This is a genomic window from Enterococcus italicus DSM 15952, assembly GCF_000185365.1.
Taxonomy (GTDB): Bacteria; Bacillota; Bacilli; order Lactobacillales; family Enterococcaceae; genus Enterococcus_G; species Enterococcus_G italicus.
On the sequence record NZ_GL622241.1, the window covers coordinates 913,545 to 971,215 of the forward strand.

55 protein-coding genes, 4 pseudogenes and 1 other annotated feature (1 of these 60 only partly in view) are annotated in these 57,671 nt (G+C 39.0%); of the genes and pseudogenes, 46 read left to right on the forward strand and 13 right to left on the reverse strand.

Annotated features, from left to right (window positions below):
- Positions 1-9: 9 nt before the first annotated feature.
- A complete protein-coding gene (locus HMPREF9088_RS04295) occupies positions 10-969 on the reverse strand; it encodes an IS30 family transposase (protein ID WP_007207928.1) in 960 nt (319 codons plus the stop codon).
- A gap of 302 nt (positions 970-1,271) precedes the next feature.
- Here HMPREF9088_RS04295 and HMPREF9088_RS04300 point away from each other — a divergent pair, with 302 nt between their 5' ends.
- A complete protein-coding gene (locus tag HMPREF9088_RS04300) occupies positions 1,272-1,751 on the forward strand; it encodes an AAA family ATPase (RefSeq protein ID WP_007207929.1) in 480 nt (159 codons plus the stop codon).
- A gap of 673 nt (positions 1,752-2,424) precedes the next feature.
- Here the strand turns inward: HMPREF9088_RS04300 and HMPREF9088_RS12650 are convergent.
- Both HMPREF9088_RS12650 and dld read right to left on the reverse strand, forming a co-directional pair.
- Positions 2,425-2,487: pseudogene (locus HMPREF9088_RS12650) on the reverse strand (helix-turn-helix domain-containing protein); the annotation flags it as partial.
- 215 nt (positions 2,488-2,702) lie between these two features.
- The gene (gene dld, locus HMPREF9088_RS04305) at positions 2,703-4,382 is read right to left on the reverse strand and encodes a D-lactate dehydrogenase (protein WP_007207930.1); all 1,680 of its coding nucleotides are present in this window, start codon (positions 4,380-4,382) and stop codon (positions 2,703-2,705) included.
- 186 nt (positions 4,383-4,568) lie between these two features.
- On the opposite strand from dld, the pseudogene HMPREF9088_RS04310 reads away from it, so the two are divergent.
- A pseudogene (locus tag HMPREF9088_RS04310) lies at positions 4,569-4,928 on the forward strand (transposase); the annotation flags it as partial.
- Positions 4,929-5,133: 205 nt separating this feature from the next.
- Here the strand turns inward: HMPREF9088_RS04310 and ulaA are convergent.
- Both ulaA and HMPREF9088_RS04320 read right to left on the reverse strand, forming a co-directional pair.
- Complete coding sequence (gene ulaA, locus HMPREF9088_RS04315; protein WP_007207933.1) at positions 5,134-6,402, reverse strand: PTS ascorbate transporter subunit IIC; 1,269 nt, start codon at positions 6,400-6,402, stop codon at positions 5,134-5,136.
- A 23-nt stretch (positions 6,403-6,425) separates the two neighbouring features.
- Positions 6,426-6,704: a PTS sugar transporter subunit IIB gene (locus tag HMPREF9088_RS04320; RefSeq protein WP_007207934.1), complete on the reverse strand. Its 279-nt coding sequence runs from the start codon at positions 6,702-6,704 to the stop codon at positions 6,426-6,428.
- Positions 6,705-6,995: 291 nt separating this feature from the next.
- Between HMPREF9088_RS04320 and HMPREF9088_RS04325 the strand changes: the two genes are divergently transcribed.
- From HMPREF9088_RS04325 to HMPREF9088_RS04380, 12 genes and pseudogenes are all read left to right on the forward strand, one after another.
- Positions 6,996-7,397 (forward strand): (deoxy)nucleoside triphosphate pyrophosphohydrolase, encoded by a 402-nt coding sequence (locus tag HMPREF9088_RS04325; RefSeq protein ID WP_007207935.1) that lies wholly within the window; start codon positions 6,996-6,998, stop codon positions 7,395-7,397.
- A gap of 1 nt (position 7,398) precedes the next feature.
- On the forward strand, positions 7,399-10,272 hold the full coding sequence (locus HMPREF9088_RS04330) for a DEAD/DEAH box helicase (RefSeq protein ID WP_040366406.1): 2,874 nt from the start codon (positions 7,399-7,401) through the stop codon (positions 10,270-10,272).
- Positions 10,273-10,416: 144 nt separating this feature from the next.
- Entirely contained in the window at positions 10,417-11,337 is a 921-nt protein-coding gene (locus HMPREF9088_RS04335; RefSeq protein WP_007207937.1) for an aldo/keto reductase, read from the forward strand.
- 24 nt (positions 11,338-11,361) lie between these two features.
- Positions 11,362-12,093 (forward strand): MurR/RpiR family transcriptional regulator, encoded by a 732-nt coding sequence (locus HMPREF9088_RS04340; RefSeq protein ID WP_007207938.1) that lies wholly within the window; start codon positions 11,362-11,364, stop codon positions 12,091-12,093.
- Positions 12,094-12,235: 142 nt separating this feature from the next.
- The gene (locus HMPREF9088_RS04345) at positions 12,236-13,675 is read left to right on the forward strand and encodes a 6-phospho-beta-glucosidase (protein WP_007207939.1); all 1,440 of its coding nucleotides are present in this window, start codon (positions 12,236-12,238) and stop codon (positions 13,673-13,675) included.
- A complete protein-coding gene (locus HMPREF9088_RS04350) occupies positions 13,672-15,798 on the forward strand; it encodes a glycoside hydrolase family 3 N-terminal domain-containing protein (RefSeq protein WP_007207940.1) in 2,127 nt (708 codons plus the stop codon). Before HMPREF9088_RS04345 ends, HMPREF9088_RS04350 begins: the two co-directional genes overlap by 4 nt.
- A 172-nt stretch (positions 15,799-15,970) precedes the next feature.
- Positions 15,971-16,975, forward strand: a complete 1,005-nt coding sequence (locus HMPREF9088_RS04355; protein ID WP_040366408.1) for a LacI family DNA-binding transcriptional regulator — start codon at positions 15,971-15,973, stop codon at positions 16,973-16,975.
- A 47-nt stretch (positions 16,976-17,022) separates the two neighbouring features.
- Positions 17,023-17,964, forward strand: coding sequence for an ABC transporter permease (locus tag HMPREF9088_RS04360; RefSeq protein ID WP_007207943.1), 942 nt, complete (start codon positions 17,023-17,025; stop codon positions 17,962-17,964).
- 20 nt (positions 17,965-17,984) lie between these two features.
- Positions 17,985-18,884, forward strand: coding sequence for a carbohydrate ABC transporter permease (locus HMPREF9088_RS04365; RefSeq protein WP_007207944.1), 900 nt, complete (start codon positions 17,985-17,987; stop codon positions 18,882-18,884).
- Positions 18,885-18,898: 14 nt separating this feature from the next.
- A pseudogene (locus HMPREF9088_RS04370) lies at positions 18,899-20,544 on the forward strand (type 2 periplasmic-binding domain-containing protein).
- 30 nt (positions 20,545-20,574) lie between these two features.
- Positions 20,575-21,183, forward strand: coding sequence for a DUF624 domain-containing protein (locus tag HMPREF9088_RS04375; protein ID WP_007207947.1), 609 nt, complete (start codon positions 20,575-20,577; stop codon positions 21,181-21,183).
- Positions 21,184-21,188: 5 nt separating this feature from the next.
- Positions 21,189-22,112 carry an ROK family protein gene (locus tag HMPREF9088_RS04380; RefSeq protein WP_007207948.1) on the forward strand — a complete coding sequence of 308 codons (924 nt, stop codon included), beginning with the start codon at positions 21,189-21,191 and terminating at the stop codon, positions 22,110-22,112.
- A 72-nt stretch (positions 22,113-22,184) separates the two neighbouring features.
- Here HMPREF9088_RS04380 and HMPREF9088_RS04385 read toward each other — a convergent pair whose 3' ends face one another.
- Positions 22,185-22,769, reverse strand: coding sequence for a helix-turn-helix domain-containing protein (locus HMPREF9088_RS04385; protein ID WP_007207949.1), 585 nt, complete (start codon positions 22,767-22,769; stop codon positions 22,185-22,187).
- Positions 22,770-22,975: 206 nt separating this feature from the next.
- On the opposite strand from HMPREF9088_RS04385, the gene HMPREF9088_RS04390 reads away from it, so the two are divergent.
- Complete coding sequence (locus HMPREF9088_RS04390; protein ID WP_007207950.1) at positions 22,976-23,488, forward strand: YehS family protein; 513 nt, start codon at positions 22,976-22,978, stop codon at positions 23,486-23,488.
- A 117-nt stretch (positions 23,489-23,605) separates the two neighbouring features.
- Here HMPREF9088_RS04390 and HMPREF9088_RS04395 read toward each other — a convergent pair whose 3' ends face one another.
- Together HMPREF9088_RS04395 and HMPREF9088_RS04400 are read right to left on the reverse strand one after the other, a co-directional pair.
- A complete protein-coding gene (locus HMPREF9088_RS04395) occupies positions 23,606-24,514 on the reverse strand; it encodes a magnesium transporter CorA family protein (RefSeq protein WP_007207951.1) in 909 nt (302 codons plus the stop codon).
- Positions 24,515-24,615: 101 nt separating this feature from the next.
- Complete coding sequence (locus tag HMPREF9088_RS04400) at positions 24,616-25,506, reverse strand: SDR family oxidoreductase (RefSeq protein WP_040366411.1); 891 nt, start codon at positions 25,504-25,506, stop codon at positions 24,616-24,618.
- Positions 25,507-25,685: 179 nt separating this feature from the next.
- On the opposite strand from HMPREF9088_RS04400, the gene HMPREF9088_RS04405 reads away from it, so the two are divergent.
- From HMPREF9088_RS04405 to HMPREF9088_RS04425, 5 genes are all read left to right on the forward strand, one after another.
- Positions 25,686-26,681 carry a tRNA dihydrouridine synthase gene (locus HMPREF9088_RS04405; protein ID WP_007207953.1) on the forward strand — a complete coding sequence of 332 codons (996 nt, stop codon included), beginning with the start codon at positions 25,686-25,688 and terminating at the stop codon, positions 26,679-26,681.
- A gap of 16 nt (positions 26,682-26,697) precedes the next feature.
- Entirely contained in the window at positions 26,698-27,096 is a 399-nt protein-coding gene (locus HMPREF9088_RS04410) for a VOC family protein (RefSeq protein WP_007207954.1), read from the forward strand.
- A 316-nt stretch (positions 27,097-27,412) separates the two neighbouring features.
- A complete protein-coding gene (locus tag HMPREF9088_RS11420) occupies positions 27,413-29,029 on the forward strand; it encodes an ABC transporter substrate-binding protein/permease (RefSeq protein ID WP_169309444.1) in 1,617 nt (538 codons plus the stop codon).
- 13 nt (positions 29,030-29,042) lie between these two features.
- Positions 29,043-29,777 (forward strand): amino acid ABC transporter ATP-binding protein, encoded by a 735-nt coding sequence (locus tag HMPREF9088_RS04420; protein ID WP_007207956.1) that lies wholly within the window; start codon positions 29,043-29,045, stop codon positions 29,775-29,777.
- 112 nt (positions 29,778-29,889) lie between these two features.
- Positions 29,890-30,309, forward strand: coding sequence for a helix-turn-helix domain-containing protein (locus HMPREF9088_RS04425; RefSeq protein ID WP_007207957.1), 420 nt, complete (start codon positions 29,890-29,892; stop codon positions 30,307-30,309).
- A gap of 72 nt (positions 30,310-30,381) precedes the next feature.
- On the opposite strand, the gene HMPREF9088_RS04430 is transcribed toward HMPREF9088_RS04425, so the two are convergent.
- On the reverse strand, positions 30,382-31,725 hold the full coding sequence (locus HMPREF9088_RS04430) for an amino acid permease (RefSeq protein ID WP_007207958.1): 1,344 nt from the start codon (positions 31,723-31,725) through the stop codon (positions 30,382-30,384).
- A 183-nt stretch (positions 31,726-31,908) separates the two neighbouring features.
- On the opposite strand from HMPREF9088_RS04430, the gene nfsA reads away from it, so the two are divergent.
- The 13 genes and pseudogenes from nfsA (at position 31,909) to HMPREF9088_RS04485 (ending at position 42,008) form a co-directional block, all read left to right on the forward strand.
- Positions 31,909-32,646 carry an oxygen-insensitive NADPH nitroreductase gene (gene nfsA / locus HMPREF9088_RS04435; RefSeq protein WP_040366413.1) on the forward strand — a complete coding sequence of 246 codons (738 nt, stop codon included), beginning with the start codon at positions 31,909-31,911 and terminating at the stop codon, positions 32,644-32,646.
- 76 nt (positions 32,647-32,722) lie between these two features.
- Entirely contained in the window at positions 32,723-33,685 is a 963-nt protein-coding gene (locus tag HMPREF9088_RS04440) for an L-lactate dehydrogenase (protein ID WP_007207960.1), read from the forward strand.
- A 135-nt stretch (positions 33,686-33,820) separates the two neighbouring features.
- Positions 33,821-34,261: a hypothetical protein gene (locus tag HMPREF9088_RS04445; protein ID WP_007207961.1), complete on the forward strand. Its 441-nt coding sequence runs from the start codon at positions 33,821-33,823 to the stop codon at positions 34,259-34,261.
- Positions 34,258-35,007, forward strand: coding sequence for a DUF6681 family protein (locus HMPREF9088_RS04450; RefSeq protein ID WP_007207962.1), 750 nt, complete (start codon positions 34,258-34,260; stop codon positions 35,005-35,007). The genes HMPREF9088_RS04445 and HMPREF9088_RS04450 overlap by 4 nt, the downstream gene beginning before the upstream one ends.
- Before the next feature lie 215 nt (positions 35,008-35,222).
- The gene (gene rpsN / locus HMPREF9088_RS04455; RefSeq protein ID WP_040367250.1) at positions 35,223-35,492 is read left to right on the forward strand and encodes a 30S ribosomal protein S14; all 270 of its coding nucleotides are present in this window, start codon (positions 35,223-35,225) and stop codon (positions 35,490-35,492) included.
- Between the two features lie 18 nt (positions 35,493-35,510).
- Positions 35,511-35,677, forward strand: a pseudogene (gene rpmF, locus HMPREF9088_RS11600) (50S ribosomal protein L32).
- A 331-nt stretch (positions 35,678-36,008) separates the two neighbouring features.
- Entirely contained in the window at positions 36,009-36,158 is a 150-nt protein-coding gene (rpmG, locus tag HMPREF9088_RS04460; protein WP_007207966.1) for a 50S ribosomal protein L33, read from the forward strand.
- Positions 36,159-36,168: 10 nt separating this feature from the next.
- Positions 36,169-36,288: a putative metal homeostasis protein gene (locus HMPREF9088_RS11905; RefSeq protein ID WP_007207967.1), complete on the forward strand. Its 120-nt coding sequence runs from the start codon at positions 36,169-36,171 to the stop codon at positions 36,286-36,288.
- A gap of 14 nt (positions 36,289-36,302) precedes the next feature.
- On the forward strand, positions 36,303-37,832 hold the full coding sequence (locus HMPREF9088_RS04465; protein ID WP_007207968.1) for a metal ABC transporter solute-binding protein, Zn/Mn family: 1,530 nt from the start codon (positions 36,303-36,305) through the stop codon (positions 37,830-37,832).
- A gap of 93 nt (positions 37,833-37,925) precedes the next feature.
- On the forward strand, positions 37,926-38,750 hold the full coding sequence (locus HMPREF9088_RS04470) for a MurR/RpiR family transcriptional regulator (RefSeq protein WP_007207969.1): 825 nt from the start codon (positions 37,926-37,928) through the stop codon (positions 38,748-38,750).
- A 129-nt stretch (positions 38,751-38,879) separates the two neighbouring features.
- Positions 38,880-39,548: a ribose 5-phosphate isomerase A gene (rpiA, locus tag HMPREF9088_RS04475; protein WP_007207970.1), complete on the forward strand. Its 669-nt coding sequence runs from the start codon at positions 38,880-38,882 to the stop codon at positions 39,546-39,548.
- Positions 39,545-40,513 (forward strand): Gfo/Idh/MocA family protein, encoded by a 969-nt coding sequence (locus HMPREF9088_RS04480; protein ID WP_007207971.1) that lies wholly within the window; start codon positions 39,545-39,547, stop codon positions 40,511-40,513. Before rpiA ends, HMPREF9088_RS04480 begins: the two co-directional genes overlap by 4 nt.
- A gap of 79 nt (positions 40,514-40,592) precedes the next feature.
- Positions 40,593-40,815, forward strand: a binding site (T-box leader).
- A gap of 59 nt (positions 40,816-40,874) precedes the next feature.
- Positions 40,875-42,008 (forward strand): 5-methyltetrahydropteroyltriglutamate--homocysteine S-methyltransferase, encoded by a 1,134-nt coding sequence (locus HMPREF9088_RS04485; RefSeq protein ID WP_007207972.1) that lies wholly within the window; start codon positions 40,875-40,877, stop codon positions 42,006-42,008.
- 66 nt (positions 42,009-42,074) lie between these two features.
- Here the strand turns inward: HMPREF9088_RS04485 and HMPREF9088_RS11425 are convergent, their stop codons facing one another.
- From HMPREF9088_RS11425 to HMPREF9088_RS04505, 4 genes are all read right to left on the reverse strand, one after another.
- On the reverse strand, positions 42,075-42,704 hold the full coding sequence (locus tag HMPREF9088_RS11425; RefSeq protein WP_007207973.1) for a helix-turn-helix domain-containing protein: 630 nt from the start codon (positions 42,702-42,704) through the stop codon (positions 42,075-42,077).
- A 213-nt stretch (positions 42,705-42,917) separates the two neighbouring features.
- The gene (locus tag HMPREF9088_RS04495) at positions 42,918-43,499 is read right to left on the reverse strand and encodes a nitroreductase family protein (RefSeq protein WP_040366416.1); all 582 of its coding nucleotides are present in this window, start codon (positions 43,497-43,499) and stop codon (positions 42,918-42,920) included.
- Positions 43,500-43,588: 89 nt separating this feature from the next.
- Complete coding sequence (locus HMPREF9088_RS04500; protein WP_007207975.1) at positions 43,589-43,915, reverse strand: AzlD domain-containing protein; 327 nt, start codon at positions 43,913-43,915, stop codon at positions 43,589-43,591.
- Complete coding sequence (locus HMPREF9088_RS04505) at positions 43,902-44,609, reverse strand: AzlC family ABC transporter permease (RefSeq protein ID WP_007207976.1); 708 nt, start codon at positions 44,607-44,609, stop codon at positions 43,902-43,904. The genes HMPREF9088_RS04500 and HMPREF9088_RS04505 overlap by 14 nt, the downstream gene beginning before the upstream one ends.
- Positions 44,610-44,811: 202 nt before the next feature.
- Here HMPREF9088_RS04505 and HMPREF9088_RS04510 point away from each other — a divergent pair, with 202 nt between their 5' ends.
- From HMPREF9088_RS04510 to cydB, 13 genes are all read left to right on the forward strand, one after another.
- Positions 44,812-46,902, forward strand: coding sequence for a heavy metal translocating P-type ATPase (locus HMPREF9088_RS04510; protein ID WP_276326765.1), 2,091 nt, complete (start codon positions 44,812-44,814; stop codon positions 46,900-46,902).
- A gap of 164 nt (positions 46,903-47,066) precedes the next feature.
- Complete coding sequence (locus tag HMPREF9088_RS04515) at positions 47,067-47,333, forward strand: hypothetical protein (RefSeq protein ID WP_007207978.1); 267 nt, start codon at positions 47,067-47,069, stop codon at positions 47,331-47,333.
- A 102-nt stretch (positions 47,334-47,435) separates the two neighbouring features.
- Positions 47,436-47,903 carry an RpiB/LacA/LacB family sugar-phosphate isomerase gene (locus tag HMPREF9088_RS04520; RefSeq protein ID WP_007207979.1) on the forward strand — a complete coding sequence of 156 codons (468 nt, stop codon included), beginning with the start codon at positions 47,436-47,438 and terminating at the stop codon, positions 47,901-47,903.
- Between the two features lie 10 nt (positions 47,904-47,913).
- The gene (locus tag HMPREF9088_RS04525) at positions 47,914-48,849 is read left to right on the forward strand and encodes a cation diffusion facilitator family transporter (RefSeq protein WP_007207980.1); all 936 of its coding nucleotides are present in this window, start codon (positions 47,914-47,916) and stop codon (positions 48,847-48,849) included.
- Between the two features lie 592 nt (positions 48,850-49,441).
- The gene (locus HMPREF9088_RS04530) at positions 49,442-50,374 is read left to right on the forward strand and encodes a phosphate/phosphite/phosphonate ABC transporter substrate-binding protein (protein ID WP_007207981.1); all 933 of its coding nucleotides are present in this window, start codon (positions 49,442-49,444) and stop codon (positions 50,372-50,374) included.
- Positions 50,375-50,472: 98 nt separating this feature from the next.
- Complete coding sequence (gene phnC / locus HMPREF9088_RS04535; RefSeq protein ID WP_040366418.1) at positions 50,473-51,264, forward strand: phosphonate ABC transporter ATP-binding protein; 792 nt, start codon at positions 50,473-50,475, stop codon at positions 51,262-51,264.
- The gene (gene phnE, locus HMPREF9088_RS04540) at positions 51,264-52,046 is read left to right on the forward strand and encodes a phosphonate ABC transporter, permease protein PhnE (protein WP_007207983.1); all 783 of its coding nucleotides are present in this window, start codon (positions 51,264-51,266) and stop codon (positions 52,044-52,046) included. Before phnC ends, phnE (HMPREF9088_RS04540) begins: the two co-directional genes overlap by 1 nt.
- Complete coding sequence (gene phnE / locus HMPREF9088_RS04545; RefSeq protein WP_007207984.1) at positions 52,043-52,831, forward strand: phosphonate ABC transporter, permease protein PhnE; 789 nt, start codon at positions 52,043-52,045, stop codon at positions 52,829-52,831. Before phnE (HMPREF9088_RS04540) ends, phnE (HMPREF9088_RS04545) begins: the two co-directional genes overlap by 4 nt.
- A 150-nt stretch (positions 52,832-52,981) precedes the next feature.
- Positions 52,982-53,740 (forward strand): (Fe-S)-binding protein, encoded by a 759-nt coding sequence (locus tag HMPREF9088_RS04550; protein WP_007207985.1) that lies wholly within the window; start codon positions 52,982-52,984, stop codon positions 53,738-53,740.
- A 12-nt stretch (positions 53,741-53,752) separates the two neighbouring features.
- Positions 53,753-55,231, forward strand: coding sequence for a LutB/LldF family L-lactate oxidation iron-sulfur protein (locus HMPREF9088_RS04555; RefSeq protein ID WP_007207986.1), 1,479 nt, complete (start codon positions 53,753-53,755; stop codon positions 55,229-55,231).
- Position 55,232: 1 nt separating this feature from the next.
- Positions 55,233-55,943: a LutC/YkgG family protein gene (locus HMPREF9088_RS04560; protein ID WP_007207987.1), complete on the forward strand. Its 711-nt coding sequence runs from the start codon at positions 55,233-55,235 to the stop codon at positions 55,941-55,943.
- A gap of 255 nt (positions 55,944-56,198) precedes the next feature.
- On the forward strand, positions 56,199-57,620 hold the full coding sequence (locus HMPREF9088_RS04565) for a cytochrome ubiquinol oxidase subunit I (protein WP_007207988.1): 1,422 nt from the start codon (positions 56,199-56,201) through the stop codon (positions 57,618-57,620).
- Positions 57,620-57,671, forward strand: the start of a protein-coding gene (cydB, locus tag HMPREF9088_RS04570; protein ID WP_007207989.1) for a cytochrome d ubiquinol oxidase subunit II. The gene runs 959 nt beyond the window's last position; only the first 52 of its 1,011 coding nucleotides appear in the window; the start codon lies at positions 57,620-57,622; its stop codon lies off the right edge, out of view. The genes HMPREF9088_RS04565 and cydB overlap by 1 nt, the downstream gene beginning before the upstream one ends.

Below are 57,671 nucleotides of genomic sequence, written 5' to 3' on the forward strand. Positions count from 1 at the left end.
TTTCATTTGTCAAATTAAGTTAGACAAATCATCTGGTTTTATATTTCTCAAAAATATTTCCATCGGTGTTTGATACTTTAGAGATTTTCTTGGGATGTGATTTCGTTTGGAAGCAACAGCTTGAATAAATGATTCTGATACTTCATTGAAGTCCATGGCTTTAACTAATCCATCACAACGTAATAATCCATTTGAATGTTCATTTAGAGCGCATTGTGACGGGGTGCCTGGATCCGCAAAATAAATATCAATATCATTTTGATTTCCCATAGCTTTCCAATTTGAAAATTCTTTCCCACAGTCAAACGTAATTGATTTAAACAGATGTTTAGGAACCGTTTGAAACCAATGATTAATTCGATTTTCAATGTCCATTGCCTGTCTACCGGCTGGCTTCAATGTAATAATCACTTTTGACAAACGTTCCACCAATGTAATAACAGCACTTTTGTGTTTTCGACCGACAATAGTGTCTCCTTCAAGATGGCCAAATTCGTTTTCAAATTTTGGATGCTCCTTGATTCGCTCATGTATACTACGCCGAAAAGCTTGTTTCCCACGTTTTTCTTGGTGTCCATTTGGTTTTCGTTTGCCTTTCATAGGCAAATCACGCACATTAAATGCGCCAGTTTGAAACATTCGATACAGTGTACGGACTGAACAATCAAGTTTCATTTCCGAGCGGCCGACAATCATATCCGGTGTCCACCCTTGAACAACCCTCTTTTGAACATATTCTTTTTGTTCCTCTGGTAAAGCAATCGAGCGTCTACCGCAGCGTTTTTTGTTTTCTTTGTATTGTTGATAGTAGTTCAGTATCGTAGCACCAGTTTTCAAAAATTGATACACGTTATGAATCGTTTGTCGCGCACGTCCTAAGCATTGCGCAGTTTTGGCAACGGATTGATTATTTTTGAAATAAGACTCTATGATTACTAGTTCGTCTGTTGTAAGATGGGTGTAGGTCATTTGTACTCACTCCTTATTAATTCTTTGGTCGGAACTATTTTGAGTGTAGCACAAATGATCTTCTTAGTTGTCTAGCTTAATTTTACAATCGACGTAATAAAAAAAATCCAGAACAATTTAAATTAAAATATCAAATATAGGGTTATATTATTGTAATCCTATTAGGATTAGAAAAAAAGAGTTTTAGTACAACTTATCGAGATTATGTTAACTGGTTATTCCTTTAAAAAAATTTGATGAATTTTTGGTAATAAGTATTCAAAATTGGTATGATCATATAAAAATTAGTTGGAGGTAGAGATATGGTAAAAGTGTTATTAACTGGGATGTCTGGAGTTGGGAAATCAACTATTCTCAAACAAATAAGTAAATCCTATAGCCATAGTATAGATTTAGATTATGATGGTTGGATTCATATGGATGATATGAGTAATGATCGTAAAATGGATACAAATAGAATCATTAACTATATACAGAAGTATAACGATGAAGATATTTTCTTTTCCGGAACAACTATTAATCAAAAAGAAATCTATCCATATCTAGACTTTATTATTACGCTCACTGCACCGATAGAAATAATGCATGAGCGCATTTTATCTAGAGAGAATAATTCCTTTGGGAAAAGCAATCATGATTGGGAAAAAATAAAAAATGACAAAAGAGAATTCGAACAATTGATTATGAAAAGTAGCGATTTTGTAATCTCTACAGATAAAATAGCAAATGATATAGTGGATGAAATTTATAACCGTGTTGGATTAAATAACAATAATTTATAACTCAACATAACGTGATCTAGGTTAATCCCGATAAATTTTAAATAAAGTAGATATTTATATGGTAAAACAAATCTAAGGGCCGCAGAATCGATTCTGTGGCCCTTGCTCTTCACATAAGTTTGAGTATGTTAATCAATTGATCAATAGCAATGTAAAGGAGTACCAAACAATAAACGAGTGTGTAATAAATGAAAAATTATGTAGAGCGACCATAACGAAACACATTAAGAACGGAAGCAAAGCAAAAGACGGCAGAACCTTTACTACCTTCTAATTTTTTTCATATTTGTTTGTTATGCTTGTCATTTTTCTAGATAAATGGCATAAATTTTCAGCGCTAAGTGACAAAAGCAACTAATTTTTCATGATAGATTTTTAAATATCTCAATCTATCTCCAAAATTAGTTGCTTTTGTAGCTATAGTTGACTATGAATATAACAAATAATTAGAAAAAACTGTGCCAATTAAATATAAAAATGACACCTTGATTTTACTGGACCTCGGAAGCATAGTCAATACTCTTAAGTTGTGACCTGATTTGCTCTGTTAATTATGGTTCTATGATATTTGGTGTTTAAGTATAAGAATAGTGTTGATGAATTTTATCTATCAACACCAAATATCATAGGCCCCAAAATTGTCCGAACAGCGTCGGATTAATTTTACAATCTACCTTTCATGATGAAGTGTTTCGATGACAACGCGGTCTTCAAATGATAAAATAGTGGTGCCCATAAAGGTCCTTCTTTCTAGTGGAATGTTGTGATGACACCATTAAAGACCTTTATGGGTTTTTCTGTCCACTAATATGTTCAACTTAAATTTTACAATCTATCAATTTTACAATCTACCTAAAAATAAAACATTCACATTACATAGTCCCTAATAAAAAAAATAACCGATGAATCGACAAATGACGATAACGGTTATTTTTTAACAAACTTTTTATTTTAGTATTCGCCCCAATATTTAGACATTGTTTGTTTACCAACGCCAGGGTTGAAACTATTAGTTGGATCATTTTTCTTATAGTGCTTGATTAAGGCCGGTGCTGCCAAATATAGATGCCCAACATTGTGTTCGGCTGGATAAACAGCGTGACGCTCATCCAAAATTTTAAGCATTTCTTTTTTAAGTTCATGCGCATCGACGCCAGGTTTTAGAATATAATCCTGGTGCATAACGTGATCAAGTAAGTGACCATAATAAATTTTGTGTTCTATTTTGTCTTCAATCTCTTTAGGCAAATGCTCGAACCAATTATAATCATTACTTGCCAACGCGATATCTAGTGGCAAAATGTCAATACTATCCTGTTTTAATTCTTGATATCGAATCGCAACCCCAGCTGTTACATAGCGGTGAGTTTCCGCTTTACTGGTCTCATTGGCATCGGCTTCAAAGTAGTCGCCACTGGCTTTGTCAAAATAAGATTTGAGATACTCTCGCGCTTCTTCAATACCATTACCAGCCATTTTCAATTGTAGGTAATGGTCGTACTTTTCGTAATAATCATCTAACCGCTTTGGCATTTGATTAGGAAATAAATTACTTAATGTTTGAAGCAAACGATCTGGGAAATAAGGTTTGAAAAACGGAATGTGCTTCAAAAAGCGTTCGCCCCATGCTTTTAGCGCAAACATTTGGGGCAAATGACCCGTACCAATTTTTTCAATCACAATTAGTGAGTCTTTACCATATTTCTTGGCTAATTTATAAGCATTTTTATGCATATATTCACCAGAAACAGGCAATTCTTTGAATGTCGTCATAATATGGCGACGAATATCTTCCAACTCATCGGGATTATTCGTTCCAATGTAAAACGTTTGTGTTTTTTTATCCATTGGGAATGTATCTAAGCGGACAGCCAATGCCGCAACGTGACCGGACGATCCAGATACTTCATACAATTGTTTAGGATTTGCATTGTATCGAATAGGCTTATCAGATTCAACGTCACGCACAACCTGTTCATGATGGAACATTGAACCATGATGTTTAGTAGCTGGTACTTGATTCAAATCAAAATTGCGGTTCTGCAAATTAGTAATAATCTCTTCGGGCGTTTTGCCCAAATCAATGCCTAAATGGTTAACTAAGTGCATTTCGTCATGTTCATCAATCCAAACATACAATGATAGCTCTGTATAAGCTGGACCTCTTCTGATCAAAGCACCACCAGAATTGTTGTTAATACCACCAATGACCGATGCACCCAAATTAGATGAGCCAATGACTGAATGTGGTTCACGTTTAAGTGGTCGCAATTCATTTTCTAAGTGAAACAGTGTCGTACCGGGGAATGCTAGTACTTGTTCCCCATTATTGATTAACTGTAAATCTTTAATTTTCATGCCGTTCACAACAACTGCAGAACGGTCATAACCTGGGGCTGGTACGGATCCCTCAGTCAAACTAGTGTTGGCTGCTTGCATAATAATGATAATATTATTATCATGCAAAACATTAAGCACACGCCACATTGCCATTAAAGTGGTTGGAAATACGACTGCAACTGCATCGCCCTCACCTGAGCGGTACCCTTTCCTAAAACGTAAAGATTTTGCTTTGTTAGTAATAACATTTTTTTTACCAACAACATTGACTAGTTCTTCGACTAAGTCCATATTAACTTCTCCCCTCTATAACGTTTGTAAAAAACGTTTTAATCATTACGCTCTCAATGATACGCTTTTTTTGATATTTTGGTTAATAGATAGATTGTAAAATTAATCCGACGCTGTTCGGACAAAAAAGATCAGCTTCCCTTAAAATGGTGTTTACCACAAACACATCTTTTAGGAGCTGATCTTTTGTCTAGTATAACCTATTCTGAACGAATTAAAATCGAAACCTTTTGTGAACTAGGCCTGTCCAATATCCAAATGAGCAATCGCCTAAAACGATCACCTGCCACAATTTCTTATGAATTAGCTCGATGTGAACCTTACCAGGCCGAAGTGGCCCAAACAGATGCCGAATACAAGCGGTCACGATGTGGCCGAAAGACTAAATTGAATGACAAATTAAGGCAAATAATTTTAAACCATTTACGGCTAAGTTGGTCACCAGAAATGATAGCTCACGAATTTAAACTAGCGACTAAATCAATTTATAATTGGTTAAATCAAGGGGAAATTGAGTTTTCTTTAAATGATTTGCCTGAACATGGCTTCCTTTCGTTAACAATATGGCCTGAACAACTATATTTTAACGCTTAAGAAGAGATTTTTTTGTATAACTTTTTATCTTCCACCCGCATAGCAGGTGGTTTTTTGTTTCGCACGAGTTGCGAGCTCAACCGGGTCTAAAGACAATAAGAAAAAAGGAAAAGAAGCGGGGTACACTTCTTTTCCTAAAATCCATTGTTGGAAAAATTTAACCGCCAATATGGAATATATTTAGAATACCATTTAATAAGTTACCGATGACGTTGTAGTCGATGTTCGGGAAAGTTGACCCTTGGATACCAAGTGAACCGTACACTGGGTAAAGAAGCACTGGTAAGAATGCTAGTAATAAACCAACAGCAAATGATCCTGCGACAGCACCACGCCAACCACCAGTTGAATTACCAAATACGCCCGCTGTACCACCTGAGAAGAAGCAAATGTGGGCTGCTGGAATGATGACTACTGGGAATTTGAAAAGAACCATTATTAATACACCTAACAAGCCAGCTGCATAAGATGAGATGAAACCAACGATAACAGCAGTTGGAGCGTAAGGGAATACAGTTGGTACGTCCAATGCTGGACGAGAATTTGGAATAAATTTTTCAGAAACAGCTACAAAAGCGGAAGTGATTTCTGATAAGAACATCCGAACCCCTGTCATCAAGATAGACATACCGGCTGTGAACGTAAAGGCTTGAATTAGAGGGAACACTAACCAATGAGTGCTACCTGCTAGCTTTTTCACTTCAGCAGGACCAGCTTTAAGTGCAGATACGTAAAAAAGAACTAACATAACAATAGCTACGCCCATTAAGAAATCACGGAAGACAGACAACCAACCAGGGAAATTAATATGTTCTGTTGTTTTGTCTTTGTGTTTTTTGAAAATTTTGCCAATGTAACCAGACAATGCATACCCAACCATGTTAAAGTGTCCGATTGCTTGCGCATCGCCACCAGTTATTTTTCGCATGAATGGTTGACAAAGTTGTGGAAGTGCAGCTGATACGAATCCTAAAATTAAGCCACCAATGATAATTGCAGGAATATCTGCGATTTTGTGCGCTTTTAAGATCAATGAAAGTACACACGCAAAGAATAAACTATGTCCAGTTGTGAAGAAAATATTCTTAAATGGTGTAATACGAGCAAATACTAAGTTCATCACGAACCCTAAAATTAACGTACAACTTGTAACAAATGCAAACTGTGATTGGGCTAAGGCCGTCGCTGCTTCAGGTGAAGCAACAACCCCAACAATATGGAACCCTTTTTGGAACATCGTGTTGAAGTTTTGTAGTGCGCCAGTCATGATGGACCCACCAGAACTAAAAATCATAAAACCGATGATTGTTTTAAATGTCCCAGTCATTACTTCAGTGCCTTTTTTCTTTTGAGCTAGTAACCCAATAAAAGCCACTAATCCGAGTAAAACTGCCGGAGTGCTTAAAAAACTAATTGTAAAAGCCATGAATCAATTACTCCTTTCTTTGATCAACCCTGTAATGCGGCATCTAATTTTTCTTTGATCTCTTTTTTGTCCATTATATTACGAATGCCAATAATTTTTTGTGGAATCCCTTTTTGTTCTAGTTCTTCTGCGACATCAATTAACGTAATCACCATATCCCCGTCGAATCCATTTAATCCATCCAATGATGAATGTTCCACTTGAATAGGATATTGATTTTCTTTCACGACTTCATTTACTTTAATCTTGAGCATCAAACTTGATCCCACTCCTGCTCGGCAGGCTACCAATGCTTTGTGCATCTCCTTTTCCTCCTTTCTTCAATCTTCAGTAGAGGATTCAACTTCCTCCTCACACCTTTATTTTAGGGAATGCGTTTTCAATTCACAATGGACATTTGGTGCTTATTTTGAAAAGAGAAAAACAAAAAGTGAACTTAAGGGAGAGCGAATGAAAAAGAGATGCCTAAAGCAAAATGATAGTAACGAAAATCTTGAAGCAAATCCATATGTGTGATCTAATTATTATAAGTAAAAAAGTACGTAGAAAAATTTAAGCGATAAACACATGGGCGATGGAGGCGTTGCAAGAAGATGAAAAAGGAAATTAATGTCGTAGGTGCTGTTTTGGTTAAAGATAATAAAATTCTATGTTGTCAAAGGGGACCTGGTAGAAACTTGGCTCATTTATGGGAATTTCCCGGTGGCAAGATAGAGACTGGTGAAACGAAAATGGAAGCCCTTTCTAGGGAATTAAAAGAAGAATTAAAAATTTCTGTTTCCATCGAAAATACTGAGTTTGCGTTTTGCCAATTTGAATACGATTTTGGTGTTGTCAATCTCACAACTTTTGTTTGTCACCTTATTCATGGAGAGCCTAAATTGACGGAACACGTTGCAATTAAATGGTTGGCATCAAAAGAGATAAAAGAGCTAAATTGGGCACCCGCTGATTTACCAACTGTTAATAAAATAGTACATGAAGGAATTGGATAGTATGGATTTTTTAACTAATGCATTACAAAAAGCTTTTGTTGATAAGTCAGTGATCAGTGAAAAACTAAATCCGAAATTTATTATAAATGATCCTGAAAAAAATACTTACTTTTTAACACTTCTTCAAAATGATTTGACTAAATGCTCTTCTTTTTTCATTTCTGTTGCATTTATAACTCAAGCAGGTTTAGATGCTATAAAAACACAAATGGCTGATTTGGCAAGCAGGGGTATTTCTGGAAGAATATTAACTTCTACATATTTAGGATTTAATAATCCAGATGTTTTTCAATCGCTAATGCAAATTCCTAACGTAGAAGTTCGAATTTCCAAGAAACAAGGATTTCATTCCAAGGGATATTTATTTGATATGAAAGACTATCAAACCTTTATCATAGGAAGTTCAAATTTAACAATGAATGCATTAAAAATAAATTATGAGTGGAATATAAAACTAAATTCATATGATAATGGTGAATTATTATCAACTATTCAAAATCATTTGATCGAAGAATGGGAGCAAGCAGAGAAACTAACAGACACTTGGTTAGTGGGATTTAGAAGGTCTTTTCATCCTGAAATGAATATCCGTTATACGGCAAAATTAATCGTTGCTGACGAGAAAGATGAATCTGATTATATTCTCCCAAATAAAATGCAAAAACTAGCATTAGAAAATTTGCGTTTACTAAGAGAAGAAAAGAAAGCGACAAAAGGATTGGTTATTTCTGCTACAGGTACTGGTAAAACTTATCTAGCAGCTTTTGATGTAGCACAATTAAAGCCGAATAGAGTACTTTTTGTTGTTCATAGAGAACAAATATTGAAGAAATCTATGGAATCGTTTAAAAAAATTATTGGGGGAAATGACTCAGATTTTGGCATGTTATCAGGTACTGAAAAAAAGATTGATGCTAAATATCTATTTGCTACAATTCAAACTATTTCCAAAGAAAACTATTATAAGCTGTTCGAAAAAAATGCTTTTGATTATATATTGATTGATGAAGTTCATAAGGCAGGTGCAGCTTCGTATAATAAAATAATCGATTATTTTCATCCTCAATTTTTATTAGGCATGACTGCAACTCCAGAAAGAACAGATGGATTTAATATTTTTGAGTTATTTGACTACAATATTGCTTATGAAATTAGACTACAAGAAGCTTTAGAAGAAGATTTTTTATGCCCATTTCATTATTTTGCTGTAACAGACTATGAAAAAGATGGCAGTGTTATTCATGAAAACTCAACTATTTCACAGCTGACCAATGAGCAAAGAGTTCAGTTTTTGATAAATAGACTTAATTACTATGGTTGCTCTGGAAATACTCCAAAAGGTTTGGTTTTTTGTAGTCGAAAAGAGGAAGCAAAACAGCTAGCTATGCAGTTTAATATTCATGGAATTGCAAGCTCTTATTTATCAGGCGAGGATTCCATTATCGTTAGGGAAAATGAAATTAGACGTCTAGAAAATGGTGAAATAAGCTATATATTCACTGTTGATGTTTTTAATGAGGGAATTGATATTCCTAAAGTAAATCAAATTGTTATGTTAAGAAGTACAGAATCGAGTATCGTATTTATTCAACAACTAGGACGCGGTCTTAGAAAAGATAGTTCGAAAGAATTTGTCACGGTTATTGATTTTATTGGTAATTATAAAAATAATTATATGATTCCGATTGCGTTATCTGGAGATAATTCTAGAAATAAAAACAATGTCCGAAGAGATACAATCGACTCGACTTATATAAAAGGATTGTCTCTGGTGAATTTTGAAAGAGTAGCTAAAGAACGTATTTTTCGGTCGATTGACCAAGCAAAATTAGATTCGTTTGGAGAAATAAAAAATGAATATTTTCGTTTGAAAAATCGGTTGAATGATACCCCTTTTTTAGAAGATTTTCAGCGTATGGGGAGTGTCGAACCATCCGTTATAATTCGTAGAGAGAAGACCTATTACCATTTTTTAAAAAAGTTACGTGAAAATGATTCGCTTTTATCTTCGGCTGAAGAGAATGCTTTAAAATTTTTATCTAATGAATTCATTAGTGGAGTAAGACCGCATGAACTGGTCATTATGTTGGAGATTATTTCTAAAAGAAAATCAGCTATGGCTTTTGAAGAAATAACTGAATTACTAGATAGAAATAATTTAAAATACAATGAGCGTATGCTTGAAACAATTTATAAAGTTTTGGATTCATCTTTTTATGTATCTACGGTTAGAGCGAACTATGATAATATTCAGTTGTTTATAATTAACGGAACAAGATTAGAGATGACACATAGTTTTAGAGATATGATGAAACATGAATATTTCTTCAAATTAGTAGTAGACACTTTAATGGTTGGATTAAACAATGCATGGGAATTTGATAGTACAAAAGCTTTAACTCTCTATAAACGTTATCGTAGAAAAGATGCATTACGTGCTTTAAATATGGTATTTAACCAGAATGAGCAGAGCATCGGAGGATACACATACAGTAATAATCACTTTGTAATATTTATTACGCTAGACAAAGGAGAAGATTTTAAAGCTGCTCAGATGGTATATGAAGATGAATTTTTAGATCCAACAAGATTTAAATGGTTTACAAAGTCACCTCGTACTATTGATTCTCCAGAGGTTAAGTTACTAAAATCAAGTGAGGATTGGAATATTCATCTATTTGTTAAGCGTCGGTATAGTAAAAAAGATAATGAAATTGATTTTTATTATCTTGGTGAAATGACTCCAGATATTAAAACAATTAGACAATTACAGAAAATGACAACGCAAGGGATAAAGAGAAATGTAGTTGAAATGGAATTCAATTTGAAGGACACTGTTGAACCAAATATGTACGAATTTTTAACAGGGGAGTAAAATGTTCAATTTTTTCATATAAAACTAGTTTTTCATCTTATGTCGAAAAGAACAAAGATTGTATTCTTGTAGTGATTCAATGCTATACTTTTTCATATAACCAAACACATGAATTTCTCGTGTGTATCCCAAGGAGGTTTTCACATGTTAAAACGAGCAATTGGCCAAACGAGCTGGCAGGCGTCAGCAGTGGCTTTAGGAATTATGCGGATGGCTAATTTAGAAGTGACAAAGGCAGAAAAAGCAGTGCAAACAGCCATGGAGGCAGGTATTAACTTTATCGATTCGGCAGACATGTATGGTAATGGTCAATCAGAAGTAGTTTTTGGTGAAGTATTGAAGCGAGGATCAGTGAAAAGAGAGGAACTCTTCATTCAATCCAAGGGGGGCATTGTTCCTGGTCAACGGTTTGACTTTTCTAAGGAACATCTTTTGGCTTCCGTTGATGGAATTTTGCAACGAATGGGCATTGAGTATTTAGACAGTTATCTACTTCATCGTCCGGATCCATTGATGGAACCGGATGAAATAGCAGAAACATTTGATATATTACAGACTTCTGGTAAGGTAAGGCACTTTGGTGTGTCGAATTTTCATCCGGAACAATACAAGTTGGTACAGGAGGCCGTCCATCAAAAATTGGTCATCAATCAGTTGCAGTTTAGTATTATGCACACTGGAATGGTTGATGCGGGATTGCATGTTAACATGCTCGATTCACGGTCGATTGACCATGATGGTGGCATTTTAGAATTTTCTCGGCGTAAGGGTGTGACGATTCAAGCGTGGTCACCATTTCAATATGGTTTTTTTGAAGGTGTTTTTATCGATAATGAACAATTTCCTGAATTAAACATGTGCATGCAAACTCTTGCAGAGAAATACAATGTGACCAAAAATGCAATTGCGACTGCATGGATTTTACGGCATCCAGCACAAATGCAAGTGATTTTGGGAACGATGAACCCTGAGCGCATTGCAGATAGTGCGGCTGGAAGTGAGATTACCCTAACAAAACAAGAATGGTACGATGTGTATTTTGCAGCCGGAAATGATTTGCCTTAAAAAGTAGTATAAGGAGGGGTGGTTGTGTCATTTTTTGGAAACATAGATTTTAATCAACTATCTGATACTGATCGATCGATCTATCACTTTATGTCGAGTTCGAGTGACCGAATTCCATATATGAGAGTGAGAGATATAGCAAATGAATCGCATACTTCTGCTTCGTCAGTCATGCGCTTTATTCGAAAACTGGGTTATCAGAGTTTTACGGAATTTCGTACGCAATTTAAGGTCCCTACTAGTCAAAAATCATCATTGTTTGGCACATTTAATTTGCTAAAAGAAGAAAATTTTCCGCGGGATTTAGATACAAAATTAACGACAGTTTCTGAAAAACTTATGTCTGCTGAGAATGTCATTTTCTTTGGAATAGGCGCATCTGGAACCATTTGTAAATATGCTGCAAGACGGTTTGCAACATTGGGATTGAACACCTATGCACTTGTCGATCCAACCTATCCAATTTTTGCAAAATTGGAAAACACGAGTGAAAGTGTCATTATTGTTTTATCTGTAACAGGAAGAACGACCGAAATGGTGGAGATGGTTAGTGGCTTTTGTAACAAAGATGATTTTTTTGTTGTTTCAATTACGGGTGACCAATCATCAACTTTAGCTCAAATGTCTGATATTGTTTTAGATTATAAAACAGTTGTCCACCGAATTCATCAGTATGAAGATTTGACGAGTCAATTGCCAAGTGTTTTTTTGGTAGAAGCACTCTCTGAAAATTATCGTTTGTCTATAGAAAAATGAAACCAGTATGGTACATGTTGTACCATACTGGTTTTTTTTTCGAATTGATGGAACAACGACCATAATGAGCGTTACACATTGAAGTAAGCCTTCTCATTACCTATAGTGAAGAAAATGAGTATTAATTGAGAGGATGTAAAGTATGAAGATAAAATTTCCAGATTCATTTTTATGGGGTGGGGCAGTTGCTGCTCACCAAGTAGAGGGTGCGTGGGATGTCGATGGCAAGGGTGTGAGTATTGCTGATGTGATGACCGCTGGAGGAAATGGGATTGCTCGTAAGATTACCCAAGGTATTCTTCCTAATGAATACTACCCAAATCATGAAGCTATTGACTTTTACCATCACTATCAAGAGGATATCCAATTATTTAAAGAGCTTGGCTTGAAAGCTTTTCGAACATCGATTGCCTGGTCAAGAATCTTTCCGAATGGTGATGAAGAACAACCTAATGAAGCCGGACTTGCTTATTATGATCAATTATTTGATACCCTGCTAGCGAACGGCATTGAACCTGTCATCACCTTGTCACATTTTGAAATTCCCTATCATTTATATGAAGTATATGGTGGATTTACCAATAAAAAATTAATTGACTTTTTTGTTCATTATGCTGAGACTGTCATGAAACGATACAAGCACAAGGTGAAATATTGGATGACGTTTAACGAAATTAATAATCAGGCAGATGGGCAACATGACTTACATACTTGGACAAATTCAGCTGTGTTGCTAGAGGAAACCGACAATAAGGAGGAAAAAATTTTTCAAGCCGGACTAAATGAATTGATAGCAAGTGCAAAGGTTGTCGCGCTTGGAAAGAAAATTAATCCAGATTTTCAAATTGGTTGCATGATGGCGTATGTTCCTGTATATCCGTATAGCTGTCATCCAGATGATATGATGGCCTCCGTAAAAGTCATGGATCGCCGATTTTTTTATAGTGATATTCATGTACGTGGTGAGATACCAGCGTATGCAGTAAATGATTGGGAAAAGAAAGGTTATAAAATCCAGTACTCGCAAGAAGAACTGGATGCTTTAAAAGAAGGAACGGTTGATTATGTTGGATTCAGTTATTATATGTCAGGAGCTGTGACTACCTTACCAGAAACAAAAGGAGCAGCAATTCCTGACTATCCAAATGCCAAAATGGTCAATAATCCTTATGTGCAAGCAAGTGACTGGGGATGGCAAATTGACCCTGTTGGTTTACGATATACGCTTAATGTGGTTTATGAGCGCTATCAATTGCCATTATTTATCGTTGAAAATGGCTTTGGAGCATATGATAAATTAGAAGATCATCAAATTCATGATCCATATCGAATTGCTTATTTAGAAGAACATATCAAACAAATGGCTCTTGCGATTTCAGAAGATGGTGTTGATTTAATGGGGTATACTCCATGGGGAATCATCGATATAGTAAGTTTTGGAAGTGGAGAAATGGAAAAACGCTATGGCTTTATTTATGTTGATAAAGATAATCAGGGAAATGGAAGTTTAAAACGATTAAAAAAAGACTCATTCGCTTGGTATCAAGGTATCATTGCAAAAAATGAGGTATCTGTTGAATGAATGAAAAAAACTTGTTAGAGCTTATGAACAATCTTTCTATTGAAGAAAAAGTTGGCCAATTAATTCAAATTACACCAGATTTTTTTGATAGTGAGGGAGAAGTGACAGGACCAGCTCAAGCTTGGAATTTAGACAAGCGAACATTGTATCAAGTTGGATCAGTGCTAGGTACCCATACTCGAGAACAGGTCGAAATGATTCAAAAAAATTATTTGCAACGTAGTAAACATAAAATACCGCTACTTTTTATGGCAGACGTCATCCATGGATATGAGCATATTTTTCCCATTCCTTTAGCATTAGCAGCTTCGTTTGATGAGAAAGTTGTAGAAAAAATGGCTCACTATTCGGCAAAAGAGGCAGCCGACGCTGGAATTCACGTGACATTTTCCCCTATGGCTGATCATGTAACCGATGCAAGATGGGGCAGAGTGCTGGAAAGTAGTGGAGAGGACCCCAGATTGGCAGCACGCTTGACCGCAGCCTATGTTCGTGGCTATCAAGGGGAAAGTCTGAATGATCCCAATAAGATTGCCTCTTGTGTGAAACATTTTGTTGGATATGGTGCTGCTAAAGGCGGTCGTGATTACAATGAGGCCAACTTATCGGATGTTGAGTTGTATCAAAATTATCTACCTGCTTTTCAACAAGCAATCGAAGCGGGAGCAAAATTTGTCATGACGGCCTTTCAAAGCGTATCTGGTGTACCTATGACCGCAAATCGCCCACTTATTCAACATGTATTACGAGAGTTATTGAAATTTGAAGGGGTTGTCATTTCAGATTGGGGGGCTGTCCAAGAACTCTGTGCCCATCGTGTAGCTGAGAATAGTAGCGAGGCAGCTAAACTTGCATTCCAAGCTGGAATAGAAATTGAAATGATGTCCAACTGTTATCATGAACACTTAGAACATTTAGTAAGTGAAAATGGTTGGGAAGAGTTATTGGACCAAGTGGTTTGGCGTATTTTAACGGTAAAAAATGAATTGAATTTATTTGAAAATCCATATCGTTCAATGAATAGTCGTGTACAGTCGAATGAATATAGAAAAGTAAATAATGAAATAGCACTTCGGACACCTGTTTTATTAAAAAACGAACATCAAGTATTACCGCTCAAGAAAAATGAAAAAATTATTTTGTTAGGATCAAAGGCCGATTCGCAAGATGTTTTAGGAGCTTGGTCATGGATTGGAAAACAAGAGATGGCTATTTCTTTAAAACAAGGATTGGTCGATGGTGGAAATGATACATTGACATTCATTAAAGGAACACCATCTGAACGATTGCAAGATGCAGAAGTAGTGAAAGCTATTCAGGAAGCGGACAAAATAATCGTAGCAATAGGTGAAACGAGCGGAGAAACTGGGGAAGCTGCTAGCAAGGTTCATTTAAGAGTGCCTTTCGAAGATCAATTATGGTTAGATGAACTTCACAAAATGGGGAAAGTAACGATTGCGGTAATTTTTGCCGGCCGACCATTAGTTTTAACAGATATTGAACCAAAAGTTGATGGGTTAGTTATGGCTTGGTTTCCAGGCAGTGAGGCAGGACACATATTAGCACAATTACTAACAGGAGACTTTGATTTTTCAGGGAGACTACCGATGTCCTTTCCACAGAATGAAGGACAGCTTCCTTTGACATATCAACAAATGGAGACAGGTCGACCACTTACTCAAACAAATTATCAAGAAAAATATCTTTCGAAATATTTGGATTGTTCAAATGATCCTCTCTATGAATTTGGTTTTGGATTGCAATATGCCACAGTAAGTTGGAAGAATATTCAACTATCGACCAATCAGCTATCAGATGAATGCTCAACTAGATTAACAATGACGGTGAGTAATGATACAGATATTCAAACACACTCAATTGTGCAGCTTTATATGCGAGATGAAGTGACCACAGTGGTAAGGCCGATGATTGAATTACTAGATGTGAAAGTTGTAAAATTAGAACCCAACCAAAAGGTTATTGTTACCTTTACTATTGATAAAAAAGATTTGCAATATGTTCATGCTGATTTGACCAAACAAATTGAACTTGGCAAAGTGACCTTTTTCATTGGTGAAAGTAGTAAGCGTATCGTATGGAGTGCCCCGTGTTTTGTTGGATAGAATTCAAGGACATGCAAAGAAAATTCAGTCAGGTTGGTACAACTTGTACCAACCTGACTGTCTCTTTCAAATTGACGGAACGACAACCAAATTGATCGAGATTCATTGAATTTGAAAACGTTTTTATCTATACTTGCATAGTAAAAACGTTTTCAGTTAAGAGGTGTTCATGATGGGGCAGAAAATAACTATTCGGGATGTAGCTCGTGAAGCCCAAGTTTCCATTGCAACGGTTTCAAAGGCATTAAATGGTGTAGATGTTGTACGTCCAGAGACAAAAAAAAGAATTGTCGAAGCAGCGCAAAGTTTGCATTATGTACCAAATTTGAGAGGAAAGCAGTTAAAAGCGCAACAAACGAAAATGTTGGGGTTTTACACGCACACGATTGTGGGTCCATTTTTTAGCGTTTTAGTACAAGCGATTTCTCAAGAGGCGGAGCGTTTTGGTTATGGAGTAAGCATCATTATATCCGCAGATAAAAATGTACTGCGAAATCATATGTTTGGACACACGGTGGATGGTTTGATTGGATTTGAAGATATGATTGATGAGTCGGATTTAATTGCTATTAAAAGAGAAGGTTTAAAAGCAGTCTTTATTGACCGTTTGATTTGCGATGAAGGGATCAGTAGTATTACCTTTGATTCATTTCAAGCTGGAAAACAAGTAACTGACTATTTGGTATCGCTAAATCACAATAAAGTTGCTTTCTTTAAGGGACCGCAAGGTGTCTATGATAGCGAAGAACGTTTTCGTGGATATGTAACATCACTGAAAGAACATGGTATACCACTTAAATCTAAGTACATAGTAGATGGTGATTTTAATGAACAAACGAGCTATAAACGAATTATTGATCTTTTAGAAAAATTACCCAAAAAAGAGTATCCCACAGCCATAATTGGTGGCAATGACTTAAGTGCATTAGGGATTATTCAGGGCATCGTAGCTAAGGGGTATCAAGTGCCAGCTGATTTTAGTGTTGTCGGATTTGATAATATTGATGCATTACGTTACTTTAAGCCTGCACTTACGACAATCGATAATCCTATTGAAGAACAAGGGAAGCAAGCTGTTAAAGTTCTCTTAGGTTTAATTAATGAACAAAGACGTGGGGAAAGTTATCAGTTACCAACTCAGTTTATTGAGAGAGAAAGCACAAGAATTCTTGGATAGTTAATAGACTAAAAAATAAAACGTTTTTATTGAGAGGGGTAAGTTGAATGAAAGGAAAACAACAATCAGTAATAAATCGAGTACGACGATTTGGTCACGGTTTCCGAAAGCAATGGCAGCTACAAGGAATGGCACTTTCGGGTGTAATTTATATGATTATTTTTAATTTTATTCCGATATATGGATTAGTCATCGCTTTTAAGAATTATACAGTTATTGATACAATTCAGAACGCACAGTGGGTTGGTTTGGATAACTTCAAGGTAATAATGAATGATAAATATTTTTGGCAATCAGTAGTGAATACGTTAGGCATTAGTTTCTTGAAATTATTATTTGGTTTTGTTTTACCAATTATTATAGCGGTGATGATTTATGAGCTTCGCGATAGCATCTTTAAGCGTGTGGTGCAAACGATTTCTTATCTTCCACATTTTCTATCATGGATTATTCTAGGCGGGATGTTAATTACTTGGTTTTCTTCAAACGGAATGTTTAATCAATTATTAAGTTTTAGTGGTATCCATACGCAAAGCAACCATATGTTGGATGCAGGGAAGTATTGGTGGATTGCATCTATTTCAGATGTATGGAAAGAGGCTGGCTGGGGAACAATTCTTTATTTAGCTACAATGGCGAAAATTGATCCAACGTATTATGAAGCTGCCAAAATGGATGGTGCAAGTCGCTTACGACAAATTTGGAGTATCACGATTCCAATGATTCGAAATATCATCTCATTAAACTTAATTCTGACTGTGAGTGGTTTGCTTAACTCTAATTTAGATCAAACCCTCGTATTAATGAATTCTCAAAACCAACCCAAGTCTGAGGTAATTAATTCTTATGTTTATCGCATTGGGCTAATGCAAGGAGACTTCTCTTATGCAACTGCAGTAGGATTAGGTATTTCAGTAATTTCTCTTATTTTATTGATTGCAACCAATTTTGTGACAAAAAAATTGAACGACAATCAATCGGTATTATAGAAAAGGGGTGAGAAAATCAAATGAAAGCCAAAAAGAGTAGTTTTAAAAAACTAAAAAGCAAGGATGGTCAACTATTTAATATCCTAAATATCTGTTTACTCATCTTATTTACCATTATTATCATTGTACCTATTTGGAATATTGTCGCTTCTTCATTTGCCACAAGTGATTCATTGGCTAAAGGTAATTTTATTTTTTGGCCGAAAGAAACATCGCTGGATAATTATATTCGAGTGCTAAGTGATAGTAGTTTATGGTCAGCATTATTTATTTCAGTTTCGAAAACAGTGGTTGGTGTTTTGGCACACACGGCATTTTGTGCGGTTGTTGCTTATTCGTTAAGTAAAAGAGAACTAAAGGGAAGAAGTCTCTACTCCAGCCTTGGACTAATTACGATGCTTTTTTCAGGAGGAATGATTCCAACCTATTTGCTAATCAAATCATTAGGATTATTAAATACATTTTGGGTTTACATTATTCCATCTTTATTAAGTTATTATGATGTCATTATCTTGATGAATTTTTTCCGAGATGTGCCGACATCATTAGAAGAATCAGCAAAAATTGATGGAGCGAGTGATTGGGTAGTATTTAAAAAAATATTTCTACCGTTATCAAAACCAGCATTGGCTACAATTGCTTTATTTCATGGGGTATGGCAATGGAATGACTTTATGACAACCAAATTGTATGTCACAGATAAAGCGCTATATCCGTTACAAATGAAGCTGTACGAAATTATTACGCAATCACAAGCTGCTTCCTCACAAGGATTGAATGCAGCAATTGAAATAGGCACGACTTCTAAAGGGATTCAATTGGCTACGATTGTTGTTACGACTGTACCAATTTTAATTATCTATCCATTATTACAAAAGCACTTTATTTCAGGAATGATGTTAGGTGCGGTTAAAGAATAGGAGGAAAAATAGTAATGAAAGCAAATTGGAAAAAAGGATTACTTACTTTGGGGCTGGCGAGTGGATTAATAGTGAGTTTAGCCGCTTGTGGCAGCAAAAAAGATACTAACGAAAGTGGTTCGGCGAAGTTACCATCGATATCCAAAAGATACAAAATAGACAAAGAAACACCAGCATGGAAAATCGATACAAAAAAAGAAACAACGACACTAACTTGGTATGTAAATGCTGACTGGTGGAATACTGAGTTTGGTAAAGATATGGTAACAAAAAAATAAAAGAAGATTTGAATATTAACATCAAATTTATAACAGGTGATGATACAAAATTAAACACGTATTTTGCTGGTGGAGATATGCCGGATATTGTGTCAGTCTTTGATTCCAACTCTTCTGTGGCACGTAAAGCAAACACCTGGGCATATTCATTACAAGATTTAGCTGATAAATATGACCCATATTTTTACAATGTAGCAAGTAAAGATACACTTAATTGGTATAAATTATCTGATGACAAAACATATGGCTATCCAGATTATTCTAATACACAAGCGGATTACGATAGTGGGAATATTTATACTCGCGATGCGTTTATTATTCGAAAAGATGTATACGAAGCCATTGGTAAACCAGATATGACAACACCAGAGAACTTTGTAAAGGCAATGAAATTAATTAAGGAAAAATTTCCTGATTTGATTCCTTTTGGCTTTAATGACTTTGCTTCGGACGGTTCATCAAATGGATCGATGGATGGAGTTGTCCAAGATATGTTGGGTGTTCCATATACAAAAGATGGAAAATACTATGACCGCAATCTGGATGAAGACTATATCAACTGGGTCAAAGCATTCCGACAAGTACATCAAGATGGAAATATAAGTGATGATTCTTTCACTGATGATGGAGATAAATTTAAAGAAAAAGTTCAAACGGGTAAATATGCAACAATGATGATGGGTTCTTTCGTCAATCAAGGGGTCGCTCTGCAAACGTTTGCTTCATCAAATCCAAACTCCTCTTATATTGCAGTGGATGGTATTCAAAGCACAAAAGGACGTAAAGCAACACTGTCACAAGCGGGAATTTCTGGGTGGATGATTAACTACATTAGTAAACAAAGCAAAGATCCAGCAAAAGCTATGCAAGTATTCACCTATTTACTTAGTGAAGAAGGTCAAATGTTAACGAACTTTGGTATTGAAGGACAAACTTATACTAAAGATGCTGATGGTACGGTTCACTGGACTGAATCTGCTAGCCAAGTACAAAGTAATGAACCCGAAAAATGGCAAAAAGAATACCGAATTGGCGAATTTATTCAATTTGGGCACGATCGATACAAAGCACTAAATCCAGATTCTTATGTATCTGCCGTGAAACAAATGCAAGAATGGGGTACAGGAAAGTTAAAATCTCAATTTACAACAGAAAATATTGGACCGGATTCTGGAACACAAGAAGCACGTGCCTTGAGTGCAGTTCAAACAAATTGGGGAACCACTCTTGTGGGAATGTTACGTTCAGATAACGATGAGCAATTAGAGTCAATTTTGAAAAAATACAAAACATTCCAAAAGGATAACGATATTGAAGCAATTAATAAAGTAAGAAATGAAAAAATAGCTGAAAATAAGAAAAAATTGGGTTTAGATGAATAAGATATAAGCAATGGAGGAGGAGAAGAAAGAATGAATGGCTGGTTTGATTCAAACGGGAAAATATATCAGATAATGCAACTGTGCAGTGACTTATTAGTACTAACCATCATTATGATTCTTTCTTCCATTCCTTTGATTACGATTGGTGCAGCTTTGACTGCTGGATATACAGTAGCATTTGGCATAATCGAACAAAAGGGACAATCAATATCAAAAGAATACTTTAAGTCATTTAAAAAGAATTTCTGGAACGCGACGAAAATATGGTGTAGCTATTTAGTTGTTATTTTTTTACTGATAGTTAGCATTCCTTTTGTTAGCAAATTTAGTTGGATTCAATATCCAATGCTACTTTTATTTACCATTTTCATGATGACCTGTATGATCGTATTTCCACTTCTTTCTCGATTTGAAAACAATGCTTTTATTACCTTAAAAAATTCTTTCTTTCTTGTTTTGCAATATGTTCCTTCTGCAATTTTAATTTTTGGAGTATGGTTCTTGTATTTTATAGGTGGTATTTTTGTCCATAAGCTCTTTCTAGTGTGGCTTTTTTGGGGTTTAGGTACGTGTATAGTGGCAAATTCATGGTTATTTCAACAAATAATTAAACGATACGAGTTAAATGAAAAGAGGTAAGTGTAGTGTTTATCGGGATAGATATAGGTGGAACAACCATTAAATACGGATTGGTGGATGATCAAGGGAGAGTGTCTACTAAAAATTCAGTTCAAACGAGTCACATAAAGGATGACTTGATTCACCAACTAGTGACCATTATAGATAATTATAAAGATGAAGAAATTGACGGAGTAGGAATTAGTGCCCCCGGAATCATTCAAAAAAATGGATTGATGACCACAGCTGGGTCTATTCACAGTTTATATGGAACAAATTTAAAAATGGTATTAGAGGAGAAGGTGAATCTTCCTATATCAATTATTAATGATGCGAATGCAGTAGCTATTGCAGAAAAGTGGATAGGGAACGCAAAAGATTTCGAAAATTATTTATGTGTCGTTCTGGGTACCGGAATTGGTGGTGGAATCGTTATCGATGGAAAATTATTCAGTGGTGCCCATGGTATGGCTGGAGAATTTGGTTGGATGTTAATTGATCGTTTACCTAAAGAAGATATAGAAAAGGTTTCATATAATCAACGAGCAGCAGTCGTTGGCGGTTTGTGTCATCAATACAATCTTAAAAAACATCTGGAGAATTTAGAAGCTGAGGATGTAGATGTATATGATGCTTTTGAAATAATGAACCGAGCAAAAAATGGGGAAAAAGTTGCTCAGTCGGTATTAGAACAGTTTTATACCGATTTAAGTGTAGGACTTATGAATCTGATGTGCAATTTTGATCCTGAGGCTATTTTAATTGGCGGTGGAATCAGTGAAAATGAAGAATTCAGTAATCAATTGAAACAGCGATTAGAGGAATTATTAAGCAAACATGAAAGTTTTCATCGGCTAAAAAATATTATTCAGATTCCTATTATTCCAACTAAATTGCAAAATGATGCTGGAATGATTGGGGCAGTATATACGTTAAAACAATTTTTGTAGTGTATGTTGATGCGGTGGAGACAGTCAATTGACGACTCTACCGCATCATTTATTCTTATTTGGATGGTATACCTATATCTTCATAAAAAGCTCTGTTGCGTATACGATTGCCAACGCTAAGATGGCTGCAATTGCCGTAAATGCAAGTACAATACTAACTTTTTCGACAAAATATTTTCTATTATTTCTTTGTTTTTGCAATGTTTCTAAGTTTGGATTTCCTTCAGTAAAGGCAATGATTTCTTTTAGTGTTTTTACATTAGCTTTCTTCTTTTCTTTTTCTATTTTTAGTGCAAATACCATGCTGATTCCCCACAATATTCCAAATGGAAGGTATCCCTTTGCACCAAAAATAGTGATACTGGGTACTCCTACTATTAATGCCAGTAGAATAAAGAAAAGCATCCCCTTTGTGTTTTTGTCCATGTGTTCACTGTTGACCATTTTTTTCATCGTTGCCACGTCTCCTTTGACCAATTCATCTAAGGTAATATCAAAAAGAACGCTTAGAGCAATCAAATTGTGAATATCTGGATAGGTTTTATCATTTTCCCACTTAGAAATCGTTTGGCGAGTGACATAGATTTTTTCTGCTAATATTTCTTGAGAATAGCCATTCAGCTCCCGGTATTTTTTTAATTGTTTGCTAAAGTTCATTTTATATCCTCCTAGTAAGTGTAGTGTACATGGATGGTGAAGAATCGTCTGTCTATCCTGTGTTACATCATGCTATGAGTAGTGTATACGATTGTTTCCATGCTTGTAAATATAGCAAAAGAGGGTGCAGTTTTGATGAAAACTATTCCTTCACATGATATGATGTGGATGAGGACGATCGATTGTCTAAAAGATAGGAGAAATAAGTGAATAATAATGATATATTAATTCGTTTGCGTTATGCGTTGGATTTCAGTAATCAGCAGATGGTGGAGATTTTTCGTTTAGGAGGCAGGGAGATGGATTTGCCTACGTTGGGGCAGCTGCTTACAAAGCAAGATCCTGAGGCGGATTTGCCGCGCGATGCGGTCTGTGATTCACGGACGTTGGAGCAATTTTTTAATGGTCTGATTGTCTTTAAGCGTGGGCCGCAGCCGGCTAAGCCAGGCGTGACGCCACCGAATCCTTTCCAAATAACGAGTCAAGCACATGTGAACAATGTGATGATCAAAAAGGTCAAAATCGCGTTGACTATGACTAGTGAAGACATTCAAGAGTGTTTGCACTTGGCGGGGCTTTATGTATCGCCTAGCGAGATTGGGGCGATTTTGCGGAAGGCGGGTCAGCGAAATTATATGCCATGCAAGGATAGTTTTGCTCGCAATTTCTTGAAAGGTTTGACGATTCGGGAACGAAAAATAGATACAACAGAAGCGTAGTTGGTGAAAAAAGAAGTTTTAATCAAATCGAGTAGCTAAAAGTAAAAACCAGACCAGCCAAAAGTGTGTGAAATCACTTTTGGCTGGTCTGGTCTTTTTGTATTCTGTCTCAGCCGTTTATTTTTTACGTATGATGTAGCGTAGGGCTGCGGCATAGATGAGCCACAAGAGGGCGCTAAAACCGATGATGATCAGCCAGGCATGCTTGTTGTGGGTCATGGGTAGTGGGACATTCATCCCGAAGAAGCCAGTAATGACGGCCAGCATCGCCAATAAAATCGAAATGATGGTTAAGGTGGTCATGTTGTCATTCAGATTATTGTTTAGAATGTTGTTGTACGTTCCGGACAATTGCTGCAAGACTTGTGCGTTAAGTTGGGTCATACTGGATAATTGTCGTGCTTCGATGATGGAGTCTTCGAGTTGTTCACGCTCGACGTCATCCATGGTTTTGTAGACGAATTGTCCTTTTAGTTGCTCGAGCAAAATGACGTTTTGGTTGGCTGCCGAGACCAAATAAACCATTCCCGTCTCGATATCAGATAGCGCCAATAAGTTACGCTTGGTCGTCTTTTCTCTGAGTTTGCGATTGAATTCATCTTTGGCACGGTCCATCTTTTCGACGTAAGGGAAATACGCTTCTGAAATCAAAAACAAACTGACAAATAAAAATTTATAGACAGATATTTCGGGATTGCGTGCTAAGTAGCGCTTCATCCGCTCGATAATATAGGCGTTCTCGTGGTTATAGATGGTCAATAAGCGGTCGCGTTTGGCCACAAAGGTCATCGGGATCGTCTCATAGTGATTGTCATCTTTGGTCTGGTTTAAGACATTGAAGATGACAGTCAGGGTATCCGTATCAAATTCGTACTCGGTATGGGCGCGTTCATTTTTATCCAGGGCGTAAGAAAGTGTCTCAGGATCAATCTCGTATTCTTCGTAGACATTGGAGGAATCGGCTAGGCGATCGGAATCGATCGTAATCCATAGACAGTTTTCTCCGAAAGGGGTTCTTGTAATCATTGTCTTATCCTTTCGTTTTTTTTTAACTATAGCATGTCCAATGACTGGTGACTAGAAAAAAATACCCCGGCTGGTCTGGCCAGTCGGGGTGTAGTCGGCGATTAGTTAATCGCTTCGCCACCTGTGACGCCGTAGATTTGGGCGGTGACATAGCTGGCTTTGTTTGATGCTAAAAAGACATAGACGGGTGCTAGTTCGACGGGTTGACCGGCGCGACCGAGTAACGTGTCTTGGCCAAACTCTGGCAGTTCTTCTAATGGTTGGCCACCGTCTAGTTGCAAGGGCGTCCAGACTGGACCGGGTGCGACGCCATTGACGCGGATGCCTTTTTTAGCAAATTGTTTCGCCAAGCTGATGGTCAAGCTGCGGATGGATGCTTTGGTCGCGGCATAGTCGAGTAAGTTCCCACTAGGGTTAAAACCTTGAGTGGAAGTCGATGTCACGATTGCACCTCCCGCTGGTAAATAGGGCTCGGCGGCTTTGATGAGGGCAAACATCGAGACAATATTGACCGTAAAGGTGTCACGGACTTGTTGGATCGGAAGTTGGGCGATGTCTTCTTGGCTAATTTGTTGGGCGGCATTTAACACTAAGGTATCTAAACCACCTAGTCCCGCGACGGCTTGTTTGACTAGCTTTTCTGGAGCGGACTCCTCTCGTAAATCAGCTGGCAATAGCACGACTTTGCGGCCGGCTTGCTCGATATAGTTCGCGACTTCTTGGGCATCTTTCTCTTCACCGGGTAAAAAGTGCAAAGCAATATCGGCGCCCTCACGTGCATAAGCGATAGCGACTGCGTGACCGATGCCAGAGTCTGCACCTGTAATCAAGACGCGGCGGTTTTCCAATTGATGTGTCCCTTGGTAGCTTTCTTCACCGCAGTCAGGGGTGATGGACATCTCATCCTGCACGGCAACGTCTTCTTGGTCTTCTTTATTGAAGGTCCCTGTATGGTACAATTTGCGTGGATCGATTAGCACTGGTTCTGTCATAGCTGTCACTCCTTTTTCTTTGATACATTTAGTATACGCTAGGAACAAGCACGCCCCAAATAGAACGGTGCATATGGAATGCTAGGGACGCGCTTTTTGCTTCTTAAGGGTATTCCTTGTATAATGGTCATGATTTTTGACAAGTCGGCAACACTGATTGCCAGAACGGAGCAGAAGGAATGGAGACAAATTTTTGGGCCGAGTTACCAAAGCCCTTTTTTATATTGGCACCAATGGAAGATGTGACTGATGTGGTCTTTCGCCATGTCGTGCAGCAAGCCGGTGCGCCAGATGTGTTTTTTACGGAGTTTACGAACTCGGATAGTTATTGTCATCCGGATGGCATCGAGAGTGTTCGCGGACGCTTGGTCTTTACGGAAGATGAGCAGCCGATTGTTGCGCATATCTGGGGGGACAAGCCAGAGTTTTTCCGTCAGATGAGTCTTGGGATGGCGGAGATGGGCTTTAAGGGAATCGATATTAATATGGGGTGTCCGGTCCCTAATGTAGCTGAGCGTGGCAAGGGTAGTGGCTTGATTCTACGGCCGGAAGTGGCGGCAGAACTGATCGACGCGGCAAAAGCGGGTGGCTTACCAGTCAGTGTCAAGACGCGCTTAGGCTTTGAAGAGTTAGCCGAGCATCAAGACTGGATCGAGCATTTATTGCGTCAAGATATCGCCAATCTGTCGATTCATCTACGTACCCGTAAGGAAATGAGTAAGGTGGCAGCACATTGGGAGATGATTCCTTTGGTGACTGCTATCCGTGACCGGGTCGCTCCCCAGACAACAATTACGATTAATGGCGACATCCCCGATCGTGCGACAGGGCTGGCTTTAGCGGAGAAATATGGGGTCGATGGCATTATGATTGGGCGTGGGATTTTTAAAAATCCGTTTGCCTTTGAAAAAGAGCCTCGTCAGCATTCTGCGAGTGAGTTGCTTGATTTATTACGTTTGCAATTGGACTTACAAGATACGTACAAAGAGCGCGTGCCGCGGCCGATTGTCGGCTTGCATCGTTTTTTTAAAATTTATGTCAAAGGGTTTCCAGGTGCGAGTGAGTTGCGTGTGCGCCTAATGGGAACAAAATCAACAGCGCAAGTGCGCGAGTTGCTCGATGCATTTGAGCAGGGTGCTTTTAAGCCAAACTCTAGTGAAACACTGATAGAGTAAAAACGGAGGTATTACGATGACAACAGTCTTTGCGAATTTTCCAGTAACAGATTTGCCACGTTCGATTGTGTTTTATGAAGCATTAGGATTTCAAAAAAATGAAGAATTTTCTAATGAACAAGCCAGTGCGTTGGTGTGGGATGATACCTTTTGGGTGATGTTATTGACGACGCCTTTTTACGAGGAGTTTTTAAGCGCGGGCAAAGTTGTCGCGGATACCAAAAAAGTGAGTGGCGCCCTCGTAGCATTTACAGTGGACAGTGTCGAAAAAGTCAAAGAACTAGGTCGACTAGCCGAGCAGCACGGAGGTCGTGTCAGAAGGGTGAATCGTGACATCCCTGAAGAGCTGATGTATGAGCTCGAGATTGAAGATCCAGATGGCAATCAATTGGAGCCTTGTTGGTTGAAAAGCTAAAAAAAGGTTGACGATAGGGGTGGCTATGTGTATAGTAGACCCATACAATTCAGAGGAGGACTTCAGATGCAAACGAAAAAAGCGATGAATCAAGTACGATTTTATTACTATGCTTTTTATAGATAATGTTTGCATCAAGTAGGTGCAAACACCAGTTGTTTGTATCTATGAAGAGCTTGTTTTTGATGCCTGCATAGATAAATATCTAATGCGGGTTGTCAGCTTACGTTTTTATTTTTTTAAACGATTAGTCAACGGCATTAGATACGTCTAATGCCGTTTTTTTTGTATGAAAAAAAGGAAAGAAGGAATAGAAATGAAGGGAAAAGGGAAGCAGCACACATGGCTAAAATGGGGGATGGCGCTCCTTGCGTTCGTCATCAGCTGGCAGCTGTCAACAACGGTCCATGCACAGGAGAAACAAGTCGTCATCGTCGGGACATCTGGTCAGACAAAACCCATGGATTACTTCAATGACAAAAATGAACTGACAGGCTTTGAAATTGATGTCTTAAAAGAAATCGAAAGTCGGTCAGATACGATAACTTTTCAATTTGAAACGGCGGAGTTTGCATCATTATTTGCCGGCTTAGATTCGAAAAAATTTGACCTAGTAGTCAATAACTTAGGCGAGAGTGGCGACCGACGCAAAAAGTACTTATTTTCTTTATACCCATATATCGTCACGCACAATGTCTTAATTACCAAAACCGATCAGCCGGATAATCTGACTGTCGCTGACTTGAAAGGAAAATCCATCGCCGTCGTTCCGGCTTCACCACAATCACAGTTTCTCGAAGCGTGGAACAAAGAAAATCCTGACGACGCAGTCACGATTCAATACGTGGATTCTGATCCATCGCAAATTATCCGCGATGTCTACAGTGGGAAGTTCGATGCGACTATCTATGCAACGACGTACGTTCATGATGTAGAGCAGACTTTTGGCATTCAATTAAAGCAACACACCATCGAAAATGAAGACCAAATACGACAACCGGGTTCTTATTTTATTTTCCGCAAAGATGAGTTGACGCTAAGGAATGAAATGGACGAGATTTTAGCAGAAATGCGTGAAGACGGGACACTCACGAAAATTAGTATGAAATACCTTGGTCAAGATGATATCCAGCTAACAAAAGCATTAATCGAAAAAAATGACAAATTGAATGAAGAGAACGCGACGACCTCAGACAGTGATACCGCACAAGCAGAGACGAATGAGACAACAGACGGGAAACTATTTGTCCCCTCGTTGATTCCGTCAATTATCGCTCAACTGCTACCCAAATTACCGATTACGTTACTAATGACGGTCGTGTCCGCAATTATTGGTCTGGGATTAGGCTTTTTGATTGCCGTGGTGAAAATCCGCAATACCCCAGTCTTAACACAAATCTGTAGTGTGTTCGTCTCCTTTATGCGTGGGACACCACAGCTTGTGCAATTGTTCTTATCGTTTTATGGCTTTCCAATTTTAGTCGAATGGCTTTCCCAACAAATGGGCGTGACCGCAAATGTCAACGCCATCCCAGCGTTGGTGTATGTCTTTATTGCCTTTGGGTTAAATGAAGCAGCCTACACCTCAGAGACCTTCCGTGCAGCCTTACTATCGGTCAATAAAAATGAAATCGAAGCGGCACGCTCAATCGGCTTGACCAATGTGCAAACGATGATGCGCATCATCTTGCCATCTGCCTTGATCGTCGCACTGCCGAACTTGGTGAATAGCTTTATTAGTCTCTTGAAAGCAACGTCACTGGCCTTTACGGTAACGATTATCGACATCATGGGCCAGACTAGAATTATCGCAGGGGCGAACTTGCGCTTTTTCGAAGCCTATATCGCCGTAGCTCTTGTCTATTGGGTGATGTGTCTCTTGATTGAACAAGTAGCCAAACGCATCGAGCGCAAACTAAACGTCGACTTATAAAAAGGAGAAGGTCATGTTAACATTAAAAAATTGGAACAAATCATACAAAGAAAATCATGTGTTAAAAGATATTGACTTAACAGTTGGGACTGGAGACGTTTTGACGATCATTGGATCAAGTGGTTCTGGAAAATCGACCTTGCTACGCTCCATCAATTTTTTAGAACCAGCCGATAGTGGTACGATTCAGATTGGTGCTTTGACACGGGATGTTCAAACAACGACCAAAGCCGATATATTAGCGATTCGTCGGCAAACAGCGATGGTCTTTCAAAACTATGCATTGTTTTCCAAAAAAACAGTCAAAGAAAATGTCATGGAGGCGCTAGTTGCCGTAAAAAAAATGCCCGTAAAAAAGGCAAAGGTACTCGCTGAAGAACAACTAGAGCGTGTGGGAATGGCTGATCGAATGGACTTTTACCCGAATAAACTATCCGGTGGTCAGCAGCAGCGTGTAGGCATTGCGCGTGTCCTTGCTATTCAGCCAGAGGTAATTCTATTTGATGAACCAACGTCCGCACTCGATCCTGAGCTGGTCGCAGGTATTTTAGAACTAATCAAAGGTATCGCACATCAACAGACGACCATGATTATGGTAACTCATGAGATGAAATTTGCAAAAGAAGTCTCAGATCAAATCATCTTCCTTGATCAAGGCCGCATTCTAGAGCAAGGGACACCAGAAGAGCTCTTCTTCCATACAAAAGAAGAACGCACGAAGCAATTTATCCAAGGATTTCAAGCATAGAGTTATTAGGACGGGCACTCAAGTAACGCTTTACCAGGTATCAATGACTCGTTGATTGCTTTTTCTGATAAATAGTTCATAGTCAGTAGTATCTGGAAAGCGAGGAAATCAAATGGACATTGGTGAAAAGATTCAATTGTTGAGAAAAGAAAAACAAATGACGCAAAATATGGTAGCGGAGGTACTGCATGTCTCCACTCAAGCAGTTTCAAACTGGGAACGTGGAAAAGGGTACCCTGATATTCAAAATATTCTCCAACTTTCTGACTTGTTTGATGTGTCATTAGATGAATTAATTAAGGAAGACGTGGATTTTAAAGATGCGTTGCTTACAAAGAAAGTCAATGGTTGGATGGATTTGCTTTTTTATGGCTTGACTTTTGTTATTGGCTTGCTTTGTATTGGTTGGCAGATAAGTAAATGGGTGACCGGTGGCTTTCAACAAGTGAGTGTCTTTGTATTTGCTGTTGGTATGATTATGTTTGGGGAATCCTGTTATTTTTGGTACAAAAGAAGGTTATCAAGAGGATAGTTAGGAATCAGTGAATGCATGAAATAGCAATAACCCAGCTGAACAGTCAGCTGGGTTATTTTATAAAAAAAGTTAACGAGACTTTTTATCCAGTGCTCTAGCAGTTGGCTTCCTATAACTAAAGAACATAATTGCGTACAATAGTGCAGTTAGGGCTGTGATGGTGAGGGCATTGTTGATCAAAATACCAATAAAAATCAATGACAACCCAACTAAGGCACAGCCACTAAAAATTAAATGGCGCGTGTTGTGCGTGCGTTTGGCTAGTACAAAGGCAGCAATAGTCAAAATCACCCAAGTCAGCAACACAGTATATGATAGACTGCCCACTAAGTAACCAAATAATTTCTCGCCGATAAAGTAAGAGACAATCACACCGATATACAGTGTACCGGTACAAAAGATTACAGCATTTTGTGGGACTTGATGATGATTGAGTGTCGTCAGTTTCTTTGCAAAAAGACTTGGTCGTTCTTGTAGACGGAAAAACAGCGTACGCGAAGATGCATAAACACCGGAATTAATCGAAGAAAAAAGCGCCAAAATAATGACAAAGTTGACAATGTCTGCAGCATAAGGGATGTGCATTTTTTCAAAAATAAGCACAAATGGGCTGACCTCACTCGCAGCCAGTGTTGTCCAAGGATAAAGAATCAACAATAGCAACATAGGAATCAAATAAAACGACACGATTCGTCCCATTACACCACGGATGGCACGAGGAATTGCTGTCTTAGGATCCGCCGTTTCACTGACCGTCACGGCAATCAATTCTGATCCACCGTATGAATAAATGACCACCAACAAAGAGCTAATCATCCCTGACAAGCCAAATGGTGCAAAGCCGCCATGCTGATTCATCGCAGAGACAGTAGGAATCAAGCCTTGTGCAAGTGAGGCCTTACCAATTAAAAATAGGCCAAACAAAATCAGTAACACGATGACAGTAATCTTGGCCAGTGCTAACCAATATTCTGTTTCAGCGAACAAGCGGACTGAGTATAAGTTAATCAGAGTAGTCAATACCGCTAGACCGAAAACAAATACCCATACCGGAATCGTCGGAAACCAGACTTGCATAAAGCTAGCTAGTGCGACCGCCTCGGCAATAATATTAATAATCCACATCGACCAGTAAAGCCAATCAATAAAGTCTGCGGCATGGTCGCCTAAGACCGGCTGAACCACACCTGACATGCCGCCTTTTAGCTTGTCATGCGATAAGACCAATTGTCCTAACCCAGTCATTACGACAAATAAAATCAAGCCACCCAATAAAAAAGCCACCAATACAGATGGCCCAGCTAAGCCAATGGCACCACCACTTCCCTTAAATAGTCCAGCACCAATGGCACCACCAAGCGCCAACATCGTAATGTGACGGGTAGTCATTTGTTTTTGTAAATTTGTTTCCATATAAACCTCTTTCTCAAACCAGTTCCCATTTCTTTTCGAATCATTTTATACTATCAGACAATTCAAAAAATGGGTAAATAGTGTGAATTTTCTAATGTTACATTCGTTTTACGATGAGTGATAGTTTATCAGCAGTCCCATTCGTAGTAAGATAAAGTCAGATTTTATCAAGGAGGAATGGCAATGAACCAAACAATCAAACAATTAACCGACCACGTATCCGTGCGCGCATTTAAGGATACACCATTGACTGATAGCCAAAAAGAAACATTAGTGACAGCTGCTCGTAGTGGCTCGTCCTCGAATTTTGTTCAAGCGTTTTCGATTATTGACATTTCAGATGCTGCCTTACGTTCTGAACTGGCGGCTATTACCAATAGTGCTCCTTATGTGAATCAGACAGGTGTCTTTTATGTATTTGTAGCGGATTTGTATCGCCAAGCGACACTATTAGAGGCCAACGGTGAATCGTTAGCAGGCATCCAATCGATGGAATCATTGATGGTAAGCATTGTTGATACGACAATTGCCGCGCAAAATATGGCTGTAGCGGCTGAGTCACTGGACTTAGGTATTTGTTACATTGGTGGTATCCGTAATGATATCGACAAAGTGGCAAAATTATTAGACTTACCGCCATTTACGGTTCCTGTTTTTGGTCTGACAATTGGGCATCCTGTATCCAAAAATAATCCAAAACCACGCATGCCTCAGAAAAATCAAGTCGCAGAAAACCACTATCCTCGTGAGCAATTCGCGAATCTAGGTGCGTATGAGGAGCAAACAGCAGCTTATTATGCCAAGCGCGGAGTGAATGCACAAGAAACGAGTTGGAGTGAAAAAAATATTCTCTTTTTCAAAGAGGTGAGACGTCCGGAAGTGGCTGAGTTTTTAAAGAAGCAAGGCTTTTTATTGGCTTAGCTATCTAATCTTTCAAAGCGTACAAATGTGGTATTTTTTGCTATGATGGAAAAAAAGATAGAAAAGAGGATGAGCGATGAAAAGCAGCAAATCAAAAGTAGCCATCGTGGGTAGTGGGCTAGTAGGTTCTTCTACGGCATTTAGCCTAATTACGCAAGGGGTATGTGACGAAGTATTGATGATTGATATCAATGAAGAGAAGGCAGCTGGTGAAGTACGCGACTTGCGTAACTCGATTCAATATCTGGATCGTAATGTGCACGTCAAGACAGCCACGTATGCGGATTGCCATGATGTAGATATTCTCGTGATTACGGCAGGCGCACCGCCCAAGCCAGGACAATCCCGTTTAGATACATTGGATATGACTGCCAACATTGCCAAATCAATCGTGGAACCAGTCATGGCTAGTGGGTTTGATGGCATCTTTATCGTGGTATCCAATCCAGTCGACATTATGGCATACCTTGTCTATAAATTGTCAGGATTACCCAAGAATCAAGTGATTGGCTCGGGCTCATCTGTGGATACGGCTCGATTAACGAATTTTATTGCGGATTTGGTAGATGTGGATCCGCGGAGTGTCTATGCCTATGCGATGGGTGAACATGGCGACTCATTGATGGTTCCTTGGTCGACAGTGACGATTGCAGGGAAGAAGTTTTTAGACGTTATTCATGACAATCCCGAGATAGTGGGCGATGTCGATCTAGCTGAACTAGTGACAAAGACGACGCGAGAAGGCTGGGAAATCTATAATCGAAAAGGGACGACGTATTATGGAATCGCATCGGCTTGTGTCGGTATTATTAAGGCGATTCTCTTTGATGAGAATAAAATTATACCTGTATCAACCCTCCTAGAAGGAGAATACGGAGAGAAAGATATGTTTGCGGGTGTGCCGGTGATCTTAAATCGCCAAGGAGCAAGCGATATTTTAGAAATTCATATGACTGAAGACGAACAGACCAAATGGCAGGCATCGACTGATGTGATCAAAGAATTTACAAATAAAATTCGTCATTACTATCAAGAGTAAAGACTCACTCGATCAAATGTGTTCATTTGGTCGAGTGTATTTTTTTTTTTTTTTGTAAAAAAATGTATATCCTAAGAAATTCCTAAGCTTTTTGTGCTACGATACAAGACAAAAGAAAGACAAGGAGTCAAAAAAATGCGGAAAGTTCCTCCTATTTTGAAACCAATAGCACTATTAACCATTTCAATCTTGATCGCGACTGCCACGACAGTCGTCAATAGCTCAAGTTACCGTCAGCCGACGACTACCACCACGACACAAACAACCATTAGTCAGTCTGAAAGTCGATCAACGACAGAGACGACAGACTCGATGGAATCGACAGAAGAAACAACCAGTGACTCAGCACCGATGACAACAGCAACTACTAGCCAAGATACGACGTCACAAACGGACGCAAGTATAAGTGATGATTCGAGTGCATCTAGTTCGTCCAGCTCGTCTAGCTCATCAAGTTCCACAAGTTCGTCGACGACAAGTACCTCGAGTGAAAATGATACTACAAATAATGCACGAACCAATCAAGGTGCAGCCGCAGACACAGAAACAACAGAGACGGTAGGTGATCAACAATGAGTGTCATACTAGATATTATTAATGGTATCAATAAATTTTTAGGTTATTTAGATATTAGTCCGAAATACTTAAATCGTGGGTACACCATTTTGAGTCTCTTCCCGACGTTGTATATTTTACGTATCGTGTACGGTATGTACCAAAATGGCAATTATGTGCAAGGAATTATCTATGCGCTGATTTTTGCTGTATTGATGTATTTTATCGTGTTAAATGTGTTTTATTATTTTTTAGACAAAAATACTAGATTAGATATCACACAATTGTTTGTCAAATATTTGCCAGATGATGCGTTTAATATTCAGCAAGAGAAAAAACAGGAACGGGCGATGAAAGCCATCGATACCGAAGAAGTGATGATTGATTTTTATGAAGATTATCAGTTGCATTTGGCGAGTTACATGCAAGAATTAATTCAGCAAAACGTCATTCCAACGAATGATTTATCAAAAAAAGAAGGCTACTTAGTCGAATGGAATACCATTTATCCGTATTATTTTGTCAAAGCATACGGACAAGGGGAGTATGAATTGCTGATTGGTAAAACCTATCATGATCTAACACCCATCGGTAAGATTCATTACACCAAAGAAAAGCAATTACAGCCTGTCGGATTGTATATTGTTGGTGGCGATTTTGTGAAAGATGGTTTTCGCTACCACGAGCCGTATCGCCTAAAATTATTAGCTAAACAAACCAAAACCGAACAGATTACTAGAACACAACGACGCTCACAGAAACATTAGAGCGCGCGATAGAATTAGCTAGTAAGAAACGACCAAAAAGTCCAAAAGTTTGAGAAATAACTTCTGGATTTTTTGGTTTTTTGCGTTTAGCTGCCCAATTTTGTCACAGTTTTTTATTGACAAAGATTGAACCAACTGGTAAAGTCTTCCTGTTCAAATCGTAACCATTTCGTTTTAAAGTGGATAAAACGAAACAAATGAAGGGAGTGTCATTTATCGCAAAACGATCAAAACAAGTCAAAGTGACGAAGCAACAACAGATGATAGCCAAATATGCTGATCTCAGAGCACAACTAAAAGAAACAAAAGATTACGAAGGGCTAAGGAGGCTACCAAGGAGTGCTAATCCCAATCGCTACCGCAACCGTGATCCACTAGATGGCCGACCTCGCGGATATATGCGCAAATTTGGTCTGTCGCGTATTCATTTTCGTGAATTAGCTTTACAAGGGAAGATACCTGGAGTGAAGAAAGCCAGTTGGTGAGTTAATGGGGGATGCAAAATGGCAGTACCAGCACGTAAAACAAGTAAGGCAAAAAAAGAGCGCGTCGAACGCACCAAGTCATCAAAGCGCCGAATCTTTCATTTGATTTGGCTTCTGGTGAATACCGAAGAAGCCACCATGTTTCTCTAAAAGGCTATTATAAAGGTCGTCAAGTAAAGGAGTAAAGCCTGTGGAAATCATTTATCCTCCATTAATTGGGCAAGGAGTGGCCTTTTTTCATCCTAAGTCTTCCAAAACAATGTCTATGAAAGCAAAATCGATAAAAGATGGGTCATCGATTTTTATGAAGCAGAGCACCTGACCTTTGCGGAATTTTTAAGGTTATATCCAGTTTTTAGTCAATATGAGGAGACGGTATTTAAGCAAATCGATGGATTTTGGGAAGTCCCAGTTGATTTTTTAATATGAGAAATGAATTCCCAATCATTTTTGTACGATGAACGACTTCAGATTGAAGCGTATCTATCAGAACGCACGTAGAGAGGAAGAAACTTAATGAGACAATCAATTATCTTAGAATGTGTGGAGACAGGTGAGCGAATCTATTTAACGAGTAAAAATAAACGAAACAATCCTGAAAGATTGGCGTTAAAAAAATATTCCCCAAAATTGCGGCGAAGAGCCATTTTTCGTGAAGTGAAATAAGGAGGATTATATGGAAAAAACAGATTTAGCCAGCGCGTATCGTCGTTTGAAAAGTCCAAATATCAAAACAAAGAAACGCGCATTAAAAATCATTAAAACATACAAACGAACGAAAGCAGGGATTCGTTAGAAAGTGAGAGACTGATGAAAAAAAGTTGGAAATATTTGGGGCTAAGTATGCTAGCACTAGGGATACTAGGAGCATGTGGTACTGACAACGCTACAAAGAAAACAGAAAAAGCATCGGATAAATTATCTATTGTGACGACATTTTATCCGATGTATGAATTTACCAAACAAATCGTAGGTGACGAAGCGAATGTGACATTGCTCGTTCCTGCAGGGCAAGAACCGCATGATTATGAGCCATCAGCCAAAGACATCGCCAACATCCAGTCAGCAGATGTCTTTGTCTATCATAATCCCAACTTGGAGAACTGGGTGACTAAAGCTTCCAAGAGTTGGCAAAAAAATGCACCGCACATCATTGAAGGTACCAAAAATATGGTCTTATTGCCAGGAACAGAAGAAGAGGAAGGACATTCTGAAAGTGAAGAAGGTCATTCACATGAATTAGATCCGCATACTTGGTTGGCACCGAATTTGGCTATGAAGGAAGTCGAATCCATTAAAAATCAATTGGCAAAACTCTATCCGAAAAAGCAAGCTGTCTTTACAGCGAATGCAGAGAACTATTTAACCCAATTAACAGCTTTGGATAAAGAGTACCAAACAACGTTGAGTGCTGCGAAGCAAACAAGTTTTGTGACGCAACATGCAGCATTTGGTTACCTAGCACTAGAGTATGGCTTAACGCAAGTACCAATAGCCGGTTTGTCACCGGAACAAGAACCAAGCCCGACTAGATTAGCAGAGTTAAAAGCATATGTGCAAACCAATGGCCTAAAGTACATTTACTTTGAAGAAAATGCCAGTGACAAAGTGGCGCGTACGTTGGCCGATGAAGCAAATGTTAAATTATTGGTATTAAATCCACTGGAAAGCTTAACGAAAGAACAAATGAAAAACGGTGAGGATTATCTTTCTGTCATGAAAGAAAATCTAACTGCTTTGGAAAAAACCGTTTCCGTTGCCGGTAAATCCGCCCAGCCTGAAACAACGATGGAATCAAAACACACAGTGGCAAATGGCTATTTTGAAGACAGTGCAGTCAAAGATCGGACCTTGAGTGACTATAGTGGTGATTGGCAGTCAGTATATCCATTATTGCAAGATGGCACCCTTGATCAAGTGTTTGACTACAAGGCGAAATTAAACAAAGATATGACCACAGAAGAATACAAAGCCTATTATGAAACAGGCTATAAGACAGATGTCAATCAAATTATTATCAAAGACAACACGATGGACTTTGTTGTGAATGGGGAGCATCATCGCTATACGTATCAATACAAAGGCTACAAAATAGTGACTTATAAAAAAGGCAATCGTGGTGTTCGCTATTTATTTGAAGCGACAGATGCGAATGCCGGCAACTATAAATACGTTCAATTTAGCGACCATGCTATTGCACCTGTGAAAACAAGCCACTTCCATATTTTCTTTGGTGGCGAAAGCCAAGAAAGCCTGCTCGATGAAATGGATAACTGGCCAACTTATTATCCAAATAGTCTGTCAAAACTAGAAATTGCTCAAGAAATGATGGCACATTAAGCTAGATGCAGCGACACGAAGCGCTATCCTTTTTGACAAAAGCCATGCTACAATACCTACAACACGAGTTTTTGCAAGAAAGAGGTCAAGGCAATGTCGATTATTGATAAATTATTTGTTGATTATGCGAACTTCTCGACAGTAGAGATGAAGATTGCAGATTATATTATAAAGTCACCCCAAAAAATTCCCAATATGACGATTGCGGAGTTAGCAGAAGAAAGTCAAGTCAGTGAAGCCTCGATTAGTCGTTTCTGTCGCAAGTTAAAATTAGTTGGGTTTCACGCATTGAAGATTGAGTTGGCGCAAGCGACCTTGCCAGAGACGGATGAAAAAGGGACGCTAAGTGCGTATCAGCAACGTCTGGCACATATCCAAGCGAATAAATTAGCGGAGGTCGATCAGACTTTCCAACAGCTAGATGAAGCGACAGTTTCCTTGATTTTAGAAAAGTTTCGTACAGCGCCACGTATTATTTTTTTAGCTTATGGCAATACGATCCCCGTCGCGATGGATGCGGCCTATCGCTTTAACCAAATAGGGATTGCGGCGAGTGCATTTGATATTTGGGATACGGCTGCGGCCTACTTATTGACGATGACTGAAGATGATTTGGTGGTCATTATTTCTAATTCAGGCGAGACACGGCCGTTGATTCAGGCGGCTCATTACTGCAAGGAGCAGCACTTGTATCTTATTGCGTTGACGAATAATCGCCAGTCGCCAATTGCGACCTTGGCAGATTTGCATGTGACGACAGCGACTCGGGAGCGCTTGTTTCAAAAAGATTATTATTTTTCCCGTATTTCAGCGATGTTGGTCATGGAGACGTTCTTTTTGTTGCTTGCGTTTGAAGACCCTGAACGCCTCGAGCGGATTCGCCGGCATGAACAGATGATTTCTGATAGTAAAATATAAAAAAGACCGTTTGCCTTTCATCAATCGAAAAGCAGACGGTTTTCTTTTGACGAAATTTAATTTCATAGTTATAATTATTATGAAATTAAATTCAAAGGAACCGTTCGTTGGTGAATTGGAGGAATAGGGATGAAGAAACGGTGTGCCCAATACGCGCTTGATTACATCAAACCGCATAGCATCATTGGACTAGGCGGAGGGAGCACAATTGCTTATTTGGTGGAAATGATTCAAGCGAAACAACTAGACGTTACAATTGTCACGCCCTCTGTGACGACGGCCAAACTTTGTCAAGCAGCTGAGTTGACGGTCGTGCCGATGAGTCAAGTCGATCATGTGACTGTAGCATTTGACGGGTGCGATGAGGTCGATGGACATCTCAATGCCCTGAAAAGTGGTGGTGGTATTCATACGAAGGAAAAAGTAATTGCAACGATGGCGGATGACTATATTTTGCTAGTCGATGAGTCAAAAGTTTCAGACACTCTTTCGTTCAAGGTTCCATTAGTGCTGGAGGTCTTGCCCCAAGCGTTGGCCAAAGTGAAAGCTGACGTGCTGCGTCTGGGCTATCAAGTCACCGCTCGTATGAGTGCCACGAGCGATGGCTACACCTATACAGAAAATGGCAATCTATTGCTTGAGGTCACAATTGATAGTGGCACGTGTGAAGCAATCGCGCAGCAATTTTCGGCCATCGTCGGGATTGTGGAGACCTCTCTTTTTTATCAAATCGCAACGAAAGCAATTGTCGTAACGACAGAAGGAAAACGAATCATCGAAAGGAGTCAAATAAAATGAGCTTCCAATGGGGAATAGTAGGAACGGGCGTCATCGCTAATGAAATGGCTGCTGCATTGCATGCATCGGGACGAGAAATCTATGGTGTGACAAGTGGCAGGGAGGAACAAGCCCAAGCATTTGCTGAGAAATACAATGTGGAGCAGGTATTTGCAACATTTGAGGAATTGGTTGCTGATGACACGGTCGACATCGTCTACATCGCCACACCGCACAATTTGCATGCACAAATGATTCGCCAAGCACTTTTGGCCGACAAGCATGTCTTTTGTGAAAAGGCAATTACAGTCAATGATCGTCAGCTAGAAGAATGTGTGGCATTGGCAAAAGAGCGGAACTTAGTATTGTCAGATGGTGTGACGTTGTTTCATATGCCATTGTACAAAGAACTCCGTCGCATCGTCGCAAGTGGCAAACTAGGTGCAGTGAAGATGGTTCAAGTGAACTTTGGTAGCTGCAAAGAATATGATGTGAACAATCGCTTCTTCTCTAAAGAATTAGCAGGTGGCGCCTTATTAGACATCGGCGTATATGCGGCATCGTTTACACGTTTCTTTATGACAGCAAAACCAAATGTGGTCTTAACAACAGCAAATTACTTTGAAACCGGTGTGGATGAAACGTCAGGGATTTTACTAAAAAATGAGGTCGGTGAGATGGCCGTCATTGCCTTAACTATGCGAGCAAAACAACCCAAACGCGGCGTGATTGCTTGTGAAAAGGGCTTTATTGAAATTAGTAACTATCCTCGCGCTGAAAAAGCGACCATTACATATACGGAATCTGGACAAGTCGAAACAATAACGAGTGGCGAGACAGACAAGGCCTTACAATATGAAATTCAAGATATGGAAGAGTACATTACCAATCAATCCGGCGAAGAAAATTTGACGATGATTCGCGATGTGATGGGAACATTGACGAGTATTCGCTCGCAATGGGGCCTAGTATATCCATTTGAATAGAAGAGAGTCTTTTTCAGAACATTCTGTCAAAAACTTGACAAATCGAATCAACGTGATATGATGCTATCAATTAGCATAGTTTGATTCATTGAAAAGGAAAGTAATTCGCTTTTGGCGCATAGAGAGATGTTGGTTGGTGGAAAGCATCGAATAAAAGCAAATGAAGATGGCCTTTGAGAATCTCTTGGTGATAGGTAGTCAAGAGCGGGTGTATTCCGTTATCAAGTAACCTGATGTATTCAGGAAGAGTGGGGAAAGTCTATTTCCCAAAAAAGGTGGTACCACGATTATTCGTCCTTTGATAGCCAAGTTTGGTTATCAGGGGGCTTTTTTATTTTTAGAAAAGGATAGGTGAACGAATATGACAACAGAAACAAAACCATTTCGAGTGGATCATGTCGGTAGCTTTTTGCGACCACAACGATTAAAAGATGCGCGTGAGGCGTTTGCTAATGGTACGATTGATAAAGAAGCGCTACGAGCAGTAGAAGATGAAGAGATTGTTTCATTAGTAGCGAAGCAAAAAAAAGTAGGACTTAAAGGAATCACTGATGGCGAATTCCGTAGAGGGTTTTGGCATATTGACTTTTTAGAGCAGCTGACCGGGGTCGAAGGCTATGTACCCGAACAAGGATACAATCAAATATTTCATGGCAAAGCCGCTCCTTCTTACAATATTCGGTTAGTCGGCAAGCTAGCCTTCCCAGCTGATCATTCCTTTTTACGGGATTTTGATTTTTTAAAAGAAGCAGTCGGACAAGATGGTGAAGCAGTCGCAAAAGCAACGATTCCAAGTCCAACGATGATTTTACGTCAAGAAATTTTGGCCAATGATGGCTCTTCAAAATTGGCAGAAATCTATCCAAATATCGCTGATTTTTATCATGACTTGGGCCAAACCTATCATGACGCTGTCCAAGCCTACTATGCACATGGCTGTCGTTATTTGCAATTTGACGATACCAACTGGGCCTTCTTGGCAGATGCAAGCAAGCGAGAATCCTTAAAAGAAAAAGGGATTGCCCCAGATGAAATTGCCCAAGTATGTACGCAAATCATCAATGCAGCATTGGCAGACAAACCAGCCGATTTGACGATTACGACACATATTTGTCGTGGCAATCACGCGTCTTCTTGGCTGTTCTCAGGTGGATATGAACCGATTGCCAAAGAATTATTTGCCACACAGTATGATGGCTTCTTTTTAGAATATGATTCCGATCGCGCAGGAGATTTTGCACCATTGCGTTACTGGGACAATCCTGATAGCCGCGTCGTTCTAGGCTTGATTACTTCAAAATTCCCAGAGTTAGAAGATCGCCAGGCCATCGAAGAACGCATTCAAGAAGCAACGGAATATGTGCCTTTAGCGAATTTATGTATTAGCCCGCAGTGTGGATTTGCTTCAACAGAAGAAGGAAACAAATTGACTGAAGAGCAACAATGGGCAAAAATTGACTTATTACAAGCTATCGCAAAAGACGTGTGGCAATAAACACTGCCTATTTTTAAAGGCCGAGACAGAATGAGTTACCAACCATTCTGTCTCGGCCTTTGTTTGCTATTTTCCTTTTGTAAATAACCCTTTTTTAAGTACGGTATAAAAGATACTTGCACACAAGACACCACAAATAAATCCCAACGGTGTATAGCTGTTTAATATGTGTGCCATTGTTAGCGCGCCAACCACCAGTAACACCACCCACTCAACTACTAGCACCCAGCGCAATAGCTGAGGCGACATATGCCATTTAGGCGCTATTTTTGTTAATCCATTGCGTTCATGTGTCAAGATTGATAAGATGCCCACATTCAATAATAGAGTAATCACCACTACTATTTGAGCTCCAAATCCTAATTGAAACCACTGCCGTTTAAAAATTGCGCCCAAGAAAAAGAGCAGCAAAAACATGATGTTAATGAGATAAGACAAGCGCCACATGGTCTTTGTTTTGCTTAGTTGCTCGTTTCGTTTTATTTCTTCAATCATACCCGTATCCTCCTTTAGTAAACGATCCAATGAAAGATTGTAGTAGTCACTCAAATTTAGCAAACTGCTGATATCCGGATAGCTACGCTTGTTTTCCCAACTGGAAATAGTTTGGCGTGAGACGTGCAAGGCATTGGCTACCTCCTCTTGTGTTTTTCCAATTTGACTTCGTGCGCGCTTCAGCTGTTCCCCGATTTTCATGACATACCGACCTTTCTCGTTCACTATAGAAGTATAGAGATTATTATACTAGCTAAGCTTCTAAGCAGGAAAGAAATCTCTAAAAAAAGCTTTGCTAAGAATCCAAGCATACTGATAGAACAAGGATAAGAGCTGAAAATGGAGTGTGACAAAAATCGGTCACACTCCACTACAATTGATTTCTTATAAAATTTTTGCACACTACACAAGAGACTAGCCGCGTAAGTCGCTGATCCATTCACTTGGTGGTCTGCGCTTACCGGTGCTTACTTTTGCATCAGGATCGCGATAGCCTACACGATAATTGGCGATGAGGGAGTAATTGTCAGGGAGACCAATTTTTTTGGCAAAGTCAGGCTCTAATGTGAATGCCGAAGATGCCCAGAACCCTACTAAGTCATGCTCAGCCAAAAGAAGCGAAAAATTTTGAATGAGCGCAGCGGTCGCTAAGGCCGCATCGGATGTCAGACGCTTCTTGTCGGGATAGACCTCGTGAGCGAATAGAAGTGTCGCGGGAGCGTTTCGAATCAAACGATTCATTTTGGCCGTCAGCTTCTCGCGCGATTTTTCATCATGAATGACACCAGATTCTTCATAAAATTGAATGATACGGTCATATAGAAAGTCTTTTTCTTCAGTCGTCGTAACGAGTTTGACGAGCCAAGGTTCTTTTTTATGATAAGGAGCAGCACTTGCTTGAGCGAGTAAATCAATTAATAAATCTTTTGCGACCGGTGTAGCTAAGCTTTGCTTTGATGTGCGCCGCGTCGTGATACTTTCTTGTATTGATGTCATACCAACCCTCCAGATAGTGAGAACACTTCTCATTTAGAGACAGTGTAGCGAAAAGCTGGCGAAATTGCGACTAATTTGACTGAACAGTTTTAGAAAAAAAGCCGAAACAATGCCAATGAAGCAATGCCGACAAGCACAATGACAAATAAATTTTTGCTTATAATGGCACTTAACACAGTCGGTAGCGATACGAGGACATATGACCACTTCACTTGTGGCAGGTGACCAAGCTGCGGCTCGAGGAGACTATCAAACCATAGTGCCGCCATAATGACAATCGGTACAAACTGCAAGTACTCGACGAAAAGTTTCGGTAAAGTTGCTTTTTTCAAGAGTACAAATGGAATGATACGAGAGAGCCAGGTGACAAGACCGCATCCAATAATGGTTAAGAGAATATAGCTAGTTGAAGGCATGTTTGATGACCACTCCTATTCCGCAGACAATTAAGGTAATGACTAGTACAAGTAATGAATGGGGAATAATGATCATGCCAAAATAAATCCCCAAAAAGGTCAGACCGATTAAGCTTAGTTGTAAGGCAAGTGACAATTGCCGATTGGTGGCCACTTGCAAATAAAGCAGTCCAATAAACATCGCAACAATCGCAAAATCTAGTCCGAGTGACTCAGGGTTAGGGATGAAGGCGCCAATCAAGGCACCCACTAATGTCGAACCCACCCAAGTGCCGTAAGACAATATATTCGCAGTATTGAACCAAGCGAAGGATAGCTGATGGTCGGTGGCGATTTGTTTGTTCATTCCTAATGCAAAGCTTTCATCTGTCAAGAAGGTACCGATGAGGATATTTTTAAGCAATGATTCTTGCTTGAAAAAAGGAGCGACGGTCATGCTCATCAAAATCATCCGCGCGTTGACTAAAAAAGTGGCCAAAACAATGGACAGAATGGGTGTGCTTATGGCCAATAGACTAACGGTAATGAATTGTGCCGACCCAGCATAGATAATGAAAGACATCAAAAAAATGATAAGTGTCGAAAAACCAGCAGCCTTACCGACGACCCCAAAGGCGATGCCGATACCGATATACCCCAACATAGTGGGGAAGGTGTCTTTGACGGCGGCTTTGGCTGTTAACTGTGTATTCATTTGTAACCTCCCATGATGGTGTTGTTTCTATTATACCGAAATTTTTTAGTATGGAAAGAGAGGGTTTTGATTTGACAATCATCTTCTTGGTGGTATAGTAAATGTATAAACTGTTTACTGTTGTAAACGTATGATGAGAGAAGGGATTGCATTGAAAAAAGAGCAAGATGAATTGGCTAAGGTAAAACAAGCGCATGTATCAATGTCAAAAGAAGAACAAATGGCTCACTCAATGGATGAATCGATGAGTCACATGGATCATAAGAATATGGATCACGCGATGCATGAGGGTATGAACATGGATCATGACATGCACGGTGGCATGGATCACAGTATGCATATGGGAAATTTTAAGCAAAAATTTTGGTTGTCATTGATTGTGGCGATTCCTATTGTGTTGATGTCGCCTATGATGGGGGTCACGTTACCATTTCAATTTCAATTTCCAGGATCAGACTGGCTCGTACTTATCTTGGCTACTTTTTTATTCTTTTATGGCGGGCAGCCATTTTTAAGTGGCGCCAAGTCGGAAATAAAACAAAAAAATCCCGCAATGATGACGTTAATCGCCATGGGGATTACTGTCTCATATGTCTATAGTGTCTATTCCTTTATTGCTACGACCTTTTTAGGAAAAGATGTCATGAACTTTTTTTGGGAATTGGCAACATTAATCGTCATTATGTTATTGGGACATTGGATTGAAATGAATGCCGTAATGAATGCCAGTGATGCATTGCAAAAGCTGGCGGAGTTATTGCCAGATCAAGTGACTCGTGTCACCGATGGCAAGGAAGAAGTCATTTCTTTACAAGATGTTCGTAAAGGCGATACGTTAGTCGTCCGCTCTGGAGACAAAATGCCGACCGATGGCACGATTGTAGCTGGTCAATCGATAGTAGATGAGTCAGCAGTCACCGGTGAGTCAAGAGGAGTGAAAAAAGGAGTCGCTGATGCAGTCATCGGTGGGTCAGTCAATGGTGAAGGAACGCTCACCATTCAAGTCACTGGGACCGGTGAAGAAGGCTACTTAGCAAAAGTCATGACGATGGTGCGACGGGCACAAGCCGAGAAATCAAAACTAGAAGCTCTGTCAGACAAAGTCGCAAAATGGCTCTTTTATGTTGCATTGATCGCGGGTCTTTTTGCCTTTGTCGTTTGGCTTATTGCGGCCGACTTGCCGACTGCACTAGATCGGATGGTGACGGTCTTTGTGATTGCTTGTCCTCATGCACTTGGATTAGCCATTCCACTCGTTATTGCTCGTTCGACTTCTATTGCGGCTAAAAATGGCCTCTTATTGAAGAATCGCAACGCACTAGAAAATTCACATGATTTGTCGATGATTTTACTTGATAAAACAGGCACACTCACACAAGGAACCTTTGCTGTGACAGGTGTAGAACAATTTGATAATCAGCTTTCCAAGACAGAATTTCTGCAATACCTTGGTGCTCTTGAGAAGACAGCGAACCACCCAATCGCTACTGGAATCATGCGGTACATTCATGAACAAGGAATAAAACCTTTGGAGGCTACAGACACAAAGGCCGTGACTGGTGTAGGGTTAAGCGGTACGGTTGCAGGCAAGGAATTGACGATTTTAAATGAGAAAGCTTTGACAGATGAAGAAAAACAAACGCTTGATGCCAAAACTTGGCGTCGGTATCAAGAACAAGGAAATACGATAAGTTTCTTAAGAGTAGCGGGCAAAATTGTCGGATTAATTGCACTAGGCGACGAAATCAAGCCAGAAGCCAAGAACTTTATTAAGGCCTTGCGTGAACGGCAAATCGAACCAGTGATGCTTACTGGGGATAATCAAGAAGCGGCAGCTAAAGTAGCAAATTACTTAGGCATCACACAATTTCACGCGGCATTGTTACCAGATGGCAAAGAAGAAATCGTGTCGAAATTTGTTAGTGAAGGCAAACGTGTGGCAATGGTCGGCGATGGCATTAATGATGCGCCAAGTTTAGCAAGAGCGACTATTGGTATTGCGATTGGCGCAGGGACTGATGTCGCCATTGATTCAGCTGATGTCGTCTTAACCAATAGCAACCCTGAAGATATTTTGCACTTTTTAGACTTAGCGAAAGCTACCCGTAAGAAAATGATTCAAAATCTTTGGTGGGGCGCGGGATACAATATTTTCGCTATTCCGCTAGCAGCAGGAGTCTTGGCACCAATTGGGATTGTCTTGAATCCAGCTGTCGGTGCGATTTTGATGTCATTTAGTACCGTGATTGTAGCAATCAATGCGATGACTTTGAATCGTACGATGAAAAAATAAAATTGAGTCGTGTAATTCGTCAATTTAGGAGACGAATTACACGATTTTTTGAGTAACTCATTCATTCAAAAGCAAACAAGTGTGCGCTAGTGACCTTTCCATTGTTCTTTCTCTCGCATATTGGTAGAATGGACAAATAGTGAAATTTTAAGGAGTCGTGTAGGATGGAAGAGGCAAAATGGCATCAAATTTTATCGAAAGTTGCTACAATAACGGCAATTTTAATGTATGTATCGTATGGACCACAAATTTATGGAAACTTAACCGGTAATCCCACTGGGTATTTACAACCGTTTGTAGCAGCGATTAATTGCTCATTATGGGTTGTATACGGTTACGGGAAACGCAAAAAAGATTGGCCCGTTATTTTAGCGAATGCGCCGGGCGTTATTTTTGGATTATTAGCAGCAATCACTGCGTTATTGGCATAAACAGCAAAGTCGGACATAGAAGCAATGATTCTATGCGTTCGGCTTTTTTTTCTCTATCATCTTGGCGTATACTAACAAGGAATAGAAAGGGGCAATTATAAAATGAAAATTGTATTTGCAAGTGATCACGCAGGAGTCATATTAAAAAAAGAAATTATCAAACTTGTTGAAGAAATGGGGCATGAAGTGCAAGATTTAGGTCCATACACGGAAGAGGCCGTTGATCTTTCTGATTATGTCTATCCGGCAGCTTTAAAAGTCGCAACCAAAGAAGCAGAGCGGGGTATTTTTATTGATGGTGTAGGCTATGGTAGTGCTCTGATTGCTAATCGGATTTTGGGTATTGATGCAGTAGTCTGCCAAGATCCATTTTGTGCCAAATTAGCACGCGAGCATACCAATAGCAATGTGTTGTGTTTAGGTGGAAAAATTATCGGTTCGGCGATTGCCCTAGAGATTGTTAAAACATGGTTGACAACGGACTTCTTAGCAGAAGAAAAGTACATTCGTCGCGTCAAGAAAGTGCAAGCTATTTCTGAGAAACATCTAAAGCCACTATCAGAAATATAAGGAGGATTATATGGTTGAGCAAAAGTCAAAGGGAATGGGTTCGGTCATAGCGGCATTGATTGCCAATATATTAGTAGCAATTAGTAAATTTGTCGGCTACTTTATTAGTGGTAGTGCAGCGATGTTAAATGAAAGCATTCATAGTGTTGTCGATTGTAGCAACCAAATATTGTTATTATTTGGTGATCGACGGTCCAAAAAAGGACAAAGCGATTTGCATCAATTTGGTGAAGCTCGTGCGAAATATTTCTTTAGCACGATTGTCGCAACAATGCTATTTTTTGGTGGTGGAATTTTAGGTATCATGGAAGCCATCGAAAAACTATTCCATCCCAGTCATGAAGTCAATAACCCGTGGATTGTTTTATTGATTTTGGTATTTGGAATTGTCGTCGAAGGATCATCTTTACGGGTTGCACTGAAAGAAATCAACGAATTGAATACAGAAAATCAAGCGATTTTGACCTTTTTAAGAGAAAGTCGACATAGCGAAATTTTGATTATCTTTACCGAGGATTTTTGTGCGGTAATCGGGCTAGGTTTAGCAGCTATCGGAACGGTGGCAACCATGTTGACCAATAACCCAATGTTTGATGCTTTGAGTGGGTTATTGATTGGATTATTATTGACAGGTGCGGCAATCTTTTTGGCCCGTGAATTTTATAGTTTGATTGTTGGTGAGAGCGTTACGGCCAGTGATCTAAAGAAAATCATGCTGGCGTTTAATCGTGCCGATGTCGAGCGACTAATTGATATCAAGACCATTCACTTAGGTCCGGATGAAATTATGATTGCTGCCAAGATTGATTTATTGGATACGCAAGAGGCGAGAGGCTATGCAATTATTAATGAGATAGAAGCAGTGATTCGTCAAGAGTTAGCTGGGAAAAAAGCATATATTTACATTGAAACAGACAAATACAATCCTAATTACCATCGAGAATAAGTCGATATAAGTGACATAATTTTGTGTTGCTCAATCTGAAGAAAACAGCGAGACGGAATTAGCTATAAGCAACAGTCAGAAAATCCAAAAGTTTTGAAACCAACTTCTGGATTTTCTGGCTGTTTGCTTGTCACTAAACAATTAAATTGAGAACCAATTTCTGGAATTTGTGAACTTACTGCTCGAATCTAATCGCTTTAGTCACGACCTTAATAAACGGTGTTCCAAAAGCAGATTCTTCGGCAATAAGTCAAAAATCCCAAAAATTGAGAACCAATTTCTGGAATTTGTGAACTTACTGCTCGAATCTAGACGCTTTAGTCACGACCTTTTTCTTTACATAATTTTTACATAAATACAAACCAATCCTAATGAAAGATGTGTATAGTAACGAGTGGATAAGGAAATGAGAAGTAGGATAAATATTTCGTGTCGATTAGAAAAAAAGAATTTAAGGGAATTCTTATCAAAACAGGAGCTAATTCTCATGAAAATATAATACAAAATCATTGATACTATCCGATTATTCATTTATAATTTAGTAGCGATTGTTCGTATTTAATTGCAAAACATTTACTAAAGGGGAATAAGGATGAAAGTTTGGAAGAAATTGGCAGCAGTTGGCTTGAGTTTAGCTGCAGCAGTTACATTAGCGGCATGTGGGAGCTCTAGTTCATCAAGTTCTTCATCAAAAGATGGAAGCTATGAGCCAAAAAAATTAACGGTACAATTCGTTCCTTCACAATCTGCTGAAACATTGGAAGCAAAAGCGAAACCATTGGAAAAATTATTGAGTAAGCAATTAGGCATTCCAGTCACTGTAAGTGTTTCTACTGACTATAATACCATTGTAGAAGCAATGGGTTCTAAACAAGTGGATGTTGGTTTCTTACCACCAAACGCATATGTATTGGCTCATGAACAAAGTGGTGTGAAAGTTCTTCTTCAAGCACAGCGCTATGGCATTTCTCAACCTGGTGGAAAGAGTACAGATAAATTAGTAGATAGTTACCGTTCAATGATTGTTGTGAAAAAAGGAAGCAATATTAAAGATGTCGATGATTTAAAAGGCAAAAAAATTGCGACTCAAGACGTAACATCTTCAGCGGGCTATGTGTGGCCAGTTGCTGAGTTGAAGAAAAAAGGAATTGATATTAATAAAGATGTTATAACAGTGCAAGTGAAAGGTCATGACCAAGCTGTTCTTTCCGTTCTAAATGGAGATGTGGACGCAGCCTTTGTCTTTGAAGATGCCCGTAATACAGTGAAGAAAGACTATCCACAAATTATGGATGAAGTAGAACCAATGTATTTCACTGAACCTATTCCAAACGATACAATCAGTGTTCGTTCGGATATGAGTGAAGAGTGGGACAAAAAAATCCAAGATGCCTTTATCGCAATCGGGAATGACCCAGAAGGAAAAGAAATTATTTCTTCTGTTTATTCTCATGAAGGATATGTGAAATCAAAAGACAGCAATTTTGATATTGTTCGTGAATACGCAAAAGAAGTTGGACAATAAGCAGCTGTTTCTATAAAATAGACAAAGGGTATCGAGTGTTGCCGATACCCTTTTGCATTGTGTTTTTTTATTTTTATCAAAAGAAAGTAGGAAAAAAAGTGACAGAGGAAAATCAATCGATTATTTCGTTTAAAAAAGTCGACAAAGTTTATCCAAATGGGGTACACGGGTTGCGTGATTTAAACATTGATATCAAAAAGGGAGAATTCGTCATTGTTGTCGGATTGTCTGGTGCGGGTAAGTCGACTATGTTGCGAGCAATTAATCGCCTGCATGAAATTTCAAGTGGTGAAATATTAATCGACAATCAATCAATCACCAAAGCAAAAGGCAAGGAATTGCGATTAATTCGTCGGGATATAGGCATGATTTTCCAAAGCTTTAATTTAGTGAAGCGTTCAAGTGTTTTACGTAATGTATTGACTGGACGAGTGGCATACCATCCAACTTGGAAGATGTTATTGGGATTGTTTCCAAAAGAAGATAAAGAACGTGCGTATCAATCATTGCAACGTGTGAATCTAGCAGAAAAAGTCTATACAAGGGCGGATGAACTTTCTGGTGGCCAACAACAGCGAGTATCGATTGCACGCGCCTTAACACAAAAACCAAAAATTATTTTAGCCGATGAACCGGTCGCATCATTGGACCCGGTAACGACGGAAAAAGTAATGGATGATTTGAAACGCATCAACCAAGACTTTGGCATTACAATTGTTGTCAATCTGCACTCAGTTGAATTGGCACGCCAATATGGTACGCGTATCATTGGATTACGCGATGGTAGTCTTGTATTTGATGGTCCGGTAGCAGAGGCGACAGATGAAACGCTAAGAGCCATTTATGGCGGAGAAATTTTAGAAGAAAAAGCACAAGGAGCGATCGTCTAATGAATTCACAGACTCTACCAAAACGTGGAGGACTCTGGAAAAATATCTTGTGGCTAGTCATTTTTATTCTTAGTTTGATTGTAAGTGGTGATATCTCTGGTGTCGACATTCCTCGTTTTTTGATGAATGCTGGGCAGATGAATATTATTATCGAAAAAATGGCGCGTCCGGATTGGTCCTATGTTTCAATTATTGTTGATCCGATTCTAGAAACGCTAAAAATGGCGATTATTGGTACAACCATTGGAGCATTAGTTGCGTTTCCATTTTCTCTTTTTGCAGCTCGAAACGTCGTACATAGTAAATGGATTACGGGTGTCTTTCGTTTTGTGTTAAATATTATTCGAACCATTCCTGATTTGATGTTAGCGGCTCTGTTTGTAGCAGTTGTCGGGATTGGACCGGTAGCTGGGGTTATATCTTTGGCCGTCTTTACCTTTGGGATGGTATCCAAATTGTTTTTTGAATCTATTGAAACAATTGATGATGGACCGATTGAAGCCATTATTGCTTCAGGTGGATCAAAATTAGATATTATTCGTTATGCCGTTTTACCACAAGTCATGAGTCATTTTTTAAGCTACTTACTTTATGCATTCGAGATTAATATTCGGGCATCGACAGTACTAGGGTATATCGGTGCTGGGGGAATCGGGATTTACTTGCAACGTTCACTCAGTCAGTTCCGTTACGACCAAACATCAATTATTGTAATCGTGATTTTTGCGGTCGTATTAATTATTGATACAATTAGTAATAAGTTAAGGGAGCGATTAATATGATGCCGGCTGAACCAAAAAAACATCTGGTAAGAAATTGGCTGATTGCTCTATTGTTACTAATTATATATATATGGGCATTCTCTGGTATTCCATTTACAGGTGTCAAAGAAAATGTAAAAGAAATTGTAGGATCAATTTTTCAAGGATTAACCCATCCTGATTGGGCATATGTGTACACAGGTGATGGCGAAGATTTGGTGTCCTTGATGATTCAAACAGTAGCGATTGCCTTTTTAGGAACGTTTATTTCTTCTTTATTGAGTATTCCATTTGCCTTTTGGGCTGCGCGTACGAAACAGGGGAATCGTTTTGTCTCAGGAAGCGGAAAAATTATGCTAACAGCAATTCGTACGTTTCCAGAAATTGTTTTAGCCATTATGTTTATTAAAACAGTCGGACCAGGTTCATTTGCAGGGGTATTAGCAGTGAGTGTCCATTCGATTGGTATGTTGGCTAAGTTATATAGTGAAGCCATTGAAAATATGGATCATGGTCCATCTGAATCAGTCGTCAGTGCTGGAGGGAATCATTGGGATATATTAGCCTATGCGACATTGCCTCAGCTTGTACCTGAATTTATTTCCTTCACGCTGTATCGCTTTGAATTAGCGGTACGTTCTGCTTCAATCTTAGGGATGGTTGGCGCTGGTGGGATTGGTACACCAATGATTTTTGCCATCAATGCACGAAATTGGAGTCGGGTTGGAATTATCTTAATTGGAATAATTATAACTGTTACAATAATTGATTTTATTTCTGGTCAGCTAAGAAAACGATTAGTATAAATTAGAAGAAAACGCATGAGAACAAGCTTTCTCGTCCGTTTTCTTTTGTTTATACAGATTATTCTTTCCGTCAAAAAAAGGTAATTTTCTTTTGAAAGGTATTTTGAAAAGGAGTATACTGAAATTATTCTAATGTAGGAGATGACGATCATGAAAGTGAGTTTATTTACGAGTTGTGTCGTAGATGCCCTTTTTCCAAATGTATCGATAGCGATAGTAGAAGTTCTTGAACGCTTTGGCGTTGAAGTAGTATACCCTGAAAATCAAGTTTGTTGTGGCCAACCCACATTAAATAGTGGGTATCGAGAAGAATCACGAAAAGTATTAATTAATCAATTGGAAGCATTTAAAGATGCAGACTATGTCGTAGGTGCTGCAGGAAGTTGCACAGCCTCTATGAGAGAATATGCGGAGTTCTTTAAAGATGATCCCATCTACTATGAAGAAGCAGTAAAATTACACGATAAAACATATGAATTTACGCAATTTTTGTACCATGTCTTAGGATTAAAAGATGTTGGTGCTACCTTAAACAAAAAAGTAACTTACCACCGTTCTTGTCACATGACTCGACTTTTAGGTGAGCGCGAATCACCTTTTGAATTAATGAAATATGTAAAGGGACTAGAATATGTAGAAATTCCCCATATCGAAAATTGCTGTGGTTTTGGTGGTACATTTTCCGTAAAAGAACCAATCATTTCCAATGCGATGGTGACCGAAAAAATGAATGATATCATTGACACTGGTGCCGAAGTATTAATTAGTGCGGATATGGCTTGTTTGATGAATATCGGTGGGAAATTTAACCGTGAGGGTCAACCGATTACAATCATGCACATTGCAGAAGTCTTAAATCACGATATCGATCCGACACGAGTAACTATTCCAAAAAAGGCGTTAGCATAGGAGGACGGATACATGGGACTAAAAACGAGTACCTTATCTTTCGATGAACGATGTACAGAAAACATCGAAGACAAACAAATGCAAGCCGCTTTAAAAAAATCTCAAGATGCTCAATGGATTAAGCGTGAAGGTGCACGAGAGGAATTGGGAAATTGGGAACAATGGCGTGAGCTAGGCCAACAAATCCGCCAACATACGTTGAACCATTTACCTGATTATTTGGAACAATTTAGCGACAATGTCGAAAAACAAGGCGGCCATGTGTTCTTCGCAAAAACAGAGGAAGATGCCCAAAATTTTGTGCGTAAAATTGTTTTAGAAAAAGAAATTAAAAAAATTGTGAAATCAAAATCCATGGTAACGACAGAAGTTGGGCTGGATCCGATGTTTGAAAAAATGCCGGGGGTCAGTGTGGTGGAAACTGATTTGGCAGAATTTATTTTGCAAATGGATGATTGGGATGAACCTTCGCATATCGTATTCCCCGCTGTTCACAAAAATCGCCACCAGGTGAAACAAATTTTCGAAAAATTAGGCTATGTGGGTTCGGATGAGCCTGTGGATTTGGCAAAGTTTGCTCGTAAAATATTGAGAGAACGATTCTTAGAAGCTGATTTAGGTATTTCTGGTTGTAACTTTGCAATTGCTGATAGTGGCATGATCAATTTAGTGACCAATGAAGGAAATGCTGATTTATGTATTAGTATTCCTAAAACACAAATCGTCTTAATGGGGATGGAACGGATCGTCCCAAGTATCAAAGAAGCAGAAGTATTAGACAATTTGCTTTGTCGCAGTGCGGTTGGCCAAAAATTAACGAGCTATGTGACGTTTGCTGGTCGCAAGCATGAAGATGAATCAGATGGACCAGAAGATTTCTATGTCATTATTGTCGACAATGGTCGTTCCAATGCATTAGGCACACAATTTCAAGAAATGCTGCAATGTATTCGTTGCGGTGCTTGCCTAAATGTGTGTCCAGTCTATCGTCATATTGGCGGTCATGGCTATGGTTCAATTTATCCAGGTCCAATGGGGGCTGTTTTGTCACCAATCTTAGGTGGCTATGAAGAATTTGGGGATTTACCTTATGCATCTAGTCTCTGTGGCGCATGTACGGATACATGTCCGGTCAAAATTCCATTGCATAAACTGTTGATTGAACATCGTACCGTGATGACAAATGAATTAAAAATGAAGCATGGTATTGACGATGCTACAATGAAAATGATTGGTCGTGTAACGGCATCGCCAATTGTCTTCAAAATGGTCGAAAAAGTCGATCATGCAGGCTCAGCGCTAGTAACGAAGAAAAAAGATATGAGTGTCAATAACCTATACAACCATGATGGCTACTTAAACAAAGCACCTGCGATGGCTAAAAACTGGACAGATTACCGTGATTTACCACGTCCACCAAAAGCCAAAGACAACTTCCGTCATTGGTTTAAAGAACATCAAAAAGCTAAAGCGCAAACGGGAGGGAAGTAAGATGGTCACTACAACCAATGAAAACAAAGAAAACTTTCTGAACCATTTGGCTGATTGTTTAAGCTATGAACGCCATAGCTTAACAGATCCAGAAGTACCCTTTATGAATAATTTGCCGCATGAAACATTAAGTGATTTGACACAAATGGAATTACTTGAGGTGTTAGAAAAGCAATGCGCGGTCTTGCATTGTCATTTAGTGACGACAGTTCGTTCAGACTTGCCAGCTACTTTGGCAGCACAAGTGAAAGAATATGGAGAAGGATCGATGATTTTGCCAGACGATGATCGATTTGAAGAGTATGGACTGTCAGAATTGTATCAACGACCTGACACGTATGTTTGGCAAAAAGGGGCCGATAAGCGCGAGAAAAATATTTTTGAGGCCCAACGAGCAAACATTGGGATTGCATTTGCTGAATATGCTTTGGCAGAGTCAGGTACGGTTGCTCTAGAGTCATCGGCAGGCCAAGGTCGCACATTGCACTTTTTGCCTACCAATTATATTGCCATTGTTCCGATTAGCAAGCTTGTTCCTCGGATTACACAGGCTACAGATCAATACGCAGCAAAAGTCAAAGCGGGTGAAACGACAGGTTCTGCCTTGAATTTCATTTCTGGACCGTCTAACTCGGGAGACATTGAAATGGTGTTAGTCGAAGGGGTACACGGCCCATTAAGAGTGACGTATATCGTAGTCGAAGATTGCTAAGAAAGATCTCCTGCATGGTATAATGTAGGAGACCCTTTGAGACCCTTTCTTTTTTTCTATTCGTGAGTAATCTTAGTGAAAAAAAGAGGCGCAAAGATTGCATTTATTTGAAAATCGCCTATTATAATAGAGAGTAAGTTTCAAAAGAGGTTAGGTCATTTCACTGCTGTATTCGTGAAAAATGCCACTTAAAAGGATTGTTGGTTGCAAGTTTTTATCGTACATTGTGTACAAAGTTGATTGGAGGAATTAGAAATGGATATTGTTACATTAGCTCGAATCCAATTTGCTATGACAACCGTGTTTCACTATTTCTTCGTCCCATTTTCGATTGGGATGGCGTTTGTTGTTGCAATTATGGAAACTCTTTATGTAACGAAAAAAGACGAAGTGTATAAAAAGATGACCAAGTTTTGGGCTCAAATCTTATTATTAAGTTTCGCAGTTGGTGTCGTAACAGGTATTATTCAAGAGTTTCAATTCGGTATGAACTGGTCAGATTACTCTCGCTTTGTAGGTGACATCTTTGGTGCACCGCTAGCAGTAGAAGCGTTATTAGCATTCTTTTTAGAATCAACCTTTTTAGGGTTATGGATGTTTACTTGGGATCGGGTGAAACCAGGCGTCCATGCATTATTCATTTGGTTAGTTGGCTTTGGTTCAGTCATGTCAGCCTTTTGGATTTTGGTTGCCAATAGTTTTATGCAACATCCGACTGGGTATACGCTAAATAATGGCCGGGCAGAAATGACTGACTTCGGCGCAATTTTAAAAAATCCCCAAGTGTGGTATGAATTTTCTCACGTCATTGCGGGTGCTATTGTCACTGGTGGGATTGTAGTTGCGGGTTTATCTGCATTCAAGCTACTTAAAAAGCATCAATTAAGTGAAATGACACAAACCATCTACAAAAAAACGATGCGTGTCGGTTTATGGGTGACACTTGTTGCTTCGGCTTCGGTATTATTTGCAGGAGACCTACAAATGAAAGCATTGGTTGAAGACCAACCAATGAAATTCGCTGCAACGGAAGGCCTATATGAAAACTCAGGAGATCCAGCCGCTTGGACAGTGGTCGCTTGGGCAAATGAAGCGAAAAAAGAACGCGTATTTGGGGTTGAAATTCCATATATGCTAAGTATTTTATCTTATAACGCTCCAGAAGGCGCTGTTAAAGGGATGAACGAAATCAATGAAGAATTAACAGCTAAATATGGTGAAGGTAATTACTATCCACCTGTCAATACCTTGTTCTGGAGTTTCCGTATAATGGCTGGTTTTGGTACGTTGATGCTGATTACAGCGATTGTGGGCTTAATTATGACGCGTAAGAATAAGCAAGCACTATTTGAGAAAAAATGGCTACTATGGATTTTTGGATTTATGACTTTTTCACCGTTCCTTGCAAACACATCAGGTTGGTTAATCACTGAGCTTGGTCGTTATCCATGGACTGTATATGGTCTTTTCAAGATTGAAGATAGTGTCTCACCAAATGTATCAGTCACTTCATTGTTAATCTCGAATATTATTTATTTCTTATTATTTACAGGATTAGGTGCGGTGATGGTGTATCTTGTTATTCGTGAATTGAAGAAAGGTCCTGAGTATGTGGATCATCAACACGAAGAAGATAGCAAGCCGTCAATCGACCCATTCGATGGAGGTGCATTCTAATGTCTGGATTACAATTAATGTGGTTTGTCTTGATTGGTGTTTTATTTTCTG

Coding starts and splice junctions, on each gene's coding strand:
- HMPREF9088_RS04295 (WP_007207928.1), bottom strand. CDS start 969: ATGACCTACACCCATCTTACAACAGACGAACTAGTAATCATAGAGTCT.
- HMPREF9088_RS04300 (WP_007207929.1), top strand. CDS start 1,272: ATGGTAAAAGTGTTATTAACTGGGATGTCTGGAGTTGGGAAATCAACT.
- dld (WP_007207930.1), bottom strand. CDS start 4,382: ATGGACTTAGTCGAAGAACTAGTCAATGTTGTTGGTAAAAAAAATGTT.
- ulaA (WP_007207933.1), bottom strand. CDS start 6,402: ATGGCTTTTACAATTAGTTTTTTAAGCACTCCGGCAGTTTTACTCGGA.
- HMPREF9088_RS04320 (WP_007207934.1), bottom strand. CDS start 6,704: ATGCACAAAGCATTGGTAGCCTGCCGAGCAGGAGTGGGATCAAGTTTG.
- HMPREF9088_RS04325 (WP_007207935.1), top strand. CDS start 6,996: ATGAAAAAGGAAATTAATGTCGTAGGTGCTGTTTTGGTTAAAGATAAT.
- HMPREF9088_RS04330 (WP_040366406.1), top strand. CDS start 7,399: ATGGATTTTTTAACTAATGCATTACAAAAAGCTTTTGTTGATAAGTCA.
- HMPREF9088_RS04335 (WP_007207937.1), top strand. CDS start 10,417: ATGTTAAAACGAGCAATTGGCCAAACGAGCTGGCAGGCGTCAGCAGTG.
- HMPREF9088_RS04345 (WP_007207939.1), top strand. CDS start 12,236: ATGAAGATAAAATTTCCAGATTCATTTTTATGGGGTGGGGCAGTTGCT.
- HMPREF9088_RS04350 (WP_007207940.1), top strand. CDS start 13,672: ATGAATGAAAAAAACTTGTTAGAGCTTATGAACAATCTTTCTATTGAA.
- HMPREF9088_RS04355 (WP_040366408.1), top strand. CDS start 15,971: ATGGGGCAGAAAATAACTATTCGGGATGTAGCTCGTGAAGCCCAAGTT.
- HMPREF9088_RS04360 (WP_007207943.1), top strand. CDS start 17,023: ATGAAAGGAAAACAACAATCAGTAATAAATCGAGTACGACGATTTGGT.
- HMPREF9088_RS04365 (WP_007207944.1), top strand. CDS start 17,985: ATGAAAGCCAAAAAGAGTAGTTTTAAAAAACTAAAAAGCAAGGATGGT.
- HMPREF9088_RS04375 (WP_007207947.1), top strand. CDS start 20,575: ATGAATGGCTGGTTTGATTCAAACGGGAAAATATATCAGATAATGCAA.
- HMPREF9088_RS04385 (WP_007207949.1), bottom strand. CDS start 22,769: ATGAACTTTAGCAAACAATTAAAAAAATACCGGGAGCTGAATGGCTAT.
- HMPREF9088_RS04395 (WP_007207951.1), bottom strand. CDS start 24,514: ATGATTACAAGAACCCCTTTCGGAGAAAACTGTCTATGGATTACGATC.
- HMPREF9088_RS04400 (WP_040366411.1), bottom strand. CDS start 25,506: ATGACAGAACCAGTGCTAATCGATCCACGCAAATTGTACCATACAGGG.
- HMPREF9088_RS04405 (WP_007207953.1), top strand. CDS start 25,686: ATGGAGACAAATTTTTGGGCCGAGTTACCAAAGCCCTTTTTTATATTG.
- HMPREF9088_RS04410 (WP_007207954.1), top strand. CDS start 26,698: ATGACAACAGTCTTTGCGAATTTTCCAGTAACAGATTTGCCACGTTCG.
- HMPREF9088_RS11420 (WP_169309444.1), top strand. CDS start 27,413: ATGAAGGGAAAAGGGAAGCAGCACACATGGCTAAAATGGGGGATGGCG.
- HMPREF9088_RS04420 (WP_007207956.1), top strand. CDS start 29,043: ATGTTAACATTAAAAAATTGGAACAAATCATACAAAGAAAATCATGTG.
- HMPREF9088_RS04425 (WP_007207957.1), top strand. CDS start 29,890: ATGGACATTGGTGAAAAGATTCAATTGTTGAGAAAAGAAAAACAAATG.
- HMPREF9088_RS04430 (WP_007207958.1), bottom strand. CDS start 31,725: ATGGAAACAAATTTACAAAAACAAATGACTACCCGTCACATTACGATG.
- nfsA (WP_040366413.1), top strand. CDS start 31,909: ATGAACCAAACAATCAAACAATTAACCGACCACGTATCCGTGCGCGCA.
- HMPREF9088_RS04440 (WP_007207960.1), top strand. CDS start 32,723: ATGAAAAGCAGCAAATCAAAAGTAGCCATCGTGGGTAGTGGGCTAGTA.
- HMPREF9088_RS04445 (WP_007207961.1), top strand. CDS start 33,821: ATGCGGAAAGTTCCTCCTATTTTGAAACCAATAGCACTATTAACCATT.
- HMPREF9088_RS04450 (WP_007207962.1), top strand. CDS start 34,258: ATGAGTGTCATACTAGATATTATTAATGGTATCAATAAATTTTTAGGT.
- rpmG (WP_007207966.1), top strand. CDS start 36,009: ATGAGACAATCAATTATCTTAGAATGTGTGGAGACAGGTGAGCGAATC.
- HMPREF9088_RS11905 (WP_007207967.1), top strand. CDS start 36,169: ATGGAAAAAACAGATTTAGCCAGCGCGTATCGTCGTTTGAAAAGTCCA.
- HMPREF9088_RS04465 (WP_007207968.1), top strand. CDS start 36,303: ATGAAAAAAAGTTGGAAATATTTGGGGCTAAGTATGCTAGCACTAGGG.
- HMPREF9088_RS04470 (WP_007207969.1), top strand. CDS start 37,926: ATGTCGATTATTGATAAATTATTTGTTGATTATGCGAACTTCTCGACA.
- rpiA (WP_007207970.1), top strand. CDS start 38,880: ATGAAGAAACGGTGTGCCCAATACGCGCTTGATTACATCAAACCGCAT.
- HMPREF9088_RS04480 (WP_007207971.1), top strand. CDS start 39,545: ATGAGCTTCCAATGGGGAATAGTAGGAACGGGCGTCATCGCTAATGAA.
- HMPREF9088_RS04485 (WP_007207972.1), top strand. CDS start 40,875: ATGACAACAGAAACAAAACCATTTCGAGTGGATCATGTCGGTAGCTTT.
- HMPREF9088_RS11425 (WP_007207973.1), bottom strand. CDS start 42,704: ATGAAAATCGGGGAACAGCTGAAGCGCGCACGAAGTCAAATTGGAAAA.
- HMPREF9088_RS04495 (WP_040366416.1), bottom strand. CDS start 43,499: ATGACATCAATACAAGAAAGTATCACGACGCGGCGCACATCAAAGCAA.
- HMPREF9088_RS04500 (WP_007207975.1), bottom strand. CDS start 43,915: ATGCCTTCAACTAGCTATATTCTCTTAACCATTATTGGATGCGGTCTT.
- HMPREF9088_RS04505 (WP_007207976.1), bottom strand. CDS start 44,609: ATGAATACACAGTTAACAGCCAAAGCCGCCGTCAAAGACACCTTCCCC.
- HMPREF9088_RS04510 (WP_276326765.1), top strand. CDS start 44,812: ATGTCAAAAGAAGAACAAATGGCTCACTCAATGGATGAATCGATGAGT.
- HMPREF9088_RS04515 (WP_007207978.1), top strand. CDS start 47,067: ATGGAAGAGGCAAAATGGCATCAAATTTTATCGAAAGTTGCTACAATA.
- HMPREF9088_RS04520 (WP_007207979.1), top strand. CDS start 47,436: ATGAAAATTGTATTTGCAAGTGATCACGCAGGAGTCATATTAAAAAAA.
- HMPREF9088_RS04525 (WP_007207980.1), top strand. CDS start 47,914: ATGGTTGAGCAAAAGTCAAAGGGAATGGGTTCGGTCATAGCGGCATTG.
- HMPREF9088_RS04530 (WP_007207981.1), top strand. CDS start 49,442: ATGAAAGTTTGGAAGAAATTGGCAGCAGTTGGCTTGAGTTTAGCTGCA.
- phnE (WP_007207983.1), top strand. CDS start 51,264: ATGAATTCACAGACTCTACCAAAACGTGGAGGACTCTGGAAAAATATC.
- phnE (WP_007207984.1), top strand. CDS start 52,043: ATGATGCCGGCTGAACCAAAAAAACATCTGGTAAGAAATTGGCTGATT.
- HMPREF9088_RS04550 (WP_007207985.1), top strand. CDS start 52,982: ATGAAAGTGAGTTTATTTACGAGTTGTGTCGTAGATGCCCTTTTTCCA.
- HMPREF9088_RS04555 (WP_007207986.1), top strand. CDS start 53,753: ATGGGACTAAAAACGAGTACCTTATCTTTCGATGAACGATGTACAGAA.
- HMPREF9088_RS04560 (WP_007207987.1), top strand. CDS start 55,233: ATGGTCACTACAACCAATGAAAACAAAGAAAACTTTCTGAACCATTTG.
- HMPREF9088_RS04565 (WP_007207988.1), top strand. CDS start 56,199: ATGGATATTGTTACATTAGCTCGAATCCAATTTGCTATGACAACCGTG.